The sequence below is a fragment of the Methanoculleus sp. 10 genome (assembly GCF_913757945.1).
In the GTDB taxonomy this organism is placed as follows: domain Archaea; phylum Halobacteriota; class Methanomicrobia; order Methanomicrobiales; family Methanoculleaceae; genus Methanoculleus.
On sequence record NZ_CAJYDP010000012.1, the window covers coordinates 55,693 to 96,264 of the forward strand.

Annotated in this window: 45 protein-coding genes and 1 tRNA gene (1 of these 46 only partly in view); 25 read left to right on the forward strand and 21 right to left on the reverse strand. The window is 58.9% G+C overall.

The features are described from left to right. The 3 genes in view from QZ408_RS13790 to QZ408_RS13800 are tightly spaced (at most 6 nt apart) and all read right to left on the reverse strand, a layout consistent with a single transcriptional unit that may run on beyond the window. Window positions 1-2,536, reverse strand: the 5' portion of a protein-coding gene (locus QZ408_RS13790) for a DNA polymerase (RefSeq protein ID WP_292492386.1). 113 nt of this gene lie to the left of the window's left edge; only the first 2,536 of its 2,649 coding nucleotides appear in the window; its start codon is at window positions 2,534-2,536; its stop codon lies off the left edge, out of view. Then, window positions 2,536-2,844, reverse strand: coding sequence for a hypothetical protein (locus QZ408_RS13795; protein WP_292492387.1), 309 nt, complete (start codon window positions 2,842-2,844; stop codon window positions 2,536-2,538). Before QZ408_RS13795 ends, QZ408_RS13790 begins: the two co-directional genes overlap by 1 nt. A gap of 6 nt (window positions 2,845-2,850) precedes the next feature. After that, complete coding sequence (locus QZ408_RS13800; protein WP_292492388.1) at window positions 2,851-3,501, reverse strand: hypothetical protein; 651 nt, start codon at window positions 3,499-3,501, stop codon at window positions 2,851-2,853. Window positions 3,502-3,804: 303 nt separating this feature from the next. On the opposite strand from QZ408_RS13800, the gene QZ408_RS13805 reads away from it, so the two are divergent. Further along, window positions 3,805-4,722, forward strand: a complete 918-nt coding sequence (locus QZ408_RS13805; protein WP_292492390.1) for a hypothetical protein — start codon at window positions 3,805-3,807, stop codon at window positions 4,720-4,722. Then, entirely contained in the window at window positions 4,719-5,945 is a 1,227-nt protein-coding gene (gene cas1, locus QZ408_RS13810; protein ID WP_292492391.1) for a CRISPR-associated endonuclease Cas1, read from the forward strand. Before QZ408_RS13805 ends, cas1 begins: the two co-directional genes overlap by 4 nt. A gap of 106 nt (window positions 5,946-6,051) precedes the next feature. Here the strand turns inward: cas1 and QZ408_RS13815 are convergent, their stop codons facing one another. Beyond that, window positions 6,052-6,654 carry a DUF4352 domain-containing protein gene (locus QZ408_RS13815; protein WP_292492392.1) on the reverse strand — a complete coding sequence of 201 codons (603 nt, stop codon included), beginning with the start codon at window positions 6,652-6,654 and terminating at the stop codon, window positions 6,052-6,054. A gap of 132 nt (window positions 6,655-6,786) precedes the next feature. Here QZ408_RS13815 and QZ408_RS14950 point away from each other — a divergent pair, with 132 nt between their 5' ends. Beyond that, window positions 6,787-7,389: a DUF2085 domain-containing protein gene (locus QZ408_RS14950; RefSeq protein WP_365996213.1), complete on the forward strand. Its 603-nt coding sequence runs from the start codon at window positions 6,787-6,789 to the stop codon at window positions 7,387-7,389. Between the two features lie 343 nt (window positions 7,390-7,732). On the opposite strand, the gene QZ408_RS13820 is transcribed toward QZ408_RS14950, so the two are convergent. Next, window positions 7,733-7,817: transfer RNA gene (locus tag QZ408_RS13820), tRNA-Leu, on the reverse strand. A gap of 180 nt (window positions 7,818-7,997) precedes the next feature. On the opposite strand from QZ408_RS13820, the gene QZ408_RS13825 reads away from it, so the two are divergent. Then, window positions 7,998-8,501 carry a regulator of amino acid metabolism, contains ACT domain protein gene (locus tag QZ408_RS13825; protein ID WP_292492394.1) on the forward strand — a complete coding sequence of 168 codons (504 nt, stop codon included), beginning with the start codon at window positions 7,998-8,000 and terminating at the stop codon, window positions 8,499-8,501. Here QZ408_RS13825 and QZ408_RS13830 read toward each other — a convergent pair. The 5 genes from QZ408_RS13830 to QZ408_RS13850 all read right to left on the reverse strand — a co-directional run bounded on the left by QZ408_RS13830 (window position 8,494) and on the right by QZ408_RS13850 (window position 11,484). After that, a complete protein-coding gene (locus QZ408_RS13830; RefSeq protein ID WP_292492395.1) occupies window positions 8,494-8,979 on the reverse strand; it encodes an HD domain-containing protein in 486 nt (161 codons plus the stop codon). The genes QZ408_RS13825 and QZ408_RS13830 overlap by 8 nt on opposite strands. Next, window positions 8,972-9,493, reverse strand: coding sequence for a transcription factor (locus QZ408_RS13835; RefSeq protein ID WP_292492396.1), 522 nt, complete (start codon window positions 9,491-9,493; stop codon window positions 8,972-8,974). The genes QZ408_RS13830 and QZ408_RS13835 overlap by 8 nt, the downstream gene beginning before the upstream one ends. Before the next feature lie 76 nt (window positions 9,494-9,569). Further along, the gene (locus QZ408_RS13840; RefSeq protein WP_292492398.1) at window positions 9,570-10,676 is read right to left on the reverse strand and encodes an ATP-grasp domain-containing protein; all 1,107 of its coding nucleotides are present in this window, start codon (window positions 10,674-10,676) and stop codon (window positions 9,570-9,572) included. Further along, window positions 10,673-11,206 carry a tRNA (cytidine(56)-2'-O)-methyltransferase gene (locus QZ408_RS13845; RefSeq protein WP_292492399.1) on the reverse strand — a complete coding sequence of 178 codons (534 nt, stop codon included), beginning with the start codon at window positions 11,204-11,206 and terminating at the stop codon, window positions 10,673-10,675. Before QZ408_RS13845 ends, QZ408_RS13840 begins: the two co-directional genes overlap by 4 nt. Further along, window positions 11,203-11,484: a MarR family transcriptional regulator gene (locus QZ408_RS13850; protein ID WP_292492400.1), complete on the reverse strand. Its 282-nt coding sequence runs from the start codon at window positions 11,482-11,484 to the stop codon at window positions 11,203-11,205. Before QZ408_RS13850 ends, QZ408_RS13845 begins: the two co-directional genes overlap by 4 nt. Window positions 11,485-11,622: 138 nt before the next feature. On the opposite strand from QZ408_RS13850, the gene QZ408_RS13855 reads away from it, so the two are divergent. Next, complete coding sequence (locus tag QZ408_RS13855) at window positions 11,623-12,015, forward strand: hypothetical protein (RefSeq protein WP_292492402.1); 393 nt, start codon at window positions 11,623-11,625, stop codon at window positions 12,013-12,015. Between the two features lie 291 nt (window positions 12,016-12,306). On the opposite strand, the gene QZ408_RS13860 is transcribed toward QZ408_RS13855, so the two are convergent. The 4 genes from QZ408_RS13860 to QZ408_RS13875 form a co-directional block, all read right to left on the reverse strand. Continuing rightward, the gene (locus QZ408_RS13860; protein ID WP_365996227.1) at window positions 12,307-13,032 is read right to left on the reverse strand and encodes a UPF0280 family protein; all 726 of its coding nucleotides are present in this window, start codon (window positions 13,030-13,032) and stop codon (window positions 12,307-12,309) included. Beyond that, a complete protein-coding gene (locus QZ408_RS13865; protein WP_292492405.1) occupies window positions 13,029-13,427 on the reverse strand; it encodes a 4Fe-4S binding protein in 399 nt (132 codons plus the stop codon). The genes QZ408_RS13860 and QZ408_RS13865 overlap by 4 nt, the downstream gene beginning before the upstream one ends. Then, the gene (locus QZ408_RS13870; RefSeq protein ID WP_292492407.1) at window positions 13,424-14,932 is read right to left on the reverse strand and encodes a homocysteine biosynthesis protein; all 1,509 of its coding nucleotides are present in this window, start codon (window positions 14,930-14,932) and stop codon (window positions 13,424-13,426) included. The genes QZ408_RS13865 and QZ408_RS13870 overlap by 4 nt, the downstream gene beginning before the upstream one ends. Before the next feature lie 212 nt (window positions 14,933-15,144). Further along, window positions 15,145-16,440 carry a PEGA domain-containing protein gene (locus QZ408_RS13875; protein WP_292492408.1) on the reverse strand — a complete coding sequence of 432 codons (1,296 nt, stop codon included), beginning with the start codon at window positions 16,438-16,440 and terminating at the stop codon, window positions 15,145-15,147. 842 nt (window positions 16,441-17,282) lie between these two features. On the opposite strand from QZ408_RS13875, the gene QZ408_RS13880 reads away from it, so the two are divergent. The 10 genes from QZ408_RS13880 (at window position 17,283) to QZ408_RS13925 (ending at window position 25,104) form a co-directional block, all read left to right on the forward strand. Then, window positions 17,283-17,993, forward strand: coding sequence for a Nif3-like dinuclear metal center hexameric protein (locus QZ408_RS13880; RefSeq protein ID WP_292492410.1), 711 nt, complete (start codon window positions 17,283-17,285; stop codon window positions 17,991-17,993). Continuing rightward, a complete protein-coding gene (locus QZ408_RS13885) occupies window positions 17,990-18,307 on the forward strand; it encodes an SWIM zinc finger family protein (RefSeq protein ID WP_292492412.1) in 318 nt (105 codons plus the stop codon). The genes QZ408_RS13880 and QZ408_RS13885 overlap by 4 nt, the downstream gene beginning before the upstream one ends. 63 nt (window positions 18,308-18,370) lie before the next feature. Then, complete coding sequence (gene alaS / locus QZ408_RS13890) at window positions 18,371-21,115, forward strand: alanine--tRNA ligase (RefSeq protein WP_292492414.1); 2,745 nt, start codon at window positions 18,371-18,373, stop codon at window positions 21,113-21,115. After that, window positions 21,108-21,728, forward strand: coding sequence for a helix-turn-helix domain-containing protein (locus QZ408_RS13895; protein WP_292492416.1), 621 nt, complete (start codon window positions 21,108-21,110; stop codon window positions 21,726-21,728). The genes alaS and QZ408_RS13895 overlap by 8 nt, the downstream gene beginning before the upstream one ends. A gap of 446 nt (window positions 21,729-22,174) precedes the next feature. Further along, complete coding sequence (locus tag QZ408_RS13900) at window positions 22,175-23,104, forward strand: hypothetical protein (RefSeq protein WP_292492418.1); 930 nt, start codon at window positions 22,175-22,177, stop codon at window positions 23,102-23,104. A gap of 11 nt (window positions 23,105-23,115) precedes the next feature. After that, window positions 23,116-23,841, forward strand: a complete 726-nt coding sequence (locus QZ408_RS13905; protein ID WP_292492420.1) for a hypothetical protein — start codon at window positions 23,116-23,118, stop codon at window positions 23,839-23,841. Continuing rightward, a complete protein-coding gene (locus tag QZ408_RS13910) occupies window positions 23,838-24,071 on the forward strand; it encodes a hypothetical protein (RefSeq protein WP_292492421.1) in 234 nt (77 codons plus the stop codon). The genes QZ408_RS13905 and QZ408_RS13910 overlap by 4 nt, the downstream gene beginning before the upstream one ends. A gap of 114 nt (window positions 24,072-24,185) precedes the next feature. Next, window positions 24,186-24,407, forward strand: coding sequence for a nucleotidyltransferase family protein (locus QZ408_RS13915; protein ID WP_365996229.1), 222 nt, complete (start codon window positions 24,186-24,188; stop codon window positions 24,405-24,407). 202 nt (window positions 24,408-24,609) lie between these two features. Continuing rightward, window positions 24,610-24,735: a type II toxin-antitoxin system HicB family antitoxin gene (locus QZ408_RS13920; protein ID WP_292492422.1), complete on the forward strand. Its 126-nt coding sequence runs from the start codon at window positions 24,610-24,612 to the stop codon at window positions 24,733-24,735. 36 nt (window positions 24,736-24,771) lie between these two features. Further along, window positions 24,772-25,104, forward strand: coding sequence for a type II toxin-antitoxin system HicA family toxin (locus QZ408_RS13925; protein WP_292492424.1), 333 nt, complete (start codon window positions 24,772-24,774; stop codon window positions 25,102-25,104). Window positions 25,105-25,262: 158 nt separating this feature from the next. Here the strand turns inward: QZ408_RS13925 and QZ408_RS13930 are convergent, their stop codons facing one another. From QZ408_RS13930 to QZ408_RS13945, 4 genes are all read right to left on the reverse strand, one after another. Continuing rightward, window positions 25,263-25,823 (reverse strand): hypothetical protein, encoded by a 561-nt coding sequence (locus QZ408_RS13930; RefSeq protein WP_292492426.1) that lies wholly within the window; start codon window positions 25,821-25,823, stop codon window positions 25,263-25,265. Then, a complete protein-coding gene (locus tag QZ408_RS13935) occupies window positions 25,823-26,980 on the reverse strand; it encodes an ATP-binding protein (RefSeq protein ID WP_292492427.1) in 1,158 nt (385 codons plus the stop codon). The genes QZ408_RS13930 and QZ408_RS13935 overlap by 1 nt, the downstream gene beginning before the upstream one ends. Before the next feature lie 426 nt (window positions 26,981-27,406). Next, window positions 27,407-28,897: a hypothetical protein gene (locus QZ408_RS13940; RefSeq protein ID WP_292492428.1), complete on the reverse strand. Its 1,491-nt coding sequence runs from the start codon at window positions 28,895-28,897 to the stop codon at window positions 27,407-27,409. 247 nt (window positions 28,898-29,144) lie between these two features. Then, on the reverse strand, window positions 29,145-29,456 hold the full coding sequence (locus tag QZ408_RS13945; protein ID WP_292492429.1) for a hypothetical protein: 312 nt from the start codon (window positions 29,454-29,456) through the stop codon (window positions 29,145-29,147). 860 nt (window positions 29,457-30,316) lie between these two features. Between QZ408_RS13945 and QZ408_RS13950 the strand changes: the two genes are divergently transcribed. After that, window positions 30,317-30,616: a type IV pilin N-terminal domain-containing protein gene (locus tag QZ408_RS13950; RefSeq protein ID WP_292492431.1), complete on the forward strand. Its 300-nt coding sequence runs from the start codon at window positions 30,317-30,319 to the stop codon at window positions 30,614-30,616. Here the strand turns inward: QZ408_RS13950 and QZ408_RS13955 are convergent. Then, entirely contained in the window at window positions 30,588-30,935 is a 348-nt protein-coding gene (locus tag QZ408_RS13955) for a hypothetical protein (RefSeq protein ID WP_292492432.1), read from the reverse strand. The genes QZ408_RS13950 and QZ408_RS13955 overlap by 29 nt on opposite strands. A 376-nt stretch (window positions 30,936-31,311) precedes the next feature. Further along, complete coding sequence (locus QZ408_RS13960; RefSeq protein WP_292492451.1) at window positions 31,312-31,569, reverse strand: transposase; 258 nt, start codon at window positions 31,567-31,569, stop codon at window positions 31,312-31,314. 1,013 nt (window positions 31,570-32,582) lie between these two features. Between QZ408_RS13960 and QZ408_RS13965 the strand changes: the two genes are divergently transcribed. From QZ408_RS13965 to QZ408_RS13975, 3 genes are all read left to right on the forward strand, one after another. Then, a complete protein-coding gene (locus QZ408_RS13965) occupies window positions 32,583-32,990 on the forward strand; it encodes a hypothetical protein (RefSeq protein ID WP_292492433.1) in 408 nt (135 codons plus the stop codon). Beyond that, complete coding sequence (locus QZ408_RS13970; RefSeq protein ID WP_292492435.1) at window positions 32,977-33,891, forward strand: glycosyltransferase family 39 protein; 915 nt, start codon at window positions 32,977-32,979, stop codon at window positions 33,889-33,891. Before QZ408_RS13965 ends, QZ408_RS13970 begins: the two co-directional genes overlap by 14 nt. A 214-nt stretch (window positions 33,892-34,105) precedes the next feature. After that, on the forward strand, window positions 34,106-34,237 hold the full coding sequence (locus QZ408_RS13975) for a hypothetical protein (RefSeq protein WP_292385545.1): 132 nt from the start codon (window positions 34,106-34,108) through the stop codon (window positions 34,235-34,237). A gap of 355 nt (window positions 34,238-34,592) precedes the next feature. Here QZ408_RS13975 and QZ408_RS13980 read toward each other — a convergent pair whose 3' ends face one another. Beyond that, window positions 34,593-35,951, reverse strand: a complete 1,359-nt coding sequence (locus tag QZ408_RS13980; RefSeq protein ID WP_292492436.1) for an ATP-binding protein — start codon at window positions 35,949-35,951, stop codon at window positions 34,593-34,595. A 463-nt stretch (window positions 35,952-36,414) separates the two neighbouring features. Between QZ408_RS13980 and QZ408_RS13985 the strand changes: the two genes are divergently transcribed. The 6 genes from QZ408_RS13985 to QZ408_RS14955 all read left to right on the forward strand — a co-directional run. Further along, window positions 36,415-37,110, forward strand: a complete 696-nt coding sequence (locus tag QZ408_RS13985; protein WP_292492438.1) for a hypothetical protein — start codon at window positions 36,415-36,417, stop codon at window positions 37,108-37,110. Between the two features lie 11 nt (window positions 37,111-37,121). Beyond that, window positions 37,122-37,295, forward strand: a complete 174-nt coding sequence (locus QZ408_RS13990) for a hypothetical protein (RefSeq protein WP_292492439.1) — start codon at window positions 37,122-37,124, stop codon at window positions 37,293-37,295. Between the two features lie 357 nt (window positions 37,296-37,652). Next, window positions 37,653-38,030: a nucleotidyltransferase domain-containing protein gene (locus tag QZ408_RS13995; protein ID WP_292492441.1), complete on the forward strand. Its 378-nt coding sequence runs from the start codon at window positions 37,653-37,655 to the stop codon at window positions 38,028-38,030. After that, entirely contained in the window at window positions 37,975-38,379 is a 405-nt protein-coding gene (locus QZ408_RS14000) for a HEPN domain-containing protein (protein ID WP_292492443.1), read from the forward strand. Before QZ408_RS13995 ends, QZ408_RS14000 begins: the two co-directional genes overlap by 56 nt. A gap of 1,018 nt (window positions 38,380-39,397) precedes the next feature. Then, on the forward strand, window positions 39,398-39,874 hold the full coding sequence (locus QZ408_RS14005; RefSeq protein WP_292492444.1) for a DUF4062 domain-containing protein: 477 nt from the start codon (window positions 39,398-39,400) through the stop codon (window positions 39,872-39,874). A gap of 578 nt (window positions 39,875-40,452) precedes the next feature. Beyond that, a partial coding sequence (locus QZ408_RS14955) for a hypothetical protein (RefSeq protein WP_365996231.1) occupies window positions 40,453-40,572 on the forward strand: 120 nt, incomplete at its 3' end.

A 40,572-nucleotide genomic window follows, 5' to 3' on the forward strand; every position in this document is an offset into this window, starting at 1 on the left:
CCGCAGTGGGCATCGCTAAAATTTGCTGTATAATCGTGTCTTTATCTCTAAAGATTTGCGGATTTAACACATTCAGCGGTTGCTCATCAATTTTGTTCGCCTCTTTACCGATGTAGATTACCCTCTGGGCGTCAACGGGCCTCCGCGCAAGATAGCCGATATCGCCTTTATATTTGTATTCGGGGTGGGTGAAGTACTGAAGTATTGTTGTGCTGAGGGACTTGAAATTGTGCAGCCCGGACATCGTTTCCCCCGTGTTATAATCGATAAAAGGCTGATGCACTACGGTTTGCGGATAACTTGAGTACGGCGATAGAGGCTTGACTACCTTGCCCTTGTTATTAGTCGTCTGGAACCCCACGATAACGAAGTTGAATGGTTTAATCGTTGCATTCCAACGCTTGCGTTTATTCATGCTAGAGAATCGGTTCCAAACAGGTGATGTGCTCACAGTCAGACGGGAAAGCGCATATAGGGACCTATACTTCTCTATAATCTCCTCCCTAGAGATCTTCCTGTAGTGTAGGCAGAGCAGATCACGCCAGATCTCTGCGTGCCAGTGTTCCACACCCCGTGGATATGGGTTCAGGAGATGTCCGAGCCCGTGGAGCTTGTAGTCTATCAGATCAATTTCCCCGCTGTCATAGCGATAGAGAGCATAGCGTTTTGATGAAATCCCATAGAACCAGACGTTTACCTTACCTGTTTCGAGTTTCAAGATGGGGATGTCGATACCATAGGGATTCAGCGGTTGGAAAAACGCTGAAAGTTCGTTTGCATAACCCACGGGCGCAAAAACACTGTCTGTGTCCATGTATGCATGGGGGACCCCCCTAGCCTGCAGCCAGGCCTCTGCCATAGCGAGGAGCAACCTGGAGGCGGATGTGATAATAACCGCAAGAAGTGGATTGAAAAAATGGCCCGGTCGTTCAAATCGGTTGCCTTCTGTCGAGAAGCAGCCCAGCCCATACACATCTAATGCAGTTTTGTGGTCCTCCGGGTTCAACTCTATGAATATCCCATAACTCATCGCGTTGACGAGAATTTTCATTGCCTGTGCTCGGCTCTCCAACCGTCCATGTTCAGGGTCACTCCTATCCATTCCCTTCATGCGCTGCTTAATTTTCTGCCGTTCCTCAACTAACAACTGAATGAGATTATCAGTTTTGGGATCTATCCCGATGCCAAGGATCTCTGATCGGGTTAACCCCGGTTGCATGCCTTTGGGAACAAACTTTACCGCTTCGAGGACCTCCGGAGCCTTCCCCGTCAGGATACATGAGGCAATGACATCAGGCAGGGCGTACCACAGTGGGGTGTCGGAGCTAAGGGGGTTGATGCCCACGTTGAAGGATTCGCCACCCCCTTTATAGTCCATCCGGACGGGAAGGATATCCCCAACCGGTTTGATCATCACCATGACAGTGAGCCCTTCCCAACTACACGGGTCCTGCAGGAACGCGAGATCGACGTGTGCCAACAGATCGCGAACCTCTTCTGTCACGACCTCGGCATCTATCCATCTAGCAACAATAAACGGCCAGAGCTTGAGCAGCATGGTGACAGTGGGATACATGCTTGTAAAGTCAAGAACCGTGACCTGATGTGGCTCTTTGCGCACCCTGCATTCAGTTCGTCCGCCGTAATAGGCTGTCATAATATGACCGATAGTGTTACTAGCACCTGACAACGGAGTTCGCCTAATGCCAAGTTGTTTGAGGGCAAATTTTGCAAGCGACGCAGAGCTATAGATCTTGGTAAGCGGAGCCTGGATCTGGTAAAGGTCTAATTCCGCACAGAGGCGCGTGTATACCTCAAACGTGGTTACAACATCGGTGATGAGATAATCGATATAATTCTCTGTAACCGTTCCGTGTTCGTCAACGGTCATTTTCCGGGTTTTCGTGGCTAATTTTTCCGCCGCTTTCGCTAGCGGGATATGACGGCTCTGTAAAAAAATTTCAGCGAGTCTTTGGACGTCCAAAAAGTGCCCTGGGAAGTGAGGCGTATCTCTCTTTTTCCTCATGGATGAAAACTTAAAGGTGTAGGCCATCCCCAACTGTTTCACAATTACACGGGGCTTGAACTTGTCGCTGGAAAGCGTAAATGTAAACCCCCCCTTATTCCGCTTTCTCGACTTTCCCGCCTTCGTTGCGATCCGACTTATATCGAACGCGAGGTTGTATCCTATGCAGAGGGTGTGAAGTTCATATACCTCAGGATAGAACACATCGTCGATAAATTCTGGGAGCGAATACAACCCAATGCAGTTCTCCGTTGCATAGGACTTCAGCGTCGCCATCTCTTCCTTGGTGAGCATTGAAGGGTCGTGGAATAACCCTTCATGTTGGATGTATCCGTCGTGGTATACCCGAAAGTACCCGATCTTGAGGTTCTGATAAGCATCTATTGTGGTTTCCGTATCGAAAACCAACACTCTGGAGTGTCGAAGCGGCGGATCCTCACGTTTCTTCGTGAAAAACGCTTTCGGGCGCACTGTTTTTTGTGTGTACACCCGTAACGCCAGTTTATCCATCACGTGTCCACCTCCTTAAGGGCCTGATCGATGCGATTTTTTCCCCACACTACGGCGAGCGCTCCTATGCTTACTCCGATAAACGGAAGCCCCGTTCTGTCCTTCGGTGGAAGTTTGTTCTGTTCGGCGGTGATTTTCGCGTGACAATTCTTGCACAGCGGGACTTTCACCTCCGAAAGTTTCCTTCCAAATATGTGGTGGCGCTCGATCACGCTGGGATCATTTTCCCCACAGGCTATACAACAAATCTTGGCATCGCCATCCCTGATCATTTTCTGGATTGTTTCGCAATATGTGTCTTTATGCATAGATCCTCACTCCTCGGTATGATAGATCTCAAAGAATTCTGGCTCTTCCTGCATTTCGTGGTACAGATAGAGTTTTTCCAGGTCGGTCTCGAAGTAGTGGGCAACACCGTGCGCATCGAGAACCCTCTTACCGACAAACTCTGCCAACGCGGATTGATTACGCGCCTCAAGCGCATTGCTCACCGCCGCCATGTATCTACCAATGAGCGACCGGTCCTGGCTTTTCGCGGTGACAATCGACCTAATCCCTGTGTCCCGCACGAAAAAGCTCATTTCGACTTCGATCGTGTCAGCAGGTGCGCACCGCAACGTCTGCTGTTTTTGGTCCCAGCAGAGGTAGTATGGTGCAAGATGGGTAAGCACCTCACTCTCTGTCAGCCCAACAGCGCTTATCGCGCTCTGGAACTCCGCCCCGGCCCGTAATTGACGCAGCGCATTTACGGCGAGTGAACGGATACACTTCTGCTGGGGGGTTAGGTCCTCCCACCGCGTTCGTGTGAGCGTGTGGTCCGCGTACCGCACATGTACCAGTTCTTTCCGGGTTTGGTCGGGACAGAGGTGATGTTTAAGGTGTATCCTTTGTGCATACCTGCTCTCTGCTCGCTCAACCTTAGCCCAGTCATCGTAGGTTGGATACCCACGTGCAAATTGTCCCATAGTTATCGGTTGATTACGCCCCTCCTGCGTCCTACCAACGTGTCCCAGCCGAGATGAGCCGCGGACCAATCCCCCTGCTCGACCATCGATTTACGGGGCTGGCAGTGCTCAAACGCGACTTTAATCGATCTTTCCATACACCAGAGGGATTGTGTTTTGGATATATAATTGTATCTTTTGGTAACATCTTTGGTAACAACTTTTGGGTTAATAATTGGACATAAGAGGTGAGGATATACATAATTATTAAATATAAGTTCGAATTATAGATTACTTTGATAGCGACACGACATGGGGTTAAGGATGAGGATTCGCGAGTTTGATGAAAAAATCCTGTCAGAACTTGAGCAGGCCGGGTATATCCGCAGGAAGGACCTCCTTGAGGTTCTGAAAACGAAGTATGCAAAAGAGAAAGGGTTTAGCACCACGTCGCTCAATCGAAGGATTGGTGAACTAATCAGCGCTGGCAAAATCGGGGTTATCGAACCAGCAGAGTTCGCAGAGTATGGCATCTCTGATGAGGATAAACGTGCGAAGTACCTCATATCAGGCCCTTATGCCGATAAGAAAAGAGTTGTCGATGGCCTAATAGTCAAATCTTCAACAGGTGATCAATTCGAGAAGCGCCTCGCACTCAAGGAAATCAAGCGTAACTTGGCTGAGTACTCCTTAAACCCCGTTCAGTTATCCCACCTGTCTACGTGTTTGGGTGCTGATGAGGATACAGATAAACTGGTTATTGAAATCCTGCACGAAGCCCTCCTTAAACAGAGATCATGCATTGGTGAGGAGGAACGGGCATCATTAATTGGAGACATACGCCAAGCACTTGGTGCATATACCCTCCCTCCGGTCAATACAAGTAAAAATCTCTTGTTAGAGATATTAGGGTTTTTTTCCGATGAGTTCGTGGTAGAGATGCTGAAAGTGGATCTTGAAAGAGTCGAAGGCGAAAAGGAGTTGCTATCTAAAGAAGACGACGAAGTTCGGAAAAAGACGTGGATAAAGACCGTCTATCATTCAAAATACCTGATCCATGCGTTTGAAGAGAATATAGACAGCCTCATCGAGCAGATGTGGAAATACAACGAGATGGGGAAAAAGGAAGGGCACCTGGATGAGCGTAAAATTGCGTTAATCATTGATGACCTTCTCGATTACATAGCCGAAAACAGAGATAAGGCCATCTACTATGAGAAGATGTGCGGAGCCCGGAAATGAAGTTCATGCTGCTCAATGGGCATGGGATCCGCATGAATATCGACGGTGCAAAGCTCCATGTCCGGGACGGGAAGTTCTCCACAAAAGAGGAGCCAGTATCCTATGTTTTCGCACCGAAGAAGATCGATGTTGATTCGATTGCCATCTATGGCCAGAGCGGGACCATCTCCATCCCTGCTATACGCTGGCTGGTCAAGCAGGGTATACAGGTGACGGTGCTCAACTGGGACGGTAAGTTGCTCACCACGATGCTCCCGCCTGAGAGCGTCCAGGTGAAGACAAAGTTTGACCAGTACCGTGCCTACGAGAATACGGCGCTCAGGATACAGATTGCCCGGAAACTGATCGAAGCAAAGTTCGAGCGGACACGGCTTGTTCTCGACTACCTGGGACAGAGATACCCGAACATTGGTACGGATATTGAACGGGATGCTTCCAAGCTCAGTGACACAAATACGATCCGGGAAGTAATGGGTGTTGAGGGGGCGGTTGCACAGTTATATTGGAGTGAATTTCAGAAGATTATCCCGGATAAGTATGAGTTTGACGGGCGGAACATCGGCAAGACAGGACGCCCGATGGGGGCCGTGGACACTGTTAACTGTATGCTCAATTATGGATATTCACTGCTGGAAGCCGAATGCTTGCGGGCCATCAACAGCACCGGTCTGGACTCGCACGTCGGTTTCCTCCACGAGATGCAACCGGGGAAGTACAGTCTCGCCTACGACCTGCAGGAGCCCTTCAGGTTCCTGGTAGACCTCGCCGTGATCACGCTCATCGAGAGTGAGGCAATGACGAAAAGTGACTTTGTCAGGACCGAAAACTACAACCTCCGCCTCCGGCCCACCGGCGCACGCAAAGTCACCGAGGAAGTCAACAGGTGGTTTAACAAGGCAGTGGAGTATCAGGGGAAGGAATCTGCATGGAGTTATATCATCTTCCTGAAGACCAGAGAACTGGCACACTACCTCTCCGGAAAGAAGCGGAAATTCGAATTTTCAACCCCCGCATACGAGATCGACCGGCAGGACTCCGATGAGATGCGCCGGAAGATACTCGCGATTCCTTACGCTGAGTGGAAGAAGATGGGCTTTTCCAAGGGGACGCTGCACTACCTGAAGAAGAACGCGCGGGACGGGAAACCGTTCACGATGAACAAGCATGTGCGGGAACGGTTGGAGCGGGTGGGTGATGTAGATTGGCTTATAGGTCAACGATAAAGTGGAGGACAGATTCTTAAAGTTAGAGGGGAGAGTTTAGGGCTCTCCGATAATCGAATAGTTGATCACAGATTGCCGCAGATATAAACATCTAAAAAATAGAAAATTAAAGTTGCCAGTAAACAAGATCTGTTCCTGTAAACAGGGTACCAAAGTCATAATAAAGTCTTATTCCGGTTGCGGATGACGGGACGGTGAAAACAAACTTTCCCTTTACTTTTTGATTCGGATATAACTCTTGGAGTAACGGGAAATTGTCATCACCAGAATATAGATCCGGATCATATCGGTAACCCTCAGAATCGGATAGGCTAAAATCAGACGAAGTTGCATATGTGGATCTCGAACCGGTGTATTTCACCTCAGCATCAACCAACACATAGTCTTTTCCAGGGTCCGCGGATTTCGTCCAGTATTTTTCAAGAATCGATGAATAATACTTATAAGATCTAGTTCGTTCTGCAGAAATGACAGTCACTACCATATCTGAGGTTTCAGCAGATTCCCCTATGCTTAGTACAAGCACTTCTGGGGTTGCGGATGTTGTTACCGAAGATGTGCTACTAGAAGAGGATGAGTATGCAGGTGTGTATGATGCCGCTGTTGTTTTTGACACGCTGTCTGTTGTACTACAACATCCAACACACAAACCAATTGCTATGAGTACAACCAAGGTTGCAATCGACAAGACTATATTTCTCTTTCCCACAATTCCACCTAATCAATAACAGTTCAATCAATTTATTAACCCTTTCGAAATTAATCCTTCCACTCAACAAAACAGTGTATATTATTACCTAAGGTATGGCTAAACTTAAACAAGATCTGCTTGAGGAATTGAATGGTGAAAAAGCACGACAGAATACTAACAACAATTATTGTATCATTCACAATTTTAATATGTGCCTTTACAGCCCTTCAATTTCTTACACCTCTATTTATCGAAGAACGCTCAGTTATTATAACCAAAGATTGTAACGGCAATAACTATTATATTTATAAAGGCGATACAACCGGTATCTACCTTGTATTTTATGACATTGGCAAGTTAATATGTCATCAAAAATCTCAACGTTCGTTAAAGATTAATGGAAACCAAATGCCCATATGTGTAAGATGCTTGGGCATATTACTGGGTGTCAACTGCGCACTTATTCTATCGGCATTTGTATGTACAAATGTTAAATCATCTAGTTATTGCGGCAACTGTTTTACTAATCCTTTCAACCGTATAATAAAACTAAAAAAATGGGAGAAATTTTCTCTTGTATTTTTAAGCCTGCTATTCACTCTACCCATGGTCATTGATGGGTTAGCACAGATTTTCACATCCTATGAAAGTTCAACTATAATGAGACTCACAACTGGGTTTTTCTTTGGAATCATCGAAGGTCTGCTTGTTGTAGGGTTAATTATAGTGATATATGCCTTTTGGAAAAAATGAATATGCAATTCTATTTGTCAAATCGACAGTAACTCACTGATACGGCCCTGTTTTTCACTATCTGCTATGCCCATATCAACATATCAGGGTATTTTCGCGATAAACGTCTCTACTCTAGGCCTCAGGGATGTGGTGAATATATTCTCCCAGTCTTTGGGGAAGAGCAATCCTTTCATCACCCTGCGATAGGACCCCCCCGCGCGGGTGGTCACTTCTACCAAACCCTTCAGAAGAGCATGACCCACCATCGTCTTGTCAGTGGGGCACTTCATCCACCTCCGTGATCATACCCCCAGCGGTGGATGTCAAATTTTTTTCAAATAACTATAACCCAAAGATAGAATGCGAGGGAGGCGATTCGAACGCCCGAACACCTTCGTGACAAGGCCCTCAACCTTGCGCCTTTGACCTGGCTCGGCAACCCTCGCCCTGTTCTTCTCTATACAACGCACTGCAACCATAAAACATCTTGCTCTCCGGGCCCGTGCCCTTGCTGTCCCGGAGGCCGGGAGCCGCCGCCGGACCGCGATCCCGGGTACAGACCTGGACCATGGCGCACCGTGACCCGCGTCGGTGTATATTTATGCGCCCGGTTCCAACATTCCCGCATGTGGGCCGACATCTCACGGGAGTTCGCCGATTCACCGTCTCAGACCAGGGTAGTCCGGTTCCTGCTGGAGAACGGGTTCGGTATCAACGAAGAGGGGCGCATCGTCTGCAACGGCGTCGAGATCCCCGCCACGCACATCGGCAGGGCGATCGAGACCGACCGGAGAGTCGTAGACGCCACAGCCCGGCGCATCCTCGAGAACCCGGAACTACGGGAGGTCTTCATCCGTATGCGCGCTGCGCCCGACCTCTCCCGGGTCGCCGAGGCCCTCGGCCTCTCGGTCATCACGCTGTATCCCAGGGACGCGCAACAGAAGGGGATCGTCGGTGCGGCGGTCAAGGTCCTCGTCGACCACGACCTCTCCATCCGCCAGATCTTCGTCACCGACCCCTACCTCGCAGAAGAGCCCAGGCTCGTGATGATCGTCGATGAGGGACGGGTCCCAGCATCGGTCTACGAAGACCTGCGCGCGCTCCCGCAGGTGAAACGGCTGGTTATCTGAAGAGTTCCATATCAAGCCCGAGCCGGCGGATCCGCCTCCTCTGCCGGCGCGGGAGGGCGATCGCATACGCCATCCGCTCCTCCATCGTGATGACGCGCGTCCCCTTCACCAGGTTGTCCGCGTGGGCGACGATCTTCTCCTCGATCGTCTGAGGCACGCAGTCGCGCGGTGCAAGACCCTGGAGCGAGCACTCGTCGGCCGTCAGCCCGGCGCCGATATGCCGTTCGACGATTGCGGCGATCGCCTCACCAAGGCCGAACGAGCGGCATATCGCGCCGCCCGCTTCGGCGTGACAAAGGTCGTGCGTCACCCCCCGGCCGATGTCGTGGAGGAGGGCGCCGGCCTCGATGAGATCGCGGTCGACCAGGGGGTCGGCGGCGTAGGTGAGCGCAAGGTCGCGCACCGCCCGGCAGTGTGCGATGACGTCCTCGGAGCACCCGGCGCGCCTGAGGAGGGCGATGCAGTCCTCTTCACGCACTCCCGAGGCTCTCCTTGATCCTGTCGACCCTCCGGCGGAGGGCGGTGGCGATGAGCTCGTTATCGAAGTGCTCAAGCATCTTCTCGCAGTTCGGGCACTCGAAGTTCCAGCTCGCCGCATCCGTGAACGTATAGATGACGCCGCAGTCCTTGCACATGTAAAAGTCGTTCTTCTCCTCGTAGGTGAGCCGCGCGTCGAGGTGTTCGAGCACGTCGCGGATCTCCTCCTCGATCACGTCGTGGAGGCGGTCCAGGCGGAGGTGCCAGAGGTAGGTGAGCCAGCCGGTCTCGGTGTTCTTCAGGCGCCGGTACTCGGCGAGACGCTTCTCGTAGAGCGTGTAGAGGGTGTGGCGGACGGTGTTGAGGTTGACCCCGGTCTTCTCGGCGAGTTCCTCGTCGCTGTGCTCCCCCTCTTCGGGGAACCGCCTGAGAAGTTCGATGCCTTCCTCCCCGATCAGTCGCAGGATATAGGCGTTGATTGCCGGATCGGTTAAGAGTTCAGTGATGGATACCATGGTTCATTCTCCCCCGCAGATGATATTGTATAATAGGTGTTCGGGATCGATACCCACCATACTGTGCGCTCAACCCTTAATTCCCTTTCCTGTCCCCCGGGGCGGTTGACTCCCCGATCAATCTCCGGGCGGCCGCAGCGTTCCGCTCGAGGTCCAGAAGCGCCGCCGCCTCCGTCTCCGCGCACCCAAAGACGCTCACGACGGCGTGGCCCTCCTCGAACTCCGTCCCGGGCCAGGGGATGTCGGCGACGTGCGGCGCAAGCGCCGAGAGGTCCGTATCAAGCCGCATGTCCCGCTCCGCAAAGAGGATCCGCCGGACCCCGACCCTCCGGGCCGCGGGCCTTGCCGCCGGGAGAACCCCGCGGCAGGCGTCCACGTGCATGGCAAAGACGTTCTCTCCGGTCGCCATCTCCACGGTATCGAGGGTGGCCTGGAACCGGGGGTTGATCTCGATCGCCCAGGGTTTCTCCCCGGCCATGAAGTCGATCCCGACCGAGCCCACGCAGCCGCTCGCGGCAGCAATCCGTTCCGCGCACGCGATCATCTCCCCGGCAAGCGGGTGGGAGAACGGGGTTATCGACCCGGCAAACCCGTGCGCGCACTCGCCCTCACCCCGCAGGATCTGCCGGTTGACTGCTATGGCCCGCGCACGCCGGCCGTCCGCGACGCAGGAGACGCTTGACGGGATCCCGTCGACGAGGCGCTGTGCGACGTAGGGCACGTCCGGCCAGGTCTCCTCCCACCGGCGGAGTTCCTCCTCGGTCCGCGCGACGGCGTTCCGCCACCCTCCCGCTCCCCGGCGCGGCTTGACCATCACCGGATAGCGATCGCTCCCCGCAAGCGGCGGGACCGGGACGTCCAGCCCCTCGAAGAACCGCTGGATCTCGAGTTTGTCGAGGAACCGCTCCACTTTCGCGGGCGGCGTCCCGCAGAGCGGGATCGTCGTCCCGATGGCCTCGGCGCCCGAGGCGACGACGAGCGCGTCGACCGGGTGGCGGGCGGCGAGCTCGGCGATCTTCTCCGGGAGGTCGGCGAGTTCGTCGAACGGGAGGCGGTCCTCCGTGCACCAGGCGAGGTCCTGGTCGCAGAAGTGGTCGACGGCGTAGACCGTGTAGCCGGCCCGGCGGGCCGACTGCGCCACGTGCCGCGTGGCGAACCCGGCAACCAGCACCCGGCCCTTCACCGCTCCACCGTCTTTTTGCCTGCTTTCGCCGGCTCGATCCGGATCTTCGCGTCCGGGTACTCCCGGTTGAGTTCTTTTCCCTCGAAGAGGTGGTCGAGGAAGAGGGCGAGGCTCGATATCTCCGAGTGGGGCTGGGTCGTCACGGAGACGTTGTAGTCGGCAAGACCGTAGATATCCCCCGGCACCTTCTCCGCCCCCACCACGACGAGCACCCGTTCTTCGCGCCGGATATCGTCGATGACGTCGGTCATCCGGAGCCCGTACATCGTGAGGTGGACGACCCTGCCGCCGCCGGCCTTCCAGTCCCCTATGCACCGGCGCCACGGCACGTCGTTCTCCACAAAGAAGTCTCCCCCCCACCGGGAGGCCACATCCTCGATGCTCGCGATGACACCGGGGTCGTCCGCCGCGAGGTACATCCCCCGGGCGCCGAGCGCCCGCGCCGCGAGCCCGACATGGGTCGTCACCCTTTGATCGCGTTCAGGCCGGTGGCCTATCCGGAGCACCGCTACGGTGGGCGCGCCGCTCAATCCTCTCTCCTCTTTGCCCTGATGACGCCGTTCTCGATGACGAACGGGAGATTCTCCGTCGTATGGCGGCACTGGCACTCGATCAGCGACTCCTGGACGGAGAGGAGCCGCACCCCATCGCCGGACCGCCGGACCAGGAGATAGTGCTCGAGGCGCTCAAGCGATGCCATGACCGCACCGGGTTCAAACCCGGTGGCTGCTACCAGGTCCCGGGCCGTAATGCTGCCGTTTTCGGGAATCCGGTGGTATACGGTCCAGTCCAGATCTTCCTCACGCACACCTATTCTTTTTTCCGGGCGGACCGATATACTTATTCATGCGCCGCCCGCACCGTTCCGGCCGTGCGGGCCGCTACCAGGGCGGTTCTCCGGGAGGAAGGGGGCGCGGGGCGGCACCGAGGTGTGGTGGGACGACGTATGGTCGATTATAAGGAACTGGCGGACCTTGCCGAGAGGCTCTTTGAGGCGAGCGACGACGACGATGAACGCCTCGCGGAGAGGCTTGATACGCTTGACGGAGAGACCCGGGGAGCGCTGCTCGCCTCCGACCTCCTCAACGCCTACCAGGTCTTTTACTACTGTTTCCGGGAGACGCCCGACGACCTCGCGGTGGAGCGGTTGCAGCTCCACGCGGCGTCGGACCTCGCCCGGGGGATCGTCATCGACGAGGTCGATATCTACGATCTGGTCTTTTACCTCATAGGCGGGACGCCCGCCCTCGTCATCACCGACGGGGAGAATACGCTTGCGCGGTTTGAGGGGGAGCGGGCATACGAGGAGACCCTCGAATACCTGGAGGAACACCTGTAGTGCATCGATGCCGGACGATCAACCCGGCGTGAAGACCGCCCCACCGCAGATGGCTCATGCGAAGACGCGGGGAATGGGAAACGGGGCTCGCAACGTTCGACCACGCCGCTTCCCGGCACGGTACCTCCCCGGACATCGCAATCACTGCCCCCGATCCTCGCGGGGAGCGGCGTCCGATAATCCGGAACCGATGCACTATCGCACGAAGTCACCGCGCGGCGTGTGCGGGGCAACGAGGCAGGGAGACGGAGGTTCACGCCTCCCCGGCGCGAACCAGCCCCGGGAAGGGTATCAGGTTCCGCGGGCCGGCGGTCGCCCGGCGGTGATCAACCGTTCGTCGACCTTCGCCCGCACGATCCGCGGGAGGTCCCCCCAGCGGATCACCGCATCCCCGATGATGGCGAGCACGCCCCGGACGTCCGTCCCCGCGAGGGTGTCGAGGACGGAGGTGTCGTCTCCCCTGATCCGGTTGCAGATCGCCGTCGCCCAGGCGTCCGCAACGGCGACGTCGGGGGAAAAGACCGTCACGGCGTCGGCGACGCCGAAGCTGATCGACGGGCCCACCGTCGCCGACGACGTGCAGACGCCGAGGATCTCCTTCTGTGGCGGGATCAGGAACGCTATACTCCCGCTCAAGGGGGATGCGCCCGCATAGATGCCTACCGTTACCTCGCGGTCGCTCACAAGGGCGATATCCCCCCCGTTGTCGATGAGGCCGAAGGACGCGCCGGCCCCGGCCATCGCCTCCACCCCGGCCCAGGCGATGGCGCCCGCCACGGCCGCCATGGGGCCGACCCCGGCTCTTGCTGCGGCCCGCGCCATCCGGCCGACGGTCCTCTGCGGGTTTTTCGGGGTGTACGGCTCGAACGTCGCCGAAAAATAGGGGTCGAGGGCGATCTGCCGCTCGACCTCGTGCCGGGCGGCGAGCATACCGGACTTTGCCGCCGCGATGTGCCGGGGATCGTCGGCAAGGATCGTCGCGATCGTCTGCCGGAACTCGAAGTGCTCCCGGATCATCCCTGGAGCGAGAGGGCCGAGTGGGGGCACGCCCGGATGCACTTGCCGCAGAGGACGCACCGTGCGGCGCCCACCTGGAGGCGCCACCCGTCGTCGAAGGAGAAGACCTCCTGGGGGCAGATGCTGATGCAGGCGCCGCAGTCGACGCACTCCGCCTCGTCGAGGGTGATGGCGTTCTCCATAACCCTGACCGCGACCCCCATCTCCTCGAGGCGCCGCCGGACGAGGTCCGCGTCCTTATCGGGGATGTCGATCAGCACCTCGCCGGCCATCGAGTCGATGTTCGCCTTCTCGACGTTGACGAGGACGCCGGTCTCCTTCACCACCCGGGCAATCACCGGTTCCCTCCCCGGGTCGTGCTGCCCCCGCCGGGAGAACGTCAGCAGGAGTTTCATCGCCGCCGCCTCCCGCCGAAGAGTTTACCGAGATCGATCGCCGAGAGGATGCCGACCACCCGGTCCGTCGCGTCCACCACCGGGAGCGCGCTGATGTTGTTCTGCTCCAGTTTCCGGGCGGCGATGTCCACCGGCTCGTCGGGGGTCGTCTTGATCACCTGCCGGGTCATGATGTCTCTGACCTGCCGCAGCCGCCCGTCGTTCACCACCGCCTTTGAGACGTCGTAGGTCGTGATGATCCCGACAAGCGTGCCGTTGCCGTTGAGGACCGGGAGGTGGTTCGTCTCGCCCCGCAGGAGCCGCTTTGCGGCCACCCGGATCTCTTCGTCCTCCGTGATGCTGATCACCTGCCGGTTCATGATGTCGCGGACGCGGGGGGTGATGGCCGTCTCCCGCATGGGTTTTGCGCGTTTTGCGGGGTCGAGCCGCCGGACGGGGAGCAGAAGTTCCATCTTCCCCCGCTCGACCCAGTCTTTCAGTTCCCGCGCCACCGCCCGGGCCCGCCGCTGACTGGAGAGCGACGACGTCCTGACCGTCTCGCCGCCGATCTCGACGGAGCCGCTCCTGAGGTCGGCGTAACTGACCGTCGCCATCGAGGGGCGGTCCCGCCGGGGGGTGCCGTAATCGATGACATCGGTCAGGATATCCTCGTCCCGCACCGCGGTGCTCCGGACGATCCCGGTATCGAGCACCGGTATTGGGACGCCGACGCCGATATACAGCGTCACGCCGTAGCCGTTCATCACCGCCGCCCGCAGGAACTCCTGCCGCATCCGTTTCATGTCCCCCGTCACCATCAGCGTCCCAAAGCCGCCCCCGGCGGAGTGCTGGGTGCCTTCGCCGACGACCATCCCCTCCGCACCGGCGAGGAAGATCGGGACGCCGCTCCCGATGACCCGGAAACCGGGATCGTTTGCGAGCGGCGAGAGGGTTCCGGCGCCGGAGTAGGAGACGTTGCCGCACCGCGGGAGGAGCGTGCCCATGTAGGTGTAGAGCGTCCGGTCGGTGGTGTTCGTCGCCGCGTTGTAGCGCTGGTAGGAGTTTCTCGGGTTGACCATGATCGCCTGGTTCATATCCTCGAGCAGCAGGTCCGTGGTGATGCTCCGGCGCGGGTAGCAGTCGGTCCCGTGGGAGGTCGCCCGCAGTTCGACGGTGCCTCCTGCGACGAGTTCTTCGAGGACGTGGGCGCCGCCGTAGACCCGGTCCTGGGTGTCGGCCTCCTGGGTTGCGCCGAGGTAGGCGTCGACCGCCGCTATCCCTGCGTAGGCTTCCACGTCGTTGAGCCAGACGCGCTCCATCCTGATGGGGGGGTCGGCGTGCCCGAAGTTGAAGAACGCACCGGAGGAGCACATCGCCCCGAACGTCCCGGTCGTGACGACGTCGACCTCCTCCAGTGCCCCTTCCTCTCCTAACTCGTCGACAATAGCCGGCATCTCGTCGGCGGTAACGACTCGTGCGTTGCCGTCGCGTATCCGGGCATTGATGAGGTCGAGGGACTTTTCCATGAACGTATATCCATTTTGGAATATTTATAGGTGTTGACTATTACTTTCGGTAATACGGTGTCCGGGATGCGGCGGGTAACCCCCCGTCCCCCGGGTTGATCCGCGGCAGGGCGTGAGCTGACGGTAAAGGGTGATTATGGCGTTGATTGCCCGGTGCACGAGGGGTCCCGCGGGGCGCTCCCCCTGCCGGAAAAAAGAGTGGTTGTCGGGGATCAGTTCTGCTTCCGCCGGGCTCCGAGGAACCCGAGGGCGGCGAGCGCCCCGGCCGCGGCGAAGGGCGCCATGCCCGCCTTCGCCGTCGGGGCCGCCTCAGCCGCGAGCAAGGCCGAGGCCGAGGCGGTGCTCCCGGCGCCGACCTGGACGCTGGTCGACCAGTCGCTGTACCCGGCGAGGGCCACCATGACCGTATGGGTGCCGGCGGCAACGCCGTCGACGGTCAGCGGGGTGATGCCCTTATAGGCGTTGTCGATGTAGATCTCGGCGCCCGAGGGGGAGGAGGTGACCGCGATGGAGCCGGTCGCGCCCACGGGGGCGGGCTGGAGGGCCGCGCTGACGTAGCTCGTCGTCGCTCCCCTGACGTCGACCGTGGTCGTGTAGTCCTGGTATCCGACCATGCCGATCTTCACGGTGTGGGTCCCGACCCGGACGTTCGATATCGTGAACGGTCCCGGCGAGATAGTCTTCCCCTGGTGGACGCCGTCAAGGTAGACGTCCGCGCCTGCCGGGGAGGAGACGACGTCGATACGCCCGGTGGTCTCGGAGGGGATGGGGGCCATCTGGGCGTTGACGTACCGGGTCACGCCGGCCGCAACAGAGACGGTCGTCTTCCAGTCGTAGTAGCCGTTAAGGTCAAGCTCGATGTTGTGGGCCTTTGCCGAGACGCCGGAGAGCGTCAGGGGGGTGCGGCCCTTGTAGACCCCGTCCATGTAGACGAAGGCGCCGGAGGGGTTTGAGGTGATGCTGACCGATCCATACTGCTGGATGGGCGTCAGGGTGAATTGGAAGTCCGACTGCTTTCCGGCCCTGACCGTAATGGTGGTCCGGTCAGACTGGTAGCCCGAGCGGTCGGCTTCAAGGGAGTAGGTGCCGGGAGCGAGGTCCTTGATCGTGAGCGGCGCCACACCCCGGTAGTTCCCGTTTAAGTAGATCGCCGCACCCGAGGGGTTCGACGTGACGTAGATCGAACCGACGGTCTCGACCGGCTGCAGCGTCACGAAAACGTCCGCGATATCACCCTTCGCGGGTTCTCCGGGCAGTTTTCCCGTGTATGTCTGGTAACCGCTCCGCTCGACCCTGACGGCGCTGTAGGGCGTGCCGGTGGTGTAGACCGGGACATCAAGTATGCCGTTGTACGTGGAGCCCACGTACGTTCCGTCAAAATAGACGTCGGCACCGTCGATGTTGCAGTGGACGCGGTACCATCCCTGGTCTCCTCCGATCGCTGATACGGCCGGAATGCCGGCGCAGAGGAAGAGGAGCGCTATTCCGATAATAAGAGGCTTTGGCATGATCATTCTCCGATTGACGACGATGGTATGTCAGTTTGTTCAGGGATAACTATTTCTATACGATACGTGCGATCTTCGCCGGCCTTCAGCGGAATTGCCGCCTCTCCTCCGTCAGATAAATCCGATCGTCCCCGGGTACCCTGACCGGGGCTGCGCGCCCCCCGGGGCTCCCCGTGCACCGGTTTCGCGGTATCGGGCTCTGCCCGGGCGTAGCCGGTGCCGGCTCCGGATGTTTCCCCCGGGAGGATACGCATACGCTCCTCTCCGGCACCTCCACCCCGCCCGCGCCTCCCCGCAGGTAGATACTCATATGTCGCTCTCCGGCATCCCGCAGGGGGCAATTACCATCTCCTCTCCGGTATCCCCACCCTCCCGCGCCTCCCCGCAGGTAGATACTCATATGCCGCTCTCCGGCATCCCCACCCCCGCCCGCGCCTCCGGCGCTCCTCCCCCCCTGGGTGGGGCGGGGCAGTGCTTGCGATATCCGATGGGAAGCCGTGCCCGGGAGCGGTGGCACCGGTTTTCCAGAGGGGACCGGGAAGGGCAAGCTTGGGCCCGGTTCTTCCCCCGGGATCTCCCCATGGAGTGGACCGTGGGAAGGCCGTGCCCGGGGATGCAAACATAGAGGGGGCAAACTGACACGTCTCCGGGACCCGGCAGCCCGGCCCGGCTCACCACCCTTCGCCGTCAGCTCGCGCAAAGATCCTGTAGCCGCCGGAAACCCCCTCTCCGCGGCCTCCCGCGGGATGAGGCGTGCCCCGGCGCGGCCTCCCGGGGGAAAGTATTGCGAACCGGTGCACCCGTCCACCCTTTTTATCCCGGGAGGCCCCCAGGGATACTGTATGGATATCCATGGGTTCGTCACCGCAATGGAGCAGGTCGCTCCGCCTGAGATGGCCGAAGACTACGATGCCGGGAGGATCGGCCTCATCGTCGAGGGGAAGGAAGAGATCGGGACCGTCTGCTGTGCGCTCGACGCCACAGAGCGCGTGGCCGGAGCCGCAGTCCGGGCCGGCGCGGATATGCTGGTCGTCCACCACACGCCCCTCTGGAGCCCGGTCACGGCGGTCACGGGTCCGACGGCGCGCCTGCTCCGGACGCTTCTTGCCGCCGGCATGAACCTGTATGTGATGCACACGAACTTCGACCATGCCGCCGGCGGCGTCAACGACGTCCTCGCGGCCCGGCTCGATCTCTCCGGGACGGAGCGGATGACCGCCGGCGTCGTCGGGAATTGCTCCCTCGCTCCGGAGGAGATCGCCCGCCGCCTCCCGGGCGGGGGGATACGGGTCTACGGGGAGGTGGGCACGATCCGGCGCCTCGCGGTCGTGGGGGGGAGCGGGTTTGACCCCGATCTCCTCCGGGAGGCCGCCGATCTTGGGGCGGAGGCCTTCCTCTCGGCGGAACTGAAACATGCCGTGGCACGGGCATCGCCCCTCCCCTGCCTTGAGGCCACCCACTACGCGCTCGAGGCCCCGGCCATGGAGGCGCTCGCGTCCCGCATGGGGTGGCATTATATCCCTGATCCGCCACACGTAGTGGTAATTCCATGAGCGGCATCTGGCAGAAGATGGAGCGGGACAGGGCGCTGACGCCGGAATTTCGCGCCTGTATCGAGCGGGTCTACGGCGAGCGGGGAAGGAAGGCGCTCGCTGCCGTCGACGCGGGGCAGGTGAAGCGCTACCTGGACTTCTTCGTCGTAGTGGGCCACAGCGACGAGTACATCGTCGAGGAGGACTTCTGCACCTGCAGCGATTTCCTCTTTCGGGGACGCGAATGCTGGCACATTCTTGCGGTGCGCATCGCAGAACGGACGGGCCTCTACGAATCCTACGATCTCTGGTACCAGGACGTCTGGAAGCGGTGAGCGACTTTTTCGCAAACAACTATATCCGTTCCGGTCATACCTGATTGTACTACGTGATTTTCAATGCTCGAAGAAGAATATACGCTCGATTATTTCCGATCTCAAGGATTTGAGCGGAAGGTCTGCAAGAGTTGCGGGGCGGCCTTCTGGACCCGGGACCCCGAGCAGGAGTTCTGCGGCGACGCTCCGTGTGTGACGTATAACTTCATCGGCAATCCGGTCTTCAAACCCCATACCGTTGATGAGATGCGGGAGGCGTTCCTCTCGTTCTTCGAGCGGCACGGGCATACCCGCCTTGAGCGGTACCCCGTCGCCGCCCGGTGGAGGGACGATATCTACCTCACGATCGCGTCCATCGCCGACTTCCAGCCGTTCGTCACGAGCGGCGTCGTCCCGCCGCCGGCGAACCCGCTCACCATCTCCCAGCCCTGCATCCGCTTAAACGATCTCGACTCCGTGGGGAGGTCGGGGCGCCACCTGACGCTCTTTGAGATGATGGCGCACCACGCCTTCAACACTCCTGAAGAGCAGATCTACTGGAAGGACGAGACGGTCGCTCTCTGCGACGAGTTCATCGCGTCCATCGGGGGCGATCTCTCCCGGGTCAGCTACAAGGAGCACCCCTGGTACGGCGGCGGGAACGCCGGAGCCTCCGTCGAGGTGCTCATCGGGGGTCTTGAGGTCGCGACACTGGTCTTCATGAACCTCGGGCGGCAGAAGACCAATCAGCCGCCCGTCGATGTGAACGGGGATCTCTACTACCCGATGCGGCTCAAGATCGTCGATACCGGCTACGGCCTTGAGCGGTTCGTCTGGGCTTCGAAGGGTTCGCCGACGATCTACGATGCGGTCTTCCCGGAGATGGTGAGCCGTCTGATGCGGTCGGCCCACCTCGAAGACCTCCTCGACAACCCGGAGTTCACGAAGATCATGGGGCTCAGCGCCCGGTTCGCCGGGGTGATGGACATCTCCGGGACGAACCTCTACAACCTCCGGAGGAAGGTCGCTGAGGCGATCGACGTGCCCGTCGACCGGCTTGAGCGGATCGTCGTCCCGATCGAGAAGATCTACTCGATCGCCGACCACACCCGCTGCCTCGCCTACATGCTCGGCGACTGTATCGTCCCCTCAAACGTCCGCGAGGGGTATCTCGCCCGGCTGGTGCTGCGCCGGACGCTCCGGATGATGAACGACCTCTCGATGGACGAGGACCTTGCCGACCTCATAGAGGCCCAGATGCAGGTCGTGGGGACCGCGAACTTCGGGCAGGACGTCGACGTGGTCAGGGAGATCGTGGAGAACGAGGAGGCGAGGTACGCGGGCACGCTCGAGCGCGGGACCCGGATCGTCCAGAAGATCGCCCGGAACTACAAGGCGAAGAGTACCCGCGTCCCCCTTGCTGAGGTCATCACCCTTTACGACTCGCACGGCATCCCGCCCGAGATGGTGAAGGAGGTCGCGGCCGCCGAGGGCGCCGTCGTGGAGGTCCCCGACAACTTCTACTCGCTGATCGCCGACATCCATTCGGAGGCGCAGAGGGAGGCGGAGGGAGAGGACCCGCTCGCCCCCTACCGCGAGCGGGCGGGCACCCTCCCCCCGACGAAGAGGCTCTACTACGATCTTCCGTGCGAGGTCGAGTTCGAGGCGATGGTGCTCGACTACTTCGACGGTATGGCGGTGCTGGACCAGACCCTCTTCTACCCGGAGGGGGGCGGTCAGCCGTCCGATACCGGCACCCTGGTGACGTCGGAGAGCATGGTGCGGGTGGAGGAGGCCGTGAAACTCGGGGACGTGATCCTCCACCGGGTCACGGGAGGCCCCCTGAAACGCGGCGACCGGGTGAAGGGGATGGTGGACGAGGAACGGCGGTTGTCGCTGATGCGCCACCATACGGCGACCCACGTCCTTCTGCACGCTGCAAAGAAGGTGCTCGGCGCCCACGTGCACCAGGCGGGCGCCCAGAAGGGGAGCGAGACCTCCCGCCTGGATATCCGGCACTACAAGCATATCACGCCTGAGGAGCTCCGGCGGATCGAGGTCGAGGCGAACCGGATGGTGATGGCGGACCTGCCGGTCTACGTTCGTATCGAGGAGCGGACGAAGGCCGAGCAGAAGTACGGGTTCGGCCTCTACCAGGGCGGGGTCCCGCCGGGCCGGGATATCAGGACGGTGCAGGTCGGCGGCGACGTGCAGGCGTGTGCGGGGACGCACGTCCGGGCGACGGGCGAGATCGGGCCGATCCGGGTCATCGGCATCGAGCATATCCAGGACGGCGTCGAACGGCTGGTCTTTGCGGCCGGGCTCGCTGCGGTGTACGCGATCCAGCGGATGGCGGATATCCTCGGAGCGGCCGCCGACGTGGTGAGCGTCCAGCCCGAGAACCTGCCGGCGACGGTGACGCGCTTCTTCTCGGAATGGAAGGAGCAGAAGAAGGAGATCGAGCGTCTCCAGAAGAGCATGGTGGACCTCCGGATGCAGCACCTTGAGGGCGAGGTGGTGGACGGGGTCAGGGTCGTCGTCGGGCAGGTGGACGCGGCCCCGAAGGAGCTTGTCGCGCTCGCGACGAGCGTCGCTGACGAGGGCGGCGTGGCGCTCTTTGTATCGGCTGACGGGAACGTGAAGGTGGTGGCGACGTCGGGCGTGCCGGCGGTGAACGCTGCCGATATCGTGCGGGAGGTCTGCAGCGTCATCGGCGGGAAGGGCGGCGGCAAGCCGACCCTTGCGCAGGGCGCGGGACCGGACGTCTCCCGGCTCGATCTCGCGCTCAAGCGCGGGCGCAGCCGGATCCTTGAAGCACTCCATGACTGACGGTGTTGTGGTTATCCAGCCGGGCGACGAGCGGGCACAGAAGATCGCCCGGGCAATGGCGAGCCAGACGGCGAACGCGATCATCCAGGCCTTCGGTAGCGGGCCGCTGACGTCGTCGGAGGTTGCCAGAGCGATGGCGATCCCGATCACCACCGCCACCTACCATATCGAGAACCTCTTGAACGCCGGGCTCATCGAGGTCATGGAGACCCGGTGGAGCGAGAAGGGGCGTGAGGTGAAGGTCTATGGCCTCGCAAACCAGGTCCTCATCATCGCGCCGCCGGAAAGCGACCTCCGCTCGGTGCTGAGGAAGTACGCGACGCTGTTCGGCGTCGTCGCTCTCGCGAGCCTCGGGCTCTGGGGGATCCTCCCGATGGTGCTGCCGGCCCCGCAGGGCGGCATGCCGCCGGAGCCGAAGGTTGCCGGGGGCGGGGGGGAGGAGATCACCGCGTTCAGGGCGCCCCTGAGCGATGCCGCGGGTGCGCCGCCGGTCCACGACCTGGTGATGGGGTTCTTCTTCGGGGCCTGTGCGGTGCTGCTCGCGTTGTTTGCCTACGAGGTCTATTACTGGTGGCGGACTTCGCCGCGGGCGGAAAAAGAGTTGGAGGGGTGAACGAGGGCCGGGAAGAGGGTGACGGGGGACTTTACCGTCGCCCCCTGGCAACTCGGGCTTCCTCTGGTTTTCCGCTCCCGGCTTCAACCTTTGCCCCGCATTTGGGGCACCGTGTCTTCTTTGGGTTGATCTCTGCACCGCAGCTGTAGCACTTCGGCATGGCGTGTCACCACACTATGCCTGATCGGGTTATGATACCATAAGGCTATCCCACGGGCGGGACGGGCTTTCCGGCGGCGGGGCGGAACGCCCGGGGGCGGGGGGAAATGCTCCGGGCGGGGCTCTCCTTTGCCGTACCGACCGGCCGGGTATTTATGGGGTGCGCGGGGATAGCCGGCCGGGGCGGTGTAGCGAACCTGAGGGGCCGGGGTGAACAAGAAGGCAGGGCGGCTCCCCGGCCTGCAATAAGAGATCCTATAAAGCTACTTCACCTATGGTATCGTACGATGTCCTCGCCCGAAGCCGTCCCCCGACTCATCCGGCAGATCTACCAGGTGCGACCGGATCTCAAATTGCCGGAGACGGCCATTCATATGATCCTCTTTGAGGTGAGGGCGGCCCTCCCCGGGGGCAACCCGGAGAGAAGACACCTTCCCTTCTACTGGTACGAACATGGCCCCTATTCAGAGGTCGTCAAGTCCTCGATCGATGCCCTGAAGCGCCGGGGCATCCTCTGTGACGAGGAGACTGAGGCCGGCAAGACCCTCCTCGTGCTGAATGCTCGTTTTGCTGCTGTGGGATGCGTGTGTGAGGATGATACCTCCGCCATCGTCGGGCGCATCGTCAGGGAGATCGACCCCTGCCGCATCGAGACCTTCGTCAACCGTATCTACCGTGACCACGCACCCTATGAGTTCATGCCCCGCTACCGGGTAGACTTCCTCGCCCCATTTAAGGACTGCCTCGCATCACACCCGGAAGGCCGGCGCACGCCGTTTTTCGGTCCTGCAATCGGCCGCCTGGAAGACGCTCTCTACGAGTGTGAGGCCGCGCTCGTGGGAGAACCCCTCTTTGAGGGATTCAACGATGAGTTTTCGGCGTATGTCTCGGGGGCCGGAAAAGCGTTCGATGTTGCCAGAACAGATGAATCGACTGCTTACCCGGTCATGAGAGCGACGTACGCGATTGCCCGGGACATATGGTGCGCCTTTGCCGGAGGGGTACGCATCCTGAAGTGCGGGCACGACGACTATTACGACGGAAGGCTCAGGCAGTGGGGGCAGGAATACCGGGAAACCTTCTCGGCCCTGGTCCCGAAGGTGCATGCATATAACCGGTACGTCCGGGAGTTTGCCCGTTGTATTCCTCCCGTGGAGCCGGACGAACGCACAACGAGGATCCTCTCCTCGTTGATCGAGGGCTACTTGTCCGGCTGATCCCCCCGGCTATGCCTTCCGACCATTTTCTCGACGCAAACATCCTCATCGGCTCTCTGGTCGAGTGGGATGGGCAGCATCACTGTACGTACCGCTACCTGCGGCAGGAGGGGTTCCGGCGGCATACCAGCGAGCGCGTGTATGCTGAGTGTACCGGTGTGCTGGGCCGGTTCAGGAGGACGGTCCTGCAGTATCTGATGTACATGGAGCAGAACATTCCCGGCCACCCTGACCCCCTGACGCTCGACCAGACCGTTGATCGGCTCACCGCCCGGCGGGTGCGAACGCTGGCGAACAAACGGGAACAGGGCGCCCTCCGATCATTTTACCGCCGGAACAGGGAGGATCTCCGGAACGCTATGCTGGGTACGGAAGAGGAGCGGAGGGCGTTTCGGCGGGACGTGATCCGGGCCATCAAAGGAGCGCTTGACTCCCTGGACCAGGATTGCCGGGACGATCCCTCCGCCCCGGTTATCTGCCACACCGGCTATCCCGACGATTACGACGATTGCTTCCCCAAAGAGAAGAGCGCCCTTGCCGGCGCCCTCGGCTACGCGCCGGATACCCTTGTGCTGCTGGACTCGTATTACCTGCTGGCCTCCAGGATCCGGGAGGGGGTCTGTTTCGTCACCACCGATACTACCCATATCCTGAGAAACCGTGACAGGATCGAGGAGATCCTGACGGAGATCACCGTCCGGGATCCCGGGACGTTTCTTGCCGCCGGATGGGGGTGACCGGGGAGGCAGGTATATGCCTCCTGCTTCAGATAGAGTCTTTTGATGATGATCTGGTTCCTCAGGCCAGTCGTGCAGTCAATATCAGCCTGACGCTCAGAAACTGGCTCATTGATTGCTACATTGAGGAATACGAGCGTTCCGGCATTGACTCCCCGGACAGCAGACCTCTGATTGTGCAGGAAGACCCGCAAAAACTCTATATAACGCTGCAGGCAATTCTTCAGTGAGGTGATCAGGGCCGTGTGGTCAGGGGATAAGAACCCAGATGCCGATATCCATACACTTCTCGCTCAGCGGCGCGATGAGATCCTCTCTCTTGCAGAGCGGCGGGGGGAAAAAACATCCGGGTCTTCGGGTCGGTCGCCCAGGGCGAGGCTGGGTCGGATAACGACATCGACTTCCTGATAGAACTCGAACCCGGCCGGAGCCTTCTTGATGTGGGAGGGCTGGCGATGGATCTTTCTGCTCTGCTCGGCCGCCCGGTCGATGTCGTGACCGAGGCAGGACTTCGGGAGCGGATACGCTCACGGGTCGTATGTGAGCGCGGCCCTTCTGAGAGATGACCTTGAGCGGATACTGGATGTCCCGGAGATGATACCTCGTGACCTTGAGGTTCCCTGGAGCCCGCGTTCATGGAGACAGCTTGCGAAACCCTTTATATAGTGACAGGGATAATTCTCCTGCGGAGGGATCGATCTGCCTGATACCCGTGTTCGCTATACGGTTCTTATAGAGCAAAATGAGGACGGAGGATACACCGTAACGGTGCCATCTCTCCCGGGGTGCATCAGTGAGGGGGATACCCGGGAAGAGGCACTGGCACAGATTGAGGAAGCGATCCCGGGGTATATCGAGGTGGCCAAAAAAACTCGGCAAACCCATCCCGGTTGAGATATCCGTGCCTCTGAACACAAGCAATGCCGGAACATGAAGCTCCCGAGAGTCACCGGGGAGAAGGTGATCAGTGCTCTCCGGAAAGCCGGATTTGAAGTAGTCGGCATCCGGGGCAGCCACCACTATCTCTATTGTGCACAACACGATGTTATCGTTACTGTTCCTGTGCATTCCAAAAAGATCCTTGCCCCCAGAACGCTCCAGGCGATTCTCTTCCAGGCCGGGATCACCGTCGACCGAACTCCGGGCACTCCTTTGATACTCTCCACAGGATTTAGCCCGGGGGCTTGCCTGCACCCCTCGAACCCTGAATTGCAATCCGGCAGGGGATTGATGCCATCTCCGCCGGACGCTGCCGGCAAATGAGAGATCCGAGAACGGGATTATGACGATATCGCCCTCACTGATCGTTCCATGCCTCTTCCTCCTCGGGCCGGAGCCAATCCCTCCGGAGGGCGGGCGGCCTTTTACCGCTGGGATCCGGGGAGTCGGATGAGGTTTGAGGTCTCCTCATGTACCCCACCTCATGAGCTCACCAGCAGCGATCGGAGGCGTTCGACCCAGTCGGTCCCGCCGTCTACGAACTGCCGGATATCCTGTTGTTGTTTGTCTCTATCTCCAATGTCCAGGTTCTTCCGCGTCGAGGATCGCACTTCCTCTTCCAGGGACCCCGGTATAAAGAATACCCTGTGTTTCTTCGGATCCTTGGTTGTGTGGAGGCAGCCGTCATGCTGGAGGAGGATATCCTTTCTCAGGGTATCCAGAGCAGTTCTCCTGAAGAGCCTGAGGGTTCTCCCCTCATCGGAATCCAGGACGACAAACATGTTCCAGTCGGTCTCCATATCGTATAACTCGCAAAAGGTGTCTATGCACCTCTTTTTCCCATCTTCGTCTTTGATCAGGTATTTGAGCCCCGAGTCGCGGTAAAACTTTTTGATGATCCAGAGCTCGCCGTCCCGGGGAGCGTCCCTGATCTCCTCTTTTGTTGCATGTTTCAGTGGGCGATCGTCCAGCAGATTTTTGATAAAGAGACAGTCGTGCTGCCCTTCGCAGAGGATAATCAATTTTCTGGAGGGATCGGGCATCACACACCCCTCAGGTCGAGTTTCAGTTCGGTTAGTATCTTTCTCCCCCGCTCAACGGAGAACTCCTTTTTTGTGATGGAATCTCCCGCCCTCTGCAGCCGGGCTATCCGGACGGATCGTGCGTCCTCATCAGTTCTGGGGTACTCCAGTATCTCCCGAATCAGGTCATAACTGTGGGACGTTATGAAGACCTGGACGTTCAGTTTTTCCGAGTATTCGAATAGTGTCCTGACAAAAACCTCCAGGTATTGAGGGTGGAGGTGATTCTCCGGCTCCTCGATGAGCAGGATCCCGCCCTTCGCCCTGAGGAGGTAGTGAAGGATGCTCAAGAGCGAGATAAAGCCGTCGCCGTGCATGTGATAAGGCACCTTCTCGTATTCCTCTACAGAGCCTGCTTTCCTGTCGTATATGACGTAATCCTTTGTTAATCTCTGCAAATTCTCAACCAGTGCGTTTTCTTTGATGAAATTCTCAATTTTTATCAGTTCTGCCTCGTCGGAGGTGAAATCCAGATCGCTGATCTTTCGGGAGTGGGATACGTACTGGACATTGGCGCCGGATCCGGTCTGCGCCGGAGGGAACCCGCCGGGTGGGATGATCTCATAGAAGCGGTATCTCAGCCGTGCCTTTTCGATCTTTGAACTCTTCTCGGATATAATTCTCGCATAATTGTCCACAAACTCATTGAGATCGAACTGTGTCTCATTTGGGTACGGGTAAAAGAATACCCCGGTTTTTGAGACCACGGTAACGAAATCGAACCTGGACAGGTAGTAATTGATGATATCCTGTTTCCTGTCTTCCGGGACGTTTGTATAGAATTTATCCAGCTCCTGGCTCAACCTGGTCAGAACATCGTCCCGCATGTTGTCGCGGATAGAGGCAAGATCCCTGAAGATGTATGTTTGATCGGCGTTTACCTCAAGTATGGCGGCGTTTTTTCCACTTTTGATAAGGTGCCGGCTCCCTCTGTGAAACGGGTGACTCATTTGAAGATCGTCTAAGTTACCGTTCACTGCAATGTCTATCGCTCGCAGGACCGAACTCTTGCCGGTATTGTTTCTCCCCACAAAAACATTGATCCGTTCCGGGGAGTATTCCAGCTCCTCAAACGGGCCGAAATCCCGTATCGCCAACCGGGAGAGGTGCCTCATCATCCCACGTCCAGTACCCCTGTTTATCGTTAATCAATTTTGTCCTTTCGGTTCGCCCTGAACCCATCTGTACGCCTTTCTGCCGGGGAAGGCGTCCCTCCGCTTCCGGCCCGGCGCCGGCGACTCTTCATCCCCGCTCTATCCGGGGGCGGCGGGGAGCGGCCGCCTCCGCTGTCGGACGGGATCGAAAGGCCGGGGCACAGGGGGGACCATGGAGCATTTCACCTTCACCTGCGGGCGCAAGAAGGGATCGTCAGCCGCACACGTGAGACGATAGGAATAATCAGGTGAAATGGTGCAATCACCCCGCGACCTCCCTGCAACCCCAACCCGGGAGCTGCCCGGGGGGGTCTCGCCCGCTCCCGGATTACCCTCACCTGCCGCACCCCGGGCTTATATGCCGGGACCGGCCTTACTATCCCGGGCCTTTCAACCCTGGCTCGCCGGGTCGAACTTTATCGCCCGGTCGTACACGATCTCTTCGTAGGACGGCCCGGTCTTTGTAGCATTCTCCAGGTAGATCCTCCATAGGATGAGGAGCGGTTGATCCAGATCGATGCCGTGGCCGCCCGCACCGTAGGGAACCTCGAAGCAACGCGGATCGCCATCGCAGTTCCTGGCGATCTTATAGACATACAGGTATTTCGCATCGGGATTGTCCGGGAGGTACTCCTCGGCGGTCCCATTGAAGTCCAGGTCTGTGATCGATCCGACGCCGTTCCATACATCCGCTCCGTATACGGCGAAGCTCGAGTACGTCGCCTTTCCCGTGGCGACATGGTTGACCCCGTAGACGATGATGAACTCATCCGTATCGTTGCCCAGAGTGACTGCCGGATCTCGCAGGAAACCGTAGTACTGCGAGGTGTTAAAGAAAGGAGGCGTCGCTGAAGAGACGGTCTGGTTTGCACTCCACAGATAAGCTGCATCGTTGGTAGGGCCTACGGCATCGATGCCTCTCTGGATGGCGTCGATTCCTGCCGGGAATCCTGCACTCGCCGGAAGCTCTCTGGCTTTCAATCCGCTGTACCTGGTGAGGATCGCATTCCTGAGGTCTTCGAGATCGTCCGTCAGGTCAAGTTCGGTCATCCCCGTTCCGCGGACCCGCAACTTCGGATAACCATACGGATCGAGCTGTGTGGCATTTTCGGGAGTTACACGGAGTACGGTCGCGGGCGTATTGTCGATGTAGTTGTCGCCGGCCTGCTGGTCCGTGAAGAGTGCCGGGCGGAGGTGTATGGCAAATGTGTCGGAATCGTTCTCCAGGCCCAGGTTCAGTATCGATGCGGGAAACACCTGGGTGTTCATCGCGTCGTCTGAATATCCTGCCGACCGGGCAGCGGCGCGGATGCGCTGGTCGATGCCCCTGTCGGCCGTGGCGACTATCACCGTGGTCTGGTTGTACGGGTTTCCGGGCGTTCCGTTGGGCGTCCCTTCCGTCCTGATCACCAGGTTGTTCAGGGCGTCGGCGATGTTGGCAAAGAGCCAGCGGGTCTCGTTTCCATACGCCCTGCTCATTATTATGTGGTCGAAACAGAAGTACCTGCACTCCGGCGGCGTCCTTCCTACGAAAACAACGGCTTCATCGGGGCGAAGGTTCCAGAAGGCCGATACGTTTCCGCTCACTCCGGGCGGTCTTTGTACTTGCGAGATCTGGTCGTCTACCGTATGGCCGGGTGCCGGCGGTACAAAAAACGCCAGGTATTTCGTGGCGGGGTTGTTGCCGTATGCAGAAGGCACCAATCCCGCCTCATGCAGTTTGATGAGATCGAGATAGCCCAGCCTGCCTTTCTGCACAATGAATCCATCCTCTTCCAGCGCCTGAACAAAAGCCTCCTCGCCGCCTGTTTCTCCGCCCCTTGCAAGGCAGGGCCCCACAAGCAAGGCCGATACCAACCAGAACACCAGATAACGTTTCACACGCATTCCTCCTTACGACAAAGATACTCTCTTGACCGTGGACTACCCCCCGCTCACGCAGGGGGTTTCCTGCGAGTATCCTGGAATCTCCAGACGAGTTTTTCGCAGATTACCGGCGAACCGCCGGTAGCCCGTCCACAGGGCATTCTGTGAGAGGAACCGCACCGTAATGTCGACCGCGCTGTTTCGGCCGCGATCCAGGGTGTTCCCGCACTCACATGCCATACCGCGTTTCCCGAGCGGCATCTCATGAACCGTTCCACAGATACAACAGGCCCGGGCCGTGTTCATCGACTTTTATCACTCTCTTGCCTGCAAGAGCCGCCTTGTGGGTTAAAAGTCGATGAACCGTGAGAGGTGTCCTGTGTCCTGGGTGGAGCGGTTGAGCCCGGAAGTGGCCTGCCCGGACCGGGGCATCTGCTGGTATGAACCTGCTGGCTGTCGGATGGGTTATGTGCGGTTCTTCAGCATAAAGAAGAGCCGTGAGGGAGAATTCGTGAAACCAAACGTTGGGGCGCCGCTCCCATCCCCCGCTTATGCAGGGGGTCTTTTCGCTCATGCCCCCTTCACCCCGCGAAGATAAAAGGCTTTCGCTACGTATCGGCCCGGGTCCTCTATCAGCAATCTATTTAACTGCGGGGTGGAATTAGCGGGGGGATCGGGCGGGCCCCGGATTACCGGAACGTTCTTCGTTTCTGTAACAGGCCGGCCTGGTTCCCGGAGCTACCCCGCCCCCTGCATGCCGACACGGGAGCGGGACACCCCTTCACCTATCCCTCGCTCCGGCAAACGCGACGTCCTTTCGCCAGGACCTGGTTTCACCCCTCTTGCAGCACCCGCCCCGGGGGACGGGGGGCCCGGCACTTCGCTCATTCTGACGCCCGCCATTGAGCATTGCGGTCCCGCACGACAGCACCCGGGCACCGGACTTCGCGGCAACGCGAGAGGCTCTGCCGGTATCCACACCAATGAACGCACGGGAAGCCGCGAAAGGATGTCGAGGGGTTGATCTCCGGGGAGACCGCTTCAAACATGTCGGCGGAGTTCGTCCGGCAGGGTCCGGCGTTCCCGCCCATCACGCCTTCGGCCGGCCGTGAACCGCACCTGACGGTGCTCCCGGCAGCCGCGCACGCGGATACATCCGGGGCCGCATCGGCCCCGGGTTACCCCCACCTGCCGCACCCCGGGCGCGCCACCGGGGGCGGCAGGCCTTTCTTTCCCGGAAAAGCCCGTCCGGGCCCTAGTCTTCTTTTCACCAACCTTGTTATGGTATGAAAGGATCTTTCACGCAGGCGCGGGAGGCGATATTAAATAGTTCTGGAAAGGAACGGTGCGATAGTATTAAATATCATGACAAAGGATGTAGTCTCGTTCACTTGAAGCCCCAGCGGGGGTTTGAGAACACGAGGTTGTATGAGTATGATGAAATTCAGAGAGAATGAAGACGCAGTATCACCGGTGATCGGGGTCATCCTCATGGTCGCGATCACGGTGATCCTCGCCGCGGTGATCGCGGCGTTTGTGTTTGGGATGAGCTCGGATATGCCAGATACCACGAAGAATGTGGCCATCGGTGTAAAAGGGGCGGCGGACGGCCACATGACGATCACAGTACAGGGTGGTACAGACCTGCCGCGGTTAACGTATCTGAAGATTACAGTCGGTGACAGCAGTGGAAATGATTACTACCCTAATCTCCCGGAGAAATTAGGCGCATGAGGTCGAGTGCCTCTAGTATTGTCCTCTGTTTCTTGGTCATCTCCGTCATCATCACCCGGCCATCCGCCAGGGTGACCTTTCTCCACTTCTCCAGTTCAAGCAGCACTCCCTCCACCGAGTACTTCTTCGCGAGTCCCGACTCTTTCATCACTCCCAGCAGGCGCGACCGCAGGATCAAACTGAGAAACGCAATGAAGAGGTAGCCTCGGGTCGTAGCAGTGCTGTGCGTCCTTAAGGGAAGAGTCTCCAGTTCGCTCTTCAGCCCCTTGAACTCTTTCTCGATACAATCCCGTTCTCGATACCGGGAAAGGCATGTCATCCATCCACATCACCCGAATAGAACAGCATGTATTTCCCCATCCGGTTCGTCCGCTGAGTAACTGCATTCTGCCGGATGGTCACCTCGATCCGGTTTTCCACCTGATTCCAGTCAAAGAAATTCTTGAGTTTACCGGCCTTCTCGGAAAACACATGATATGCACTCTGATTTTCTTCAGCCTCACGTTCAAGAGTGCCTCACGGATATCATGCAGACGGCTGGTGAGTGCCTCTCTCTCTTCCTGCTCACGTTTGGGGTCGTAATACAGATACCCTTCAACAGGTGGTCACCAAGGGCAAACACTACCGGTTTGGCGTAGATTGTTTGTCCGTGGAACTTCTGGAGATACACAACCTGATCGATATCCCGTTGCTCCTCAGTCAGCAACTCCTTTGAGTTCTTTCAGACTGAATTTTGCGGCGATGATGAATGAGATCTGCCGGTCAAGCATCTCGCGCAGGTTATTCTGACTGAAGAACCCGCGATCCATGATGGCGGTACAGTCCGAGATCCCATACGCCTCAAAGCCGGGTGAGGGTTCCGGTAGGGTAGTGACATCGGTGATGCTACCAGGATAGATATCATACATCACTGGTATGCCGAGGTCTTTGTCCATGATCAGGGAGAGGTTGATCTGGGGGGAGTGTCAGAGCATCCCGGCTATACCCATACTCAAGGAGTTGTATCAACGAGGAGTAACTGGAGAGACTGGTGATGTCGTACACCAGAGTTCGTTGTGTGTTGTTCTCAGCAAGGAGCCGGCCCATCAGAGCATCCGGGATGTTACTCGTGCCGATCTTTTCCAGGGCTCACTGATTCGCTGACCGGAGAGGGAGATCGCCGGACCATCAAGAGCAAGGGTGGTTCCTGCATGCCAGGCGTCAATATGGTTCATTGCCAGAGGCCGGATGAGGGCGATTGAAGGTCAATGCGGTGACCATGGCAACTTCGGTCTCTGATAGGAGTTCATTGAGGCTGATCGAGGTGCAGATCCTGCAGGTTCTGCTGAAGAAGGAAAGATCGAACCGTAATCAAACGATGAACGAACAACCGCCACTTCCGGTTTCCGGATCATGGCAATGACCTCATCTGGGGCAGATCGCATCCGGACAGGTTCCCCATCGACATTCCGGCCAAGATACCGGGAGGTGTGCCGGGTCTGTTTGGAGACCGGATCGTAATAGGGGGTCTCCTCATACCAGTATTCGATCCCGTTGATCCGTTTGATTCGCCGTGTTGGCTTCATAATGCGCCTATATCATTATAGGCGCACTAAATATATAGATCTTCCGGTAAAGTAGAAGGGGAGACAATTAAATCAGAGAATGCCCGAGGAAAGGCGGTAGATGAATAGACATACGCCTAAAGAGTTCGGGAGTTAAGGTTACTACACAAAAGATGGCACTAGCCGCAGCATTGCTTCAGGTACTGCATCTTTGTCAAAAGCAGGAGCCTTCACTGTTGGTTCTGTGTGGACATCTGGGAAGGTGCTGACACCCGGTGAATCCAAGCACGTCATAGTCGTAGGAGTCTTCAACGATGGTACCACACAGATACTAACTGACACCTACCTCTAACCTCCTTTTTATGGATATATCAAAGCCAGTTCTGTTAGTTTTCTTCTTGTGCTCGGTCCTTGCCATAACTGTGGGATACTCTTCTATCCACCTCACCGACGAATGGATCTCCGCCGACCAGTTGAACCACCTCGTCACCGGCGACGACCTCCTCTTCGGCTACACCCCCTACGGCGCCTCCGACTACGCCGCCTCCCACCACGACACCCTCTGCTACACCCTCGCCCTCCCGGTCGCCTCGCTTCCCGCCTATTACCTCTTCTCGCTCTTCGGCGATGACTTCCGCTTCGCCGTGGTCGTCCTCTGGTCCGCCCTCCTCCTTGCCCTGCTCCTCATGATCGAGTTCTGGTATCCTCGATACGCACGCTTCCGGGGGTCCCTGGACGTGGGCCGGAATCATATCATGGGGCATTCTCTTCGTCCTCAACGCGGCGCTCTACCGGCCGTTCTGGTTCGTGCGGGGGGTGCATCCCTATGACGTGGGGGTCTACCCCGAGGTCGCGGCGATCGTCTTCACAAACAGCATCGCCTTCGCCCTCCTCGCCGTCGTCGCCTTCCTCATCTTCCGTGAGGTCCTCGGGTCCGACCGCTGGGGGGTCTTCGGGCTCGCCGCGACGGTCTGCTGCTCCTCGTACCTCTTCTGGTCCGGGAACGCAAAGGACCACGCCCTCGTCGCCCTCCTCTTCGCCGTCGCGCTCTACTGCTTCACCCTCTACCTCTCGCGGGAGAACCCGCTCTACCTCTTTGCGTCGTTCGTCGCCGTCGGGTGGACGGCGTTTGCCCGTCCTGAACTCGGCCCGGCGCTCGCCGCCGGGTTCTTCCTCTTCGGGATCGCCGTCGCGGCCGGGAAGGGCCGTCGGGAGACCGGGAAGGCCATCCTCGCCGCCGCCGGGGTCCCGCTCGGCGCCCTCCCGCTCCTCGTGAACAACTGGGGCTCTCCGGCCACCCCTTCGTCCTCCCTGGGTTGCGGGCTACGCCGCGGCCGGGGAAAAGCGCTCCCCTCCGGGTCGGAGAGCCTCTTGAGCACCGTGGCCGGGCACTACACCCCGCCGCCCGGCGACCTCCTCACCGGCCTCTACGGTGCGTTCTTCGACCCGGTCCGCGCCGGCGCCGCCGCGTTCTTCCAGGTCTCGCCGCTCTCGTTCTTCGCCCTCCTCCTCGCCGGGGCGGCCGGCTACGCCCTCCTCCGCCGGAGACCGACCGGGATCACCTCCCGGGACGCCCGGCTCCTCGCCTTCTTCGCCCTCGCCGCCGCCCTCGTGGTCCTCGCCTACGCCCGTTCCCTCCCCGGGATGTCGGCAAGCCCCGGCATCGTCCCCGACATGCGCTACCTCTCCCGGCCTATCTCCCCCTGCTCGTCATCGGGGTCTATGCCTTAAAACACGCCGGCCTCGACGCCGACGGGGTCGGGGAGGCGCTCAAGGTCCTCTTCTGGCTCGCGGTCATCGACCTCCAGGTCATCGCCGGCAACAACCCCGCCGGGCAGGTCGCGTTCATCACAACCCTCACCTGCGTCTTCCTCGCCGGGGCAGTGGTGCTCTACATCGCCGTCCTCGCCCGCCGCGCCTCCTCGCCTACGTGGTCCCGGTGCTGATGCTGTTTTCGCTCGCCTGGCTCGCGGTCGTCGACTTCCGGTTCGCCACCAGCTGCTGGGAGGGCTACCACTTCTGGATACCCGTGGTGGAGTATGTCTGGTACATCCAGTACACGATCTTCCCGCTCTGACGAGGAGAGCGGCCCGACGAAGAACGAGGCGGCGGCGCCCACCGCCATCGCCCGGATGGGGCGGGAGACGTTCACCGCCCGGCAAGCTCCCGGCGGCCCCTCAATGGCTACGTCGACCGGGTGTGGCCTTCCCCCCTCGAATAATGCGAGGGGGGGTGCGGGGAACGACTTCCCCGCAGGGGAAGGAGTTAGAGCACCGCGAGGCTGCGGCGAATTCGTGGCGTTTCAACCCCCACGAAACACCGATCCTCTCAATCTCAGGTGGCAGATGTCGGACACCTCAAAACGGAAGATGTCCGATATGTCCGATAAATGTCCGATAAATGTCCATTATCTATCCGGCCCTGTCATCGTATCAGGCGTTCCAGGGAGGCAACCGGGCTAAAACGTACTTTCTGCCCCTCCTCGCACCGACTGCCTCCAACAAGCCACGATGGACGAGATCGAGAAGATCGCGGTATCGGGTCTTCTCCGATACCCCCGGAGCAATCGATGCATAGTCTACAGCTGTTATAGCGCCGTGCTCCCTGGCAAAGGACATCGCCTGCAGCTGCCGCTCGTTCAGGCCGATGGCCCGCAGAGAACTCTCGGTAAACCGCAGGTCTTTTCGCATGCGCACAATGAACCCGAAGGAATCGCTTTGAAATTCAGGTTCCGGGAGCCCGGCCTCTGCGAGTGCATCCACAATTCGCCCGATGCCGGAACCATACCGTTCGACAAACCCGGCGAGGTAAAATATCTTTGCTATGAGAGGGTTGCGCAGGAACGAGTAGTGCTCGGTCTTGAGCATCTCAATCGTGATTCCCTGGGGCAGAGAGCCCGGGTTGTGGAACCGTATAGCGTCATCATAGATGCGTATCTGGGTCTGGATGTCGGTGTTGAAATAATCCCGGTGGATAAGCGCGTTAAGGAGCGCTTCACGAATTGCCAGTAACGGATAGTCCCAGATCTCCTTGCGCTGAAAGGACTCCTGCATTGCATCCGCCGAAATCTCATATCGGACATCGATGAAACTTTTCACCCGCTCCTCCGCCCTCGTGAATTGCTGGATGAGGTTCCCGGAGAACTCCTCATCGCCGATGATGATATCTCCCCCCTTGAATCGGCCGACCCGGGTGGTGGTGTTGACAAAGAACCGTTGCGGCTCTCTGCCGAAGAGCATAATGGCGGCATTGGTCAATTTGCCATTGACAGTAAGTTCTAAGCGGCGCAGAATCGAGTCCACGGGCTCTTCTTCATCCGCAGTATCAAGCCGGTTCGACCGCTTTGCCAGACGAACGAACATCCTGACCACCCCGGGATCGATATCGTCGATGGAGTAGTCGCCGGTGACCGTATCCCAGGTAATCCCGGATTTGCTGATGAGAAAGTGAACAAGCTCCTGTCCCGCAAGGTCGAATGTGTTGCTTCCGCTACGCCGATAATACCGACCGTCGCACGAGACCGGGACAGGGGAAGGCGAGACCGTGATGCTGATGATCTCTTTTCCTGCGACCGTTTCAGCGACAACGGAGGGGGTGATACTAAGTTTGTTTCGGATCTTGTTGGGCAGTTCTCGCAAGAGCCGCTTCACCTGATGGATGCCGACCGGTCTTCCGGCATCATCGATGCCTATCTTAAGCACCCCGCCGCTTGTATTTGCAAATGCGCAGAGGGCCTTGAGACATTCGTCCTTCCAGGACTCCTTGAATTCAACGTTCTGGCTCTCGATCATGGTGGATACGGTTGACTGTTGATAGTACATCGGCGGTCATTCTCTTATAGACTTCCCGCCGATCAGGGCGAAGCGATTGGGGTTTCCCGGTGATGATACTGCCTGCTCCCTTCGTGCGCGAGTCTGGACGCTCGATCAAGCAGATTCAGAGGGTATGTCTCATACTGGGTATGGGAAATGTAATCCATACACGCCGCCGGTATGTACATCACGGTTCACAGGGCAGGATCTCCCCTCTCCGTAAAACCCCTGATTGGCCACTGTATCGCCACATCTCCTCAAATATCGTCTTTCAAGGTATGTAATGGGCATGTAATCGGCCGTGCGGCGCCCCAGGCTGGTCATCATATCGATGCCAACAGAGGCCTCCCTTCCTCTATAACCCGCCCTCACGGCCTCCTGCGCCCGGGTTGCGGGGTATGCCTCCGCCGCGGGAAAGGCGCCGCAGGGCCTCTGGAGCACCGTGGCCGGGCACTACACCCCCCCGCCCGGCGACCTCCTCACCGGCCTCTACGGCGCGTTCTTCGAGCCGGTCCGGGCCGGCTCCGCCGCGTTCTTCCAGGTCTCCCCGCTCTCGTTCTTCGCCCTCCTCCGCCGGGGATCGACCGGGATCAGCGCCCGGGACGCCCGGCTCCTCGCCTTCTTCGCCCTCGCCGCCGCCCTCGTGGTCCTCGCCTACGCCCGCTCCCTCCCCGGGATGTCGGCAGATCCCGGGTTCGTCCCCGACATGCGCTACCTCTCCCCGGCCTACCTCCCCCTGCTCGTCATCGGGGTCTATGCCTTAAAACACGCCGGCCTCGACGCCGACGGGGTCGGGGAGGCGCTCCGGACGCTCTGCTGGCTCGCGGTCATCGACCTCCCGCTCATCTACGTCGTCCTCCAGGTCGTCGCCGGCAACAACCCCGCCGGGCAGGTCGCGTTCATCACAACCCTCACCTCCGTCTTCCTCGCCGGGGCGGCGGGCTGTATGCCGCCGTCCTCGCCCGCCGCGCCTCCCCCGCTCCTCGCCTACACCGTCCCGGTGCCGATGCTGTTTTCGCTCGCCTGGCTCGCGGTCGTCGACTTCCGGTTCGCCACGAGCTGCTGGGAGGGCTACCACTTCTGGATACCCGTGGTGGAGTACGTCTGGTACATCCAGTATACGATCTTCCCGCTCTGAGGGGGCGGGAGTTGACGTCCGGGTACGGCCCCACCCTCCACGGCCCGGCAGGGTTCGCCGTCCCGGTCGGTGTGCCGCTCATCCTCGCCGTCGCGGGGTATATTCTGAAGACGGAGGAGGATGATGGGCCAGGGTATGCGGAAGCGGATGAAGTGGATAGGGAGGAGATGAAAGAGAGCGAGTGACGCCCCCTTTCCGGGCGCGATCTCTATCCCGTCGCGTCCTTGCCAGTCGTCCCCAACCTCACCCTTTCACCTGCACGTTCCCGATCCCGATGCTGTTTTCGCTCGTCCGGAGCGCAGCCGTTGACTCCCGGTTCACCACGAGCTGCCGGGAGGATACCACTTTCGGATATCCGTGGCAGAGTACATTTTACATACCATCCGTTAGAGCACCAGAGGCGCGGCAAATCAATGTTACCTCAGCCCCCTGCAAAGCATCGACTCCCTCAATATCGGGTAGCAAAATTCGACAAAAACCAAAAATCCATTCAGACGGAGCGGTTCGATATCTTTATCGTGCCGTCGGCGGGATAACCATATATGGTTGGTTCCCGGACTGTTCAGGAACACAAAAGACGACTCGAAAGCGAGTTGCAGGTGTTCGTTGACCGTTGGAGCCGGGATCCATCGATAAAAAAGATCATCCTCTTCGGCTCGGTTGCACGGGGAAACGTCCATCGTGGCAGCGATCTCGATCTCATTATCATCCAGGAGACGGATAAAAAATTCCTGCCGCGTCTGGAGCCGTTTTATCGTGATGCCCGTATCGCCATGGATATCCTGGTATATACCCCGGAAGAGTTCGCGGCCATGCGGGAGGGTGTCTTCCTTAGGAATGCATTGCGGGACGGTGTTGTGATTTATGAAGCAGGAGCCGGAAAAAGAGGGGAGCAGATGGCTAAAACAGGCGGAGCGTGATCTCGATGACGCACAGTTTGCCTTTTCAGGCGAAAGATATAATCTGGTCTGCTTTCTAGCCCAGCAAGCGGCAGAGAAAGCCATCAAGGCGTTTTTATACCTCTCCGGAGAGGAGAGAGTGCTTGGTCATTCCGTCGCGGATCTCCTGAACCGGGCCTCTTCACTCGATAGTGCTTTCGGCACAGTCTGGCGGGCAAGAACTCTTGATCTCTACTATATCCCGACCCGCTACCCGAACGGTATCCCTGGGGGTCTGCCGTATGAGGCATTCGATCGGGAGGAGGGAGAGAAGGCTCTGGCGCTCGCCATCTCCGTTATTGACCTCGTCAAGGAACAATTCACGGATTGACCATTCAGGCGTAGCCGCAGACCTGCGCACGTGTGTGTTGCCCACACCGGTTGTCCGCACCTGTTTGGAGTTGCTATCGGGATAGAGGATCCACACTCTGACTTTTTGCAATTTTGTCCACCGGATACAGCAGTTACCAGACCTGGTCGGCACTGGCCACGGTCCGGCTGGATGACGACCCCGACGATAGGAGCAACGGCCCGCATGTTTACACTTTTGCACCACGTTTGCACCAGAATTCCAGGGAAAGTGCAAATGAATATTCTGCCCGGAATGGCGATAATTCTTCTATCTGAGAGATATATGCAGAGATATGTACTGATCAGAGTACTCATTTACACCATTTACCGGGAACGGAGAGCCTGATTGCAGGGGCGAGATCCTCCTCTCGGTCTCTGTGAAATCCGTGCCGGTGCAAACATACCAACTATTCGCGAGGAGATTCACCCAATCCGTGAACAGCCTGCAGCCAGCAGTTTTTCGAGGTGCAAAGTTGGGTGCAAAGGTGTGTAAACGAGTGTAAATGTGCAAACGAAGGCCCCAGTTAACCCCGAATCCCCAGGTTGCTCCGCGCAAGACCACGTCGCCGTCCCTGCAACCGTTCCTTCCCGCGAAATGAGAAGGGCGCTCACCACCTCCGAGATCCCGCCGTCGGTATCCGCACGCACCATAGGAGGGATAATCTTGGGTCTCTGTATGAAAGGCTGCCCATATCGCAACGACCGGGAAAAATACTTCCCCTCCGGCAATTCTTCCCGCTCTGAGGGGGCGGGAGGATATCACCCTGCCATCACCCCGCGGTGCAAACGGTTACCATCAATGCAATTCGGATCGAATCTAACTCCAGTAGCAGCAAACAACCTGATGGCGTGAATCAGCATTAGATTCATCTTCATTCCCGAGAGAATACTCAGAAAGAAACCAGGAGCATGTAGAGGGGAGACGTGGCAGTCAAAAAGACCGGAGCTCGCCGAGCCCATTCAGGAGCATCTACGATGAACTTCCCGGGGGCGGTGGCATGACCTCCATCCGCATCTTCATCAGCAGCGTGCAGAAGGAGTTTGCAGAAGAGCGGCGGGCACTCTTCGATTACATCAAGAAGGATCCCCTGCTGCGTCGCTTTTACGATGTATTCCTCTTCGAAGACCTGCCGGCTTCCGGCCGCCGGCCGGATGAGGCCTATCTGGCAGAGGTGGACCGCTGTGGCATCTACCTTTGCCTGCTCGGGAATGAGTACGGCCGTGCGGATACCGACGGTCGCTCACCCACCGAACGCGAGTTTGATCGTGCCACTGCCGGAGGCAAGGAACGCCTGGTCTTCGTCAAAGGCAACGATGACTCAGTGCGCGATCAAAAGGTGCTTGCTCTTCTCCGCAAAGTTGACGGCCAGCTCATTCGCCGCCGTTTCGGCAGTGTGCCGGAGTTGACTGCGGAGGTTTATCTCTGTGGGGTTGAAGGGGCAGAGCGGGAAGACCCCCTGCGCAAGCGGGGGTAGTTCACGCCAGCCTTATCGAACACCTGGACCACACCGGCACACTGCGGACCCGCCCATTTGATGCCTCCGCATGTGCCGATGCTACGCTCGATGATATCTCGCAGGAGAAGGTCGGGGAGTTTCTTTCCCGCGCTCAGCAAAGCCGGGGATATGCCCTCAGCCCCAGTACCCGGATACACAAGGCGCTGGCGCACCTGAACCTGCTTGATGGGGGTCTCCCCAACAACGCGGCTGTGCTCCTATTCGGTAAACAGCCTCAGCGTTTCCTCACCAGCTCCGAGGTCAAGTGCCTTCACTTCCACAGCACTGAGGTGAGTAAACCCATCCCCTCCTACCAGATTTACAAGGGCACTATCTTTGAGCTGGTCGATCAGTCGCTTGACTTCGTACTCTCCAAGATTGCCTGCTCTATCGGCACCCGGGCCGAGGGGCCTACGGCACCGGCGACATACGAGGTCCCTCCGGAAGCTGTGAGCGAGGCTATCGCCAATGCTGTTGCACACCGCGACTATGCTTCGAATGCCTCAGTCCAGGTCATGCTCTTTTCCGATCGGTTAGAAGTGTGAAATCCCGGTCAGCTGCCGCCATCTCTTTCGCCCGAGGCGCTCCGTGTCCCGCATCCCTCTATCCCGCGCAACCCTCTCATTGCGGAACCGCTCTTCCTGACTCGCTATATCGAGAAAGCCGGCACCGGAACA

Coding starts and splice junctions, on each gene's coding strand:
- QZ408_RS13860 (WP_365996227.1), bottom strand. CDS start 13,032: ATGATCCGGGAGCACTTCGAGTTCCGGCAGACGATCGCGACGATCCTT.
- QZ408_RS13805 (WP_292492390.1), top strand. CDS start 3,805: ATGAGGATTCGCGAGTTTGATGAAAAAATCCTGTCAGAACTTGAGCAG.
- QZ408_RS13835 (WP_292492396.1), bottom strand. CDS start 9,493: ATGGTATCCATCACTGAACTCTTAACCGATCCGGCAATCAACGCCTAT.
- QZ408_RS13870 (WP_292492407.1), bottom strand. CDS start 14,932: ATGGAAAAGTCCCTCGACCTCATCAATGCCCGGATACGCGACGGCAAC.
- alaS (WP_292492414.1), top strand. CDS start 18,371: ATGCTCGAAGAAGAATATACGCTCGATTATTTCCGATCTCAAGGATTT.
- QZ408_RS13855 (WP_292492402.1), top strand. CDS start 11,623: ATGGTCGATTATAAGGAACTGGCGGACCTTGCCGAGAGGCTCTTTGAG.
- cas1 (WP_292492391.1), top strand. CDS start 4,719: ATGAAGTTCATGCTGCTCAATGGGCATGGGATCCGCATGAATATCGAC.
- QZ408_RS13875 (WP_292492408.1), bottom strand. CDS start 16,440: ATGCCAAAGCCTCTTATTATCGGAATAGCGCTCCTCTTCCTCTGCGCC.
- QZ408_RS13800 (WP_292492388.1), bottom strand. CDS start 3,501: ATGGGACAATTTGCACGTGGGTATCCAACCTACGATGACTGGGCTAAG.
- QZ408_RS13975 (WP_292385545.1), top strand. CDS start 34,106: ATGCTGTTTTCGCTCGCCTGGCTCGCGGTCGTCGACTTCCGGTTCGCC.
- QZ408_RS13930 (WP_292492426.1), bottom strand. CDS start 25,823: ATGCCCGATCCCTCCAGAAAATTGATTATCCTCTGCGAAGGGCAGCAC.
- QZ408_RS13925 (WP_292492424.1), top strand. CDS start 24,772: ATGAAGCTCCCGAGAGTCACCGGGGAGAAGGTGATCAGTGCTCTCCGG.
- QZ408_RS13895 (WP_292492416.1), top strand. CDS start 21,108: ATGACTGACGGTGTTGTGGTTATCCAGCCGGGCGACGAGCGGGCACAG.
- QZ408_RS13880 (WP_292492410.1), top strand. CDS start 17,283: ATGGATATCCATGGGTTCGTCACCGCAATGGAGCAGGTCGCTCCGCCT.
- QZ408_RS13900 (WP_292492418.1), top strand. CDS start 22,175: ATGTCCTCGCCCGAAGCCGTCCCCCGACTCATCCGGCAGATCTACCAG.
- QZ408_RS13795 (WP_292492387.1), bottom strand. CDS start 2,844: ATGCATAAAGACACATATTGCGAAACAATCCAGAAAATGATCAGGGAT.
- QZ408_RS13825 (WP_292492394.1), top strand. CDS start 7,998: ATGTGGGCCGACATCTCACGGGAGTTCGCCGATTCACCGTCTCAGACC.
- QZ408_RS14950 (WP_365996213.1), top strand. CDS start 6,787: ATGGTGAAAAAGCACGACAGAATACTAACAACAATTATTGTATCATTC.
- QZ408_RS13865 (WP_292492405.1), bottom strand. CDS start 13,427: ATGAAACTCCTGCTGACGTTCTCCCGGCGGGGGCAGCACGACCCGGGG.
- QZ408_RS13950 (WP_292492431.1), top strand. CDS start 30,317: ATGATGAAATTCAGAGAGAATGAAGACGCAGTATCACCGGTGATCGGG.
- QZ408_RS13980 (WP_292492436.1), bottom strand. CDS start 35,951: ATGATCGAGAGCCAGAACGTTGAATTCAAGGAGTCCTGGAAGGACGAA.
- QZ408_RS14000 (WP_292492443.1), top strand. CDS start 37,975: ATGAAGCAGGAGCCGGAAAAAGAGGGGAGCAGATGGCTAAAACAGGCG.
- QZ408_RS14005 (WP_292492444.1), top strand. CDS start 39,398: ATGACCTCCATCCGCATCTTCATCAGCAGCGTGCAGAAGGAGTTTGCA.
- QZ408_RS13945 (WP_292492429.1), bottom strand. CDS start 29,456: ATGAGCGAAAAGACCCCCTGCATAAGCGGGGGATGGGAGCGGCGCCCC.
- QZ408_RS13935 (WP_292492427.1), bottom strand. CDS start 26,980: ATGATGAGGCACCTCTCCCGGTTGGCGATACGGGATTTCGGCCCGTTT.
- QZ408_RS13905 (WP_292492420.1), top strand. CDS start 23,116: ATGCCTTCCGACCATTTTCTCGACGCAAACATCCTCATCGGCTCTCTG.
- QZ408_RS13955 (WP_292492432.1), bottom strand. CDS start 30,935: ATGACATGCCTTTCCCGGTATCGAGAACGGGATTGTATCGAGAAAGAG.
- QZ408_RS13995 (WP_292492441.1), top strand. CDS start 37,653: ATGGTTGGTTCCCGGACTGTTCAGGAACACAAAAGACGACTCGAAAGC.
- QZ408_RS13885 (WP_292492412.1), top strand. CDS start 17,990: ATGAGCGGCATCTGGCAGAAGATGGAGCGGGACAGGGCGCTGACGCCG.